The organism is Aestuariibacter sp. GS-14 (genome assembly GCF_006494365.1).
In the GTDB taxonomy this organism is placed as follows: domain Bacteria; phylum Pseudomonadota; class Gammaproteobacteria; order Enterobacterales; family Alteromonadaceae; genus Alteromonas; species Alteromonas mangrovi.
This window is the reverse complement of sequence record NZ_VHIP01000005.1, coordinates 288,357-346,027: the sequence shown is the minus strand read 5'-3', so window position 1 is coordinate 346,027 and position 57,671 is coordinate 288,357. Positions and strand designations below refer to the sequence as shown.

The following is a 57,671-nucleotide window of genomic DNA, read 5'->3' as shown; positions in this document are numbered from 1 at the left end:
TGCCTGAACGCGCGACGAAATTAGCTTGATCTGCCTCTATGCAACGGTGACTAACTGAGTCTGGCCTGGATCCAGGCGCTGATGTCGTGTATTTCTTCCATACACACGTTGTGCTGCATGGCGTAGGCTTTCCAGCTTACCTGATAGCCTGCATCCTGCAGGGTTTGAAAAGCGGCTTGCCCCATCGCGGCAGGCACCACGTCATCGTGCGTACCATGACCAAACTGGATAGGCGTATGCTTATTGGCGTCACTGGCTTCTTTGGCGAGCAATGCAGGCTCGCACATGTAAGTAGACAATGCCAGAATACCGGCCAGGGTTTTGCTGTAACGCGTGCCAAGGTGCAGTGCAATTACGCCGCCCTGTGAGAATCCGGCAAGGATAATGCGGTTGGCAGGTACGCCTTTGGCAATTTCCGCTTCAATAAGCTGCTCAACCAACGCCGCTGACTCTCTTACCCCGCCTAAATCGGCGCGTTTATCAAAATCCATTGATTTTATGTCGTACCAGGCGCGCATGCGCATTCCACCGTTAATGGTCACCGGGCGTTCAGGCGCATGCGGAAAAACAAAGCGAATAGCCATGTCTTCGGGAAGCTGAAATTCCGGCACGATGGGCGCAAACCCATGGCCGGAATCGCCAAGGCCGTGCAACCAGATCACGGTAGCTTTAGGGGCTGAAGCGGGATTGATATCAACATAAGGTAACGGCTGGCTCATGGTAACGATGTCCTTGATTTTGTTGTTCTGCGCCGGATTTAGTAATTTGGAATACTGCTGTGCAAAACTACCATCATGCCACTGCTGGAGCAATCGCGATTTTTGAGACAGCGGTGGCATGTTATTGAATTTATAACAAAGGCTGTGAATAGCTGCGTTGCGGTGTGCTACAATCGGGATTTAGCATACACCGTTGATGATGTGGTACGCGATATGAGTACATTACTGGGCAACCTGTTTATTCTGGCTGCGCCGTCCGGGGCGGGCAAATCGAGTTTAATTAAAGCCTTGCTGGCACAAACACCGCCTGCGGGTGCCAATCCGTTGCAGGTATCGGTGTCGCACACCACCCGTGCACCCCGCCCGGGAGAAGTCAACGGCGAGCATTATCATTTTGTTTCGCATGCCGAGTTTGAGGCACTGATCGCTCAAAATGCATTTTTTGAATATGCAGAGGTGTTTGGCAATTACTACGGCACGTCGCGGATCACCATAGAACAAACTCTGCATCAGGGTATTGATGTGTTTTTGGATATCGACTGGCAAGGTGCCAGACAGGTGAAAAAGCTGATGCCTGATACCTGTGGTGTGTTTATATTGCCACCGTCGGTGGAAACACTGCGCCAGCGCCTGGAAGGTCGCGGTCAGGACGATGAAAGCGTGATTGCCAAGCGCATGGCCGAAGCCGTATCGGAAATGTCGCACTACGACGAATTTGATTACGTGCTGATCAACGATGACTTTAACACCGCGTTGGCCGAATTAAATTGCATTGTGCAGTCGCAGCGGTTGCGAACCCATAAACAGCAACTGCGTCATAACGCGCTGGTCAGGAGTTTATTGGGCTAAGCTCAAATTTAGTACTACCCTTTTTCCGCCGTGTTGTTGTATACTACGCGGCCATTTTTAGTAATAGTATTGTTCAGTTCGGAGATATACATGGCTCGCGTTACAGTCGAAGATGCAGTTGATAAAGTTGGTAACCGTTTTGACCTGGTACTGGTTGCTGCACGTCGTGCCCGCCAAATCGCCACAGAAGGCAAAGAGCCTATGGTTGATGCGAGTAACGACAAGCCTACCGTTATTGCATTACGCGAAATCGAAGAAGGTCTGGTTAACGCTGAAACCATCGAACAGGATGAGCTGCGTGACCAGCAAAGCCAGGACCACGTAGAGTTTGCTTCAGTAGCAAGTCTTCTGTCTGACCAGTAAGCCCAACGGCCTCTGGCAGTACTTTTTGACAGCGCCAGTGCTTCTTATTCAAGAAACACTGGCGTTTTTCGTTGGAAAGCTGCTCATTTCACCGTATTCTTAACGCTTGATATTATTGGAAATGCGTAACAAACGTGTATCTGTTTGAAGGGTTAAAGCAAAAAATCGCCGAATACTTGTCGCCTGAACGGGTTCAACTCGTACAGGAAGCCTTTGTATTGGCGCACGAAGCGCATGATGGACAGATGCGCTCAAGTGGCGATCCTTACATTACGCACCCGGTTGCTGTTGCCAGTATTCTGGCCGATATGCACATGGACCATGAAACTCTCATGGCCGCCCTGCTCCACGATGTAATCGAAGACACTCACTACAACCAGGAAGATTTGGCCGATGCCTTTGGCGATACGGTAGCCGATTTGGTGGAAGGCGTGAGCAAACTCGACAAAATAGCCTTTAGCAGCAAGCAGGAAGCGCAGGCAGAAAATTTCCGCAAAATGATGATGGCCATGGTGCAGGACATCCGGGTTATTCTGATCAAGCTGGCCGACCGCACGCACAACATGCGCACACTGGGCTCTTTGCGCCCCGACAAGCGTCGTCGCATTGCGTTGGAAACGTTAGAAATCTATTCGCCTATTGCGCACCGTTTGGGTATTCACGACATTAAGAATGAACTGGAAGACCTGGGCTTTCAGGCTATGTACCCCATGCGCCATCGCGCGCTGAAATCGGCGGTGAAGCAAGCGCGAGGTAACCGCAAAGAAATCATCGAAAATATTCGCAAGGAATTATCCACCCGGTTAGCTGAATACAAAATTGATGCGTCGGTGATTGGTCGCGAGAAACACTTGTATTCCATTTACCGCAAAATGAAAAACAAGGAAAAGATGTTCAATGAAGTAATGGACATCTATGCATTTCGTATTGTGGTTACGTCGGTAGACGACTGCTATCGCTCACTGGGTGCGATGCACGGCTTGTATAAGCCCATTGAAACCCGTTTTAAAGACTATATTGCTATTCCGCGCACCAACGGTTACCAGTCGCTGCATACCTCTTTGGTAGGCCCACACGGCATTCCGGTGGAAGTGCAAATTCGCACCATGGCCATGGACCAAATGGCCGATAAAGGCGTTGCTGCACACTGGTTGTACAAAGAATCCGGCGATGGTACCACCGCACAATTGCGGGCCCGCAAATGGATGCAGTCGCTGCTTGAATTACAACAAAGCGCCAGTTCATCGTTTGAATTTATTGAAAGCGTAAAAACCGATCTGTTTCCCGACGAAATTTACGTGTTTACACCGGATGGCCGAATTATTGAGTTGCCGTCGGGCGCAACCGCAGTGGACTTTGCCTATGCGGTGCATTCCGATGTGGGCAATACCTGCGTGGGTGTGCGTGTAGAGCGCCGTAATTACAGCTTAAGCAAGCCGCTGGAAAACGGGCAGACTGTTGAAATTATTACCTCGCCGAAAGCCAAACCCAATGCCAACTGGCTGAACTTTGTAGTGAGCGCCAGAGCGCGCACCCGCATTCGCCAGTACTTGCGCAAACAGCAATCCCAGGAAGCCATTAACATGGGTAACCGCCTGTTGCGCCATGCATTGGGGTCAGTGAAGCTGGATGATATTGCCCAGGCAGACATCGACCGCGTAGTGGTAGAAACCAAACACGAGACATTTGATGATCTGTTAGTGGATATTGGTTTAGGCAACGAGCTTAGCGCCATTGTTGCCCGCCGGTTACTGGGTGAAAGCGAAGATCTCACCGAGAAAAAAGGCAATGTGGCAATCCGTGGTACGGAAGGACTTCTGGTTACCTACGCACGCTGCTGTCACCCCATTCCGGATGACGAAATTGTCTCGGTTCTCAGTCCGGGTAAAGGCATGACCATTCACCAGAATGGCTGTCCGAACATTCGCAAGCTGGCAAAGGAAGAACCTCAGCGCGTGCTGCGCATGCAATGGGACGAAGAGCCGCAGGGTGAATTTAAGGCATCATTGCGCATCGAACTGATTAACCATCAGGGGACGTTAGCGACCCTGACGAACAATATCGCCTCGTGTGATTCCAATATCATAGGCCTGCAAACCGAAGAGAAAGAGAGCAATGTCTACTTTGTGGATATTGAACTGACTACCTACAATCGGGTGCACCTGGCCAATGTAATGCGTAAAATACGCACCATGCAAGAAGTACAAAAAGTGTCGCGACACAGCCAGTCGCGTCAGCAATAAATCCATTATCCACAGGACTCATTATGTCTAAGTCAATTATTCAAACCGATAAGGCCCCTGCGGCCATTGGCACTTATAGCCAGGCTGTTAAAGCAGGTACCACGGTCTATTTGTCTGGCCAGATCCCACTGGTGCCGTCAACCATGCAATTGGTGTCTGATGATTTTGCAGAACAAGCCACTCAGGTATTTGAAAATATCAAAGCGGTTTGTGAAGCCGCTGGCGGTTCAACCAACGACCTGGTGAAAGTGAACATCTACTTGTTGGATCTGAGCAATTTTGCCACCGTAAACGAAATTATGGCTAAATACTTCACTCAGCCCTACCCGGCTCGCGCGGCAATTGGTATTAAAGCACTGCCGAAAGATGCGCTAATCGAAATCGATGGCGTAATGGAGTTGCCGGAGTAAGTCATGACACCTGAACGTTACCAGCGTATCAGAAACATGCTGGCCAAACGTCAGACGGATTTGACAGTATGCCTTGAGAACGTCCACAAGCCGCACAATGTGTCGGCGGTGGTACGCACCTGTGATGCCATTGGTATTCACAAAGTGCACGCTATATGGGAAAGCCGCTATGGCATTCGCCGTGGCACCGCCATGGGCAGCGAGCGTTGGGTAGGTGTAGACACCCATCAAAATGTGGGCGATGCCATTCGCGCGCTCAAAGCGAATAACATGCAGGTACTGGTTACCCACTTGTCTGACGAGGCTGTAGACTTTCGCGCAGTGGACTACACCCGGCCTACGGCAATTCTGTTTGGTCAGGAGAAATATGGCGCAACCGATGAAGCCATTGCCCTGTCTGATAAAGAAATTGTTATCCCCATGGTAGGCATGGTGCAATCGCTTAACGTGTCGGTAGCTGCGGCTCTGGTGCTGTACGAAGCGCAGCGCCAGCGTCAGAATGCAGGCATGTACCAGATTCAGCAACTCACCGAAGCCGAATGTCAGCGCATTTTATTTGAAGGCGGTTATCCGGTGCTGGCGAAAGTGTGCCGAAGCCGGGATTTGCCCTATCCGGTGATTGATGATCGGGGGCAAATTGCTGCTGACGATGCCTGGTGGGCAAAAATGGATATCAACACCAGCGCGTTTAAGTCGCTGCTCAACGCATAAAAACTTACGCTCAGCCAAAACCGGCAAACAGCCCGAAAGAAAAAGACCACATTGCTGGTCTTTTTTATACCTAACTGACTGAGAGATCCCAATGCGTTTACTACTTATTTCTGCGCTCTTTATAAGTGTGCTTGTTTCCTGTTCATCGATTGCCCAGCCGCGCGATATCGCGCCAGAGGCCGATGCGGTAAGGCCGCTGTTGAACGGCATGACCATTCCAAATGTTACCGTTAATCTGGCCGACGGTACGCCGGTCAGCCTGGCTGGGCTGACTATGCAAAAGCCTACGGTGATCCTGTTTTATCGAGGTGGCTGGTGCCCCTATTGCAACCGACAGTTTGCTGAACTGCAAACGGTTGAACGGGAGATTGTTGCACTCGGTTATCAAATCTTAGCTATCTCGCCAGAAACCCCTGCGAACTTGCAAAAGCAGGCACTCAATACCGAGATGCAAGTTATTCAACTGTCTGATACCGCACTCAATGCGATCCGCGAATTCGGCTTGGCTTTCCACGTGGATAAAGTGACGCAAATGCGCTATGCCGCCAATAACATCAATCTGGCGACAGACGCAGATGGTAATGCTGTATTACCCGCACCTGGTGTGTTTATAGTGAATCAGCAGGGCGTAGTGGAATTCAGCTACGTAAACCCTGATTTTAAGGTGCGTCCATCGGCAGCGCTTATCCTGAGTGTCGCTAAAGTGCTGGCTGACTAGGGTTAACAGCCAAGGAGCACACGGCGAATCAGCCGGGCTATGCGGCCCGGCTGATTCTCAGGGCCAAATCTAAGGAGCAAATCTCACCCGCTAACACTCGCAAGCTAATCCTGAGGGCAGGCAATGTTATTGCGCTGCATGTAATCCACTAAATCCAGCGCATCGTGACGACCCGTGTTCCGCAATCCGCTGTAGACACCGGCTTTGTCATCTGCCGATTTGTGTTGCCCCAGTTTTCTCACCCCTTGAAGCGATGTTACTTTGAGCTGAATTCCCACAATACCACGCAGCAGTTTTTGCTGATAATCTGCTTGGTCGGTACCGGCAGTCGGGCGGGCCATAGCGGGTTCAAATTTATCCATGATACGGTCTATTACATCCAGGGTTGAGGCATCATCCATTGCGTTAAGGTAGCCCTTGGCATGCACGGCAACATAATTCCAGGTAGGGACATTGGGTGCGCTGGCATACCAGGTTGGCGAAATATAGGCGTGAGGACCCGCGAACACGGCTAAAGCTTCAGTGTTATTCAGCTGTTTCCAATGTGGGTTGGCTCGCGCCACATGCCCTTCCAGTACTAAATCATCACCCTCCTGGCGCGCCAGCAATGGAATGTGGGTGGCCTGCATATCCTGGCTTACCAGCACCGCAAAAGCATACTCATCAATAAACGCCAGTTGCTCGTGTTGTTCTTTAAACGCAAACGGGGCGGGCACAAACATCGGATATTCCTTTCATCAGTCATGGAGCAATATATCACCATACCCACAGGTAAAACGCTACCTTCATACAGTACAGAAACGGCGCATTTGTTCGTATTGTGCCTGTGAATTGGCAGGTAATCCGGCACTTACTGCGAACAGCGGGGATTCAGGCTCGCATTGCGCCTGGGCTTGAATTACACTGCTGTCTATAAATACAGGAAGGAATACTTATTATTATGCGAGCGGAAGAGTCGCTTGCCACGCTACCTATTACACAACTCAAAGGCGTGGGCGCAAAAGTCGCAGAAAAACTCGCGAAAATAGGCTTAAATACCGTGCAGGATGTGCTGTTTCATTTGCCATCCCGCTACGAGGATCGCACGCGCATTTACACTATCGGCGATTGCCGGCCATTTACTCACGTTAGCATTCTGGGTGAGGTAATGTCGGCCGATATCCAGTACGGAAAAAAGCGCATGCTGGTGGTGAAGCTTAGCGATGGCACCGGCACCATTACCCTGCGTTTTTTTCACTTCGGGGCGTTGCAACGCAATATGATGACACCCGGCAATGAACTGCGTTGCTTTGGTGAAATCCGTACCGGCAAATGGGGGCTGGAAATGATGCACCCGGAATTTAAACTCATCGAAGCCGATACCGAAGAACTGGAAGAAACCTTAACCCCGGTGTACCCCACCACCGAAGGTGTGAAACAACTTACTCTGCGCAACCTAACTGAACAGGCGCTGGCTATGCTGGATCAAGGCGCACTCAATGACTTGTTACCTGACGGTATGTACAGCCAACAGGTGAGTCTGGCCGATGCGTTAAAGCTTGTTCATCGTCCGCCGCCCAGTGTCGCCGTAGAGCAATTGGAAGACGGTAAGCATCCCGCGCAAATGCGTTTGATTCTGGAAGAGTTACTGGCTCAGCATTTAAGCGTGCTGAAAATTCGCCAACAAAGCGACGCGCAACCCGGAATTGCTATCAGCGTCGACAATGCCCTGATCAATAAACTTCTCGGCAACCTACCGTTTTCACCTACCGGTGCACAGCAGCGGGTGGTAGCGGATATTCAACAGGATATGCGACAGCCACGGCCAATGATGCGTCTGGTGCAGGGCGATGTGGGGTCGGGTAAAACCCTGGTGGCCGCACTGGCCGCGCTGTCGGCAATTGGCGCGGGGTATCAGGTAGCCCTTATGGCGCCGACTGAGCTGTTGGCCGAGCAACACGCCAATAACTTCAGCCAATGGCTGGAGCCTCTGGGGATTCAGGTGGGCTGGCTGGCAGGTAAATTAAAAGGCAAAGCGCGCGAGCAAGTGCTGGAAAACCTCGCCAACGGCACGATTCAAATGCTGGTAGGCACCCATGCGATTTTTCAGGAGCAGGTAACGTATAGCCAACTGGCGCTGGTAATTGTTGACGAGCAGCATCGCTTTGGTGTGCATCAGCGACTGGCACTGCGCGAAAAAGGCGAAGCACAAGGGCGTTTTCCGCATCAGTTAATTATGACCGCTACCCCCATTCCCCGCACGCTGGCCATGACAGCTTACGCTGATTTGGATACCTCGGTGATTGATGAATTACCACCCGGGCGCACGCCGGTAAAAACCGTGGCCCTGCCTGATACCCGGCGCGGCGATGTGATTGAACGGGTACGGGAAGCCTGCGGCGAGCAGGGGCGTCAGGCGTATTGGGTGTGTACGCTGATTGATGAATCCGAAGTACTGCAGTGTCAGGCAGCAGAAGACACCGCTGTAATCCTTAAGACCGCCCTGCCCGACTTAAATGTAGGTCTGGTACACGGCCGCTTAAAGGCCGCAGAAAAGTTAGCGGTAATGGATGCGTTTAAATCGGGTGAGCTGGATTTACTAGTAGCCACCACGGTAATTGAAGTAGGTGTGGATGTACCCAATGCCAGCCTGATGATCATTGAAAACCCCGAGCGCCTTGGGTTAGCTCAGTTACACCAGCTACGAGGGCGAGTAGGGCGTGGCGCGGTAGAAAGCCATTGTGTACTGATGTATCAAAGCCCACTATCGAAAACAGCAACCAAGCGATTGGCAGTATTGCGGGAGTCTAACGACGGCTTTTATATCGCGCAGCGGGATTTGGAGATTCGCGGCCCCGGAGAACTTATGGGCACCCGTCAAACCGGTATGGCTGAGTTAAAAATTGCCGATCTGGTGCGCGACGCCCAGCTCATTCCGCAGGTACAGCACATTGCTGTGAAGCTGTGGCAGGAGTATCCAGCTCATGCGCAGGCCATCATTAATCGCTGGATTGGTCATAAGGAGCAATATGGTCATGCCTGATTTACCCTTTATTTTCGACAATCAAGCTGCGCCCAGCGCTACTGAACACGCCGTACTTGCTATAGTGCAACAAGCAGGGATCACCGTTACACAACACAGTGATGCACCATTGCAACTGCATCTGGCAGACGACTGTCTGGTGCTAAACGACGCAAGTGATGCCAAAAGTGTTGGTGTAAAAGTTGATTTCTTGTCTGGCCAAAGCCAGTACCGGCGGGCGCATGGCGGGGGCAGTAAAGAGCCCATTGCAAAAGCCATTGGCATAAAGAATGGTCAGCACCTCAATGTGCTTGATGCCACGCCGGGCCTTGGCCGTGATGCATTCGTGCTGGCTGCGTTAGGTGCAAATGTCACCCTGGTTGAACGTTCGGCGGTGGTATACGCCTTGTTGGCCGATGGCCTGCGTAGGCTGGCACTTCAGGAACCCGTACTTGCATCCCGTTTTCAATTGGTTCACGCCAATAGCGCCGAATACATGCTAACTCATCCCAAGGGGAGTGTGGATGCGGTATATCTGGACCCGATGTTTCCGCATAGGAAAAAATCGGCGTTAGTGAAAAAGGAAATGCGTGTTTTTCAGGAATTACTGGGCCCGGACGCCGATGCAGACGCACTGCTACCCGCTGCTCAGGCCATTGCGTTAAAGCGTGTGGTGGTAAAGCGCCCCAACAGCGCTCCATTTTTGGCGCAAACCAAACCTTCCATGGCCATTAGCAGCAAAAAACATCGATTTGATGTATATATCAATGTTTAACTATGCTGTTATAGTATTTAGAACAATTTATGGCCGTTGCTGCAACGGCATTGCCACTATAACTCTATTACTTGGGAGACAAGCATGATTGAAGTGGGAAGTACTTTACCTGAAGTGTCATTTGGTTACATTAAAGATGGCAAAATGACCGACGCCCGTACTAACGAAGTTTTCGGCGGAAAACGCGTTGTATTATTTGCTGTACCGGGTGCGTTTACACCAACTTGTTCCCAGGCGCATTTACCTGGCTATGTGGCATTAGCTGATAAAATTAAAGCCAAAGGTGTAGATACCATTGTGTGCCTGAGTGTAAACGATGCCTACGTAATGGACGCTTGGGGCAAAGCCTCTAACGCCGAAGAAATATTAATGCTGGCCGATGGCAATGCCTTTTTCACCAAAAGCGTTGGCATGGATATGAATACCAGTGATTTTGGTGGTACCCGTTCAGTGCGTTACTCCATGCTGGTGGAAGACGGCGAAGTGGTGAAGATTTTTGTTGAAGATCCGGGTCGCTTTGAAGTGAGCGATGCTGAAACCATGCTGAAGAACCTGTAACACATCTCTTATACTAAGAAGGCAACTGCCTTCTTAGTTTTTCCCTCCTGCGGTTATCCTTTTCTTCGCCTTGAAGCATTCCCATCGCCGGTATGTATTTGTTCCGGGCATGGGGCGCATTACAAAAAACAACATATCTTCAGTGTTTTGTGTATTCCGTTTTGTGCGTATTTGTGTCAGTTTGTTAGCTCACATAACAAATATAAACGTTGCCATAAAAAAGGAATCACTATGAAACTTCAGGTATCAGGGCGGAAACTCGTTTTGGGATGTGTCATGGCGTTGTCGTTAAGCGGCTGTGGCGAAAAAGTCGATCCGGCACAGGTAACCGTAAGCGGCGGCACAGTACAAGGCGTAAAATCCGATCAGGTTATCGCATTTAAAGGGATTCCTTTTGCAGCGCCGCCGGTGGGTGACTTGCGCTGGCGGGCCCCTCAAGCAGTACAGCCATGGCAAGGTGTACTGGATGCCAGTGATTATGGCAACGACTGTATGCAGTTACCTTTCCCTAGCGATGCTGCTCCGTTGGGCAAAACCCCAGCTGAAGATTGTTTATACGTAAACGTGTGGAAACCTGCCAATGCCACTGAAAAAACGCCAGTACTGGTTTGGATTTACGGTGGTGGTTACGTAAACGGTGGTGCATCGCCAGCGGTGTACAACGGTGAGCACTTTGCCGAAAACGGCGTCATTTTTGTGAGCTTTAACTACCGGCTGGGTCGATTTGGCTTCTTTGCGCATCCAGCGCTCACCGAGGAAGCAAAAGCCAATAACGAGCCCACGGCTAACTTTGCCGTGATGGATCAGGTTACTGCGCTTCATTGGGTAAGAAATAATATTGCTGCCTTCGGAGGCGACCCTTCAAACGTAACCATTATGGGTGAATCTGCCGGTGGCGATTCGGTGTTAACCATGATGCAAACTGCACCAGCGAAAGGATTGTTCCAGCGCGCGGTGATCATGTCGGGTGGCGGTCGCTCGTTAACGCAGCGCAGAGTGCTCAGCAAAGCAGAAGCGGGTGAGCAATCGGCTGAAGCCATTGGTGAAAACTTTGCCGAGGCCAAAGGCATCAGCACATCAGGCGCTGAAGCACTGGCGGCATTGCGTGAGTTAAGTGGCGAGAGCGTAGTAGACGGCTATAACCTGGCAAGCATGTTTGCACCACCTGCGGGCGGAAAAACCACTTACGTGGGAGGCCCGGTACAAGACGGCGAACTGATCACCGGTAGTATCCAAACGGCACTGGAAAATGCCACGGTTGCCGACATAGATGTGATGGTAGGCGCAACCAGTATGGACATTGGCTTTAACGCATTCCCCGACAAAGCCAGTTTATTTGCCTCTTACGGTGAGTTTGCCCAAGCCGCCGAAGCTGCTTACGACCCAACGGGTGACGCGCCTCTGCAATTGGTGGGTTATATGGCCGGGCAGGATCGCATGATGCAGGAGCCGGCTAGATTTGTTGCCACCAATATGACCAAGCTAGGCCACCAGGCCTATTACTACCGTTTTGGTTACGTGGCGGAATCACTGAGTAACGAACCCGGTGCCGCGCACGCGTCTGATATCCCGTTTTTCTTTCAAACCGTGGATGCAAAATACGGTTCGGCACTCACCCCTAAAGACGCTGCTACGTCGAACATGATCCACCAGTACGTAGCTAACTTTGCTAAAACGGGGAATCCAAATGGCGAAGGTCTGGCTACCTGGCAAGCCTTTGAGCCGGCTACGTCCAATATGATGGACTTTAACCGCGCAGGCGAGGGTAGCCATGGCGTTGACCCATGGAAAGCGCGCTTGGATGTGGTGGCTTCGGCGGCAAGCCGCTAGCTGAAGCATACCCTATTTACCTGAACTGACTTATACCAATTCTTATAGAAGTTTGCCCTCTCAGAGTGAGTCAAAACGACTTAGATCACGACGCGCACTCCGAGGCATAGTCATTCTATGTCCGGAGGGCGCAACACAGATGTAAGTCGTTTTGGCCACTCCCTATGGGCAACACTGGCAGGCTTTTTAGCGTTGTTACGCTTGCTTGATTTGGCACCACCAAACCTGTGCAACCAAGCCTAGCTAAAAAACCTGCCAGTGTTGCTGAGTGGGTAAACTTCTATAAGAATTGGTATTATACTACGCTCCTTGCATGAGGAGCGTGTAGTGAAACAGTTCGATGTGGTAGTGATTGGTGCCGGTGCGGCAGGGTTATTCTGTGCGGCGCAGGCAGGCAAACGGGGCCGAAAGGTACTGGTGCTGGACCACGCCAAAAAAATAGGCCGCAAAATTCTGATGTCTGGCGGCGGTCGGTGTAACTTCACCAACATGTACGCCAGTGCCGAAAACTACCTGTGCAATAACCCTCACTTTTGTAAGTCTGCATTAAGCCGCTACACTCAATGGGATTTTATTGGGCTGGTGGCGGAATACGGCATCCCCTATCACGAAAAGACCTTAGGCCAGCTATTCTGCGATAATTCGGCATCGGACATTGTGGATATACTGGTAAAGGAATGCAGCAAGGCTGGCGTAACCATTACCACGCACTGCGAAATTGGCGCTGTAGCAAAAGCCGATGAAGGCTTCACACTAACAACCACACAAGGCGATTACCAATGTGAGTCTTTGGTTATTGCAACCGGTGGCCTGAGCTTACCGAAATTGGGTGCCACACCGTTTGGTTATCAGATTGCAGAGCAGTTTGGTTTAAAGGTGTTGCCTACCCGCGCAGGCTTGGTGCCTTTTACGCTGCACGAGCACGAAAAAAACCTGTTATCCCAATTAAGTGGTATCGCCATAGACACCTACGCCAGCTGTAACAATACCACGTTCAAAGAAGCGACTTTATTTACCCACCGGGGCTTAAGCGGCCCGGCCATGCTACAGATTTCCAGCTACTGGCATCCCGGTGATACCTTGCACCTGAATGCCGCACCGGGTGTGGACATTAGCGAGGACCTGGCCGAATCTCAATTAAAGAACCCTGATTCTTTATTAACAACCTGGCTGGCAAAACACTATCCAAAACGCGTGGCTACCACCTTGTGTGAATTGAATGGCTGGGAAAACAAACCGCTGAAACAACTCAACAGCAAAGACATAGCACACATTGCAACCCAACTCACCGACTGGCAAATAAAACCAAACGGTACAGAAGGTTACCGCACAGCAGAGGTCACGCTAGGCGGCGTAGATACCGATGAACTATCGTCTAAAACCATGATGAGCAAGAAAGTAGAACAACTATTCTTTATAGGCGAAGTGGTAGACGTCACCGGCTGGTTGGGTGGCTACAACTTTCAGTGGGCCTGGAGCAGCGGCTGGGCCGCTGCGCAGTATGTGTAAGGCTGTTCAGCATAAATTTGTCTTGCGTTGAATAGGCAGTTTGTACGGGTCTAACTTGCTCAAACTATTAAAATTTACATCAGTAATTTGAGTTGCGGTATTACTATATTCTCGCCCAACAATTTTTGAACAACGCTTAAATATAAATAATGAAATAATTGGTTATTATACTGCCTGTTTAGAAAAAGCTAACGGTGTGTAGTCAAAGAGTATTGTCTTGTACTGATATAATTTACGCATTAAGTAGAGAAGAGTCACTTTGATTGCGCTTGTGTAATGAGCTACTAATTCATGAATGCACTTCTTAGAGTATTTATACAGTTCAGGGAACCGTTGAATACATTCGGTTACCTGCCCTACAGGCACAGGATTACTGCAAATCGAGCGGGCAATATAATAAAGTCCCTTGCGATGCTAAGAACGAAATACTGTTTGAATCTTTTGCTATCAGTAATCTACATGTGTTTCATTTCAGCGCTTGTTGGTACGCCATTTCCTTCCGTTGCCGCTAATGACACAGGCGAAACGTTACGACCTTTTGAAGCCATTTATGATGTATATCGCAGAGGCGATAAACTCGGCGAGGGGACCCGTACACTGAAATTGCTTTCAGACTCAGCCTGGGAATTCAGTTATCGAACTGATTTAAGTGTATTTTTCTTGAGTGACAGGCGTCATGAAATAAGTCGATTACTGATCGACGAGGATTTTAAAATACGTCCATTCTGGTATGAGTTTAAGCGAACTGGAACGGGGGCTGATAAGAAGAATTGTCTGACTTTTAACCATACCAATGGTGTGGTGACGGATGCTGTTGCAAATAAAGTAATCAACGACATTTTCTGGCAACCGGGCGTCCAGGACCAGATCAGTTACCAACTTCAGTTACAGGTAGATTTATTACTTCAACGTACACAACTGGAATACCGGGCAATCAATAAAAAGGCTGCGCCGAGGGACTACAATTTTGCTACTCTCTCAACTGAGGAGACGCGCGTTCCATACGGTACATTGGAAACAATAAAGGTGAAGCGGATCACTGAAAATTCGGATCGAGTTACTTACGCATGGCTTGCGCCGTCATTGAGTTTTACCTTGGTCCGACTACAGCAGATTGAAGATGGTAAAGAAAGTTATGACGTGAGACTGAAGTCTCTGCAATGGCTGAGCGAGGAAAATCTTCTCAGCCATAATTAATACTTAGCTTCTAACAAGCTTACTCTGATTGAACTTGGTGTGCGAAGGGGTCGTTAGCCTGTGGGTTTTCGCGAGCAGCAAAGACGTAAAATAGACCGCCCAGAAAGCAAACACTATGTCGCTGAAAAAATGACCGCCCTGCATCATTCTTACCAGCCCTACGGCTATTCCGGTTAAAACACCAAATACAAACCAACGGCGCTTACGAGTCACCCAATATAATGACATAAATACAAACCCCAATGCAGCATGCCCACTGACGAATGAACAATTGTGATGGCATTGCCCAGACCAGGTCATAACCGGGGCAAAATCCTGTAAGCCATTAAATTCAGTGATTTGTACCGGACGGGGGCGGCCGAATGAATTGTCTTTTAAGCCCAGATTAACTACCAGACCCGGTCCCAGGATAAGTGCAAGCAGAAGAAAAATGGTTTTGTGGCGCAGTCTCGCAGTTTCAGTTTTACGGCGGCGAAGCCACAAAAGTAGTCCTGCAAGTACCAGCAAAATAAGCAGGTGAATTCTGGCAAATATGACATAAATAGCGTGTACCAACCAGTTGTCGTTCAGCGGAAATCCTACACCGTCGAAGAACGCTGACGCCATCCACAGGTCAATTACGGGTAATTGATTTAAAATCAGGGCACACAACCCGGCAAGTAAAATATCCAATCGCCAGGTCAGTACAGTCAAATACTTAGTTGCAGTTTTCATAGCCGTTGAATCCAGAAAGTTTGTAGAGATACCAGGTTCTTGTTAGGGACGGATACACTTGTTGAGTAATGGGAGGAAGTGTTTTGATGCTTTGGAAACAACGCGTCAGATCCATCGGCTTTTCCGTCACGAAGAGATAACCAGAAGCCTGATTTGTTTCGCTTAACGAATGCATAAGGTCAAAGTGGTCGTCGATATGCCCATCCGGGTTAAACGCCATCAAAGCGGGTGCATCGTGGTTGTTCTTTGCGTAATAGGACAAATAAGAGAGCACTGCACGGGAGTTACTTAGGTAAGCTTCATTTACTGAAAGCGAAGGAACCTGTAATGCCAGTTCTCGCCAGCCACTAACCCGGTGATAGGGAGTATTCCGGGTGGATGGTTGAATACCCGTGATTTTCTGTAATTGCGGCCAGGTGTAAAACGCTGACGCAAGTACAAGATTGATTATTACAATACCTTTCAGCCAGCCCGGCTTTCTGTTTTGGATTACCCAGACTGCCACCAGAATACTAGCGGAAATATACGCTGGAGCGGCCCAGTTCATATTGGCTTTTGCCAGCAAAGCCTGGATGCAGATAATGATGAGCATGGGTAACGCTGTCCAGATAAGCAGTGCGGTGTGGCAATCCTTTTTGCCCCTGTCTTTGAAGTATGTTGCTGACAGATAGAGTAAGAGCGCCAAGGCTGGAGGGCCAAAAGTAAAGAACTGACTACCGAAAAACTCAGCAAATTTATCTGGGTGGAAGAGTTTTTGTTGTAGCTTTGATATTTCAGATGTGTGCTGAAAACTTATGAAATCATGTTGATAGTTCCACCAGAGATTAGGTGAAAACAGCAAAAGGGCAACAAACAAACTCATCAATACGCCTGTTACGCATTGCCGATTGCGATAACGAGCTTGGCTAAGCATGAAAAGGCCAAGTGAGCCAGGTAACACCGCCATGGTATATTTTGAAAGTAGACCGAGGCCAATACAAATGCCAAACGCAAACCACCAACGGCGAACCTTGGTGGAATCATTTCTGTAATCCGTGTCAGTTGCTTTTACAAAGCAATATATTCCGGCTGACCAGAAAAACAGCAAAGGTGCGTCAGTGGTTATAAACAGACTGTTGAACGTAACAATAGGAGAGGAAAAAAATATCAGAGAGGCTGCTTTCGCTATGGCGTCGTTTTTGTATAACGATTGGGCTATTAAGTAAATAAAACCGGCTGCGCCAGCATAAAGCAAAGGGCTTGAAATTCTGATCATCCATTCATTATTGCCGCCAATATTTGTAGTTGTAGCAATCAGCCAGGCAACCATAGGCGGTTTGGAGTAGTATCCCCAGTCAGGCGTCAGCGACCAGAAACGATAATAGGCTTCGTCATAGAACAGAGCCAGGTTCTGAATAGGTCCGACAAAAAGGTGAGCACACAGCAGCAGCGCCATCAGCGGCAAGAACCAACCTGATTGTGTTTGTGCTTCTGATAAACTGGTGGTTTGAAACAGCATTACGCAATCCCGTGTCTGGAGGCTGTGTGTTGCACAGCGACCGGCAGAAACAGGTAATCAATCAGGCAGAATGCCAGTGCACTGACAGACAAGGCAGAGCCCATCCCTGAAGCCAATGGATAGCCACCATTGTGGTAGTAAAGCAAACCCGCAGATATTATTAGCAGTGACAGCGTAAAAATATGGGTAATTCTGGAAAAGCCAAATCGCCAGCGCTTGGCAGTGTATATCGCCGCCAGTGTAACCAGAATACCTAGCCCGGCTCCGGTTAATACATCTACTGGCCAATGAGCTCCCACCATAACCCGGCTAACAGCTACAGCGCTGCCAAAAAGCATGAGTGTTATCCGAGTTGACCGTTTTCTTACAAAATAGAATTGCAAGGTTACAAAGATAAAAATGGCCATGGAATGGCCTGACGGAAAGCTATTGCGCTGAAATGCCTGACCAACCAAAGCGAAGTCAGTTTGTAATAGCACCCCTGCAGGACGCGTGGCATCAAAGTAATTTTTCATGCCGTGACTAATAAGGGTGCCGTAGATCGCGGCTAACAGAAGAATATTGAGCATAGCCGGACACCGGCGTGCACAAAACAGCACGAGGGTTAGGGCAACCGCTGTGTCACCAAAGTAAGTCAGCATTGACCAGAACGCGTCAGGTAGTAGAGGGGTATTCTGATTCAGCGTATGGAAACCACCGTGATAACCCCCTAGGATTGTGATAAACGTTGCTACGACTAATAGTGAACAGGCCAGCCAGGTTAGATATCGGAAAACCTGTTGATCCTCTCTGTTTATCAGATTGTCACGACTTCGCACTAAGTGAACGGGCAATCCCTGCATCAGATAACATTGCCTGAGGTGTTTATTTAGTTCATTCATTCAGAAGCTCTACCAATAAAATCCCGCCTTTGTTGTAGTGCACAGGCAGTTCGGTTACGTTGAGTTGTTCTTTTAAATCGTTAAGGCGATCAATGCGGGTAAAGACGAGTTCGCCTGGTTGCGGTAATCGGTGTGGAGTGATTTGTTGTCGGTAGACACTGAAACTTGGCATGCGGATCCCGTAAGCTACTACAGTTTTGTTCTGCATATTACGGGCTATATACGCCGCTTCTTTTACAGGTGTTTGTTGCAGGCTGGCCAGTGCGCCAATTAACAGAGTAAATACGAAAAGTGTCTGTATTGTGCCGGCAAGTATCAATCTGTTTTCATTATTTATGAACGGTACTGCGCTTAGAATTACGACAGCGACAAGACACATTGATACCACTGTGTACCAACGCCAGTCGAACCACAACTCTCCCTGGGCCAACAGCGTTTTTTCATAGGCCCGGCCCGACTCAGCAGCAGATAGCGATAGAATTTCCGGCAGCGCCAGCATCAGAATGAAAAATATGAAAGGAAAAGCCAGTAGCCAGGCGCTGTTGAATAAGCTGGCTCGATGTCGGGCAAAAATCAGCATCAAGCCGGTGACACCGTAGAGCACGTAGTGAGGCAGTTGAGTTTGTGACATAGAAACCAGTGCAAACACAACGGCGAACCATAGCACCATAAATCGTGTCAGGGGCTCTGCCCAAAGCGCCTTAAAATGCACCAGTGCTTTCAAAAATACACCGGTAAATGGCAATAGCACTAAAGGCAGCACCAACAGATAATAGGCCGGGTTGCCACCATGACCTTCACGAGTTTCATTAAAACGGTTCAGATTATGATCTAGCAGGAAGCCCTCAAAGAATCCAGCTCCCTGGTCGCGATAAACCATAATCAACCAAGGGCAGATAACTAACAGCATCAATACCCAGCCAGGTAGGTAGAAGACGGCATTCAGCCATAACTTCCCCTTCCCGTATGAAAGATAAAACAATAGGCTGCTAATTAGGGGAACTACAACCGCAACAGGTCCCTTGGTGAGCAGGCCGAGCGCGAGCCACAGAAAAATTCTCAGCAGCAAACTTCGAGGGAGTGTGGGTCGGTATGATCCTGCGGGACCATTCGGGTCGGCCGTCTGAATCTGAAACACACGCCAGATATCGAATACCGTGAGGCAGATGAACAGGTTAAGCCAGGCGTCTGCAGTTGCGGCGCGGCCAATCACTGTTATCCACAACGTATTGGCCATGATAAGCACGGTGATAGCGGCTGTGTGGCTATCCCACTGTTCTCTGGCGAAACGAAAGCTTACCAGTATCCATAATGAAGCAGCGATGGCGGATGGCAAACGAAGTGCAAACTCGTTAAAGCCGAGTAGCGATACGCTTAAGGCTTGAAACCAGTAGCTCAGTATTGGCTTATCGTAACGAGGTACGCCGTCGAGATAAGTGGCAGCATAGTTTCCCGACGACAGCATTTCTCTGGTTGCTTCTGCAAACGCACCTTCATCGAGGTCAAATAAGGGCACACCCCAGAGATTGAGGTAAAAAGCGAGAAAAATACTCAGGACGAGAAACGGCCAGGATGTCAGCTTACTTTCCCATTTCATTGCTATTTCCTCGCAACCCGGTTTATGCCAGATGCATTCTCAGATTCCGGTTGCTTTGCGTTGTCAAACCAACAAGATGACTGTTCTACGGGTGTGGCGCTGCGCAACGTATATCCTCTTGCATTCGTGGCCTGAAAAAATACTCTTGAGAGCATCTCCGCCAGCACTCCAGTAGTGATAAATTGCATAGAGGCAACGAGTAACAGGATGCCAATAAAGAACAGTGGGCGGGAACCGATGTCCTGTCCGAATCCGAATTTGATTATGAGTAAATAGCTCATGATCATGCTTCCAAACGATCCAAACCAAAGTCCGAGATAACCAAAAAAGTGTCCTGGGCGGGCACTGAATCGCAGAAAAAAGAAGACAGAAAGGAGATCTAAAATAACTCTGAAGGTTCGCGACAATCCGTATTTTGACTCTCCAAACTGACGTGCATGATGGCGAACCGGGCATTCACCAATTCTTGAAGGTTGCGTGACCGAAGCGACCCATACAGGAATAAACCGGTGCATTTCGCCGAAAAGGCGAATTTGTCTGAGTACGCTGGCGCGATATACTTTCAGGCTACAGCCATAGTCCCGTAAACGCACTCCTGTGATTTTTGCGATCAGTTTGTTGGCAAGCCAGGAGGGAAGTTTTCGCAGTAGCCAGCCGTCCTGCCTATTCTGTCGCCAGCCTTGTAGCATATCCAAATCACGCTCAATGAGTTGTTCTATCATTGCTGGAATGTCTGCCGGATCATTCTGTAAATCGCCATCCAGTGTCACGATTAGGTCGCCTCTTGCAGCATCAATTCCGGCTTGCATTGCAGCTGTCTGACCATAATTTCGCTGCAATGAAACTAATCGGATATGACTGCCCAGTTGTTCCCGGCATTCTTTAACACGCAGACTCGTCGCGTCCGGGCTTCCGTCATCTACACAAATCAGTTCCCAACGATTAGGACAATCGGCCAGTGTCTGATGAATCCTGGTAATCAGCGGGTTTACATTTTCTTGTTCTTTATATAAGGGAACGACTATGGAAAGGGAAAAGGCGGACATGCGGTATCACAATAGTGCGGATAATCATCACATTATCAAAATCCGTTATGACGTTCCGGTGTCAGTTTTGAAACAAAAACGTGAATATATGATGTCGCTTATATGAAGGAAAACTTAACGGAAGCTTAAGGCCGTCGTTATAGGTTTAGAGCGTTATGGTGTTTTTGTCTTCTGGCCACGAGCGCATGAATGAACATGATAGCTTTTGACAGGCAAGTCATTGCGATGGCTGATACAAGTAGAAAAATATGCAACTGTACTCCTGCTTCTAAAAGAGTGGCAGTCTCGACTTCGGAATGATAGCTTGCCAGTAAAAAGCCAGCCTCGAAAGTACCGCTCCCAGCAATCCCGTGAATAGGGAGTACAGAAGAAAGATCCGCGCCGACAATGGCAAGAATGATAATGTCCGGTGGCAGTGGGGAGAGAATCTCAACAAGATACATAAATGCAGCCAGTTTCCCCGCCCATTGTAAAAACGTTAGGAGAACGCCACACCAGAATACCCGACCTTGTAATGGTAGCTGCCTGAATGCGTGGGTAATTTTACTGATGTTGTTAAATCGTCTTTCCAAAATTGATAGCATGTAGATTGCGAACTGGCGAATTAATGGCGCAGTTATCAATAGGGTAAGCGCTATTAGTATAATCAGTGCCACCAAAGTATAGGAGTAGTTGTTGGCAAGAATGATCGCGGCGGTACACATAAGCGCCAATAAATCCAGTAAACGATATTGCAGCAAATGCACTGCACTACGGGCGATAGACTCGCGGAAGTGCCGGTGCATTAATATCGGAAATGCCAATTCTCCAGTGCGCATAGGTAATAGATTATTAAACAAATTATGGGTGTTGCAGACATGAAATAGCGCCGGGATATTACGATAAATTCTGAGACTCACCATTACTCGCGCGGTTCGAACCGACGCAGTGAAAAGCATCAAACACATCAGGTAAAGGAAATCCTGCAAGGTCATTACACCAAATTGCTTTATTACCTGGTGCCAGCCAATAGCAAATTCCACGGCAACCAGCGTGCAAATTAAAAGGATAACTGAGATCCCCAAGGAGAATACTTTTTTCAATCGCATTCCAGCAGTCACGTCATTGTCAGATATTATTCTTCGGATTTGCGACAGAACAAAGACAATCGGATTACTGTTTGAGGCCAGAACGTAAGCATCAGTTATACTTAACGATTTTAAATAAAAGCCCACGCATTAGGTAAACTAAATAGTGAAGCCGATTATCTTCCGTTCAGGCTTTGTCATCACGGTACGTTGAACACATTGGCACATCGTTATCAAAAACGAATATGCAATGGTTTGCGTAGATTTAGTGAGAATCCCTCAGGTGATACTTGCACCTTCATTTTGCTAAATCAAAGTAGCGTTTGAGTATTAAAAATAAATATGAAAAAAAACTGTTGAATAAAATGTAAACAAAACAGTATAGTAAGTGCATGGAAGCGCGTACATTCACTGGTGGTACAGTGTGTAAAACGACGCTCACAGGTTTTGCAGCTAATACAAGGACAGTGGGGGAGAGCAATCATCGCTACAATAAGGACGCTGCTACTCATTCTTTTAATGCAATGCATTGCATTATCTTCGGCCCGGGCAAATACCACTAGCCCGGTGTCATTATCTCCAGTTAAATCAGAGCTGATTGCAACCAGCAATGGCTATGTAATTCATCGCGACGGTAAGCCTTATTTTATCAAAGGGGCTGGCGGCAGAAGTAATCTGGCATTGCTTGCGCAAAGCGGCGGTAACTCCATTCGCACCTGGGGTACAGACAACGCCAAAGCAGTCTTAGATGAAGCGCATAAACACGGTTTAACTGTGATGCTGGGTTTGCGTATTGGTCATGAGCGTCACGGGTTCGACTACAACGACGAAGACGCGGTGGCAAAGCAAAAAGCCTGGGTGAAAACGCAAATTCTGGCCTTTAAGGATCACCCTGCATTATTGGCGTGGGGTATTGGCAACGAAGTCGATTTATTCTATTCCAACACCAAGGTGTGGTTTGCGGTTCAAGACATCGCAGCCATGATCAAAGCACTGGACCCAAATCATTTAATTACCACGGTTACCGCCGGCATGGATAAAACCAAGCTCGATCTTATTCTGGAGCGTGTGCCCGATATTGATTATCTGAGTATCAACATTTACGGCGGTTTGGAAACCTTGCCCAAAGCGTTACTGGATATGGGATATAGTGGCCCGTACGTGGTAACAGAATGGGGGCCAACGGGCCATTGGCAGGTACCAAAAACCGATTGGGATGTACCTATTGAACAAACCAGTACTCAAAAAGCCCAGTCTTATCGGGAGCGTTATGCGGCTGGTGTGTTAGCCGCACCGGGAAGAGCATTAGGTTCTTATGCATTCCTGTGGGGGCAGAAGCAGGAAACCACGCCAACCTGGTACGGTGTATTTACCGAAGCGGGTTACCCCAATGAAGTGGTCGATGCGCTGCATTATAACTGGCAGGGTACGTGGCCTTCGGTGAGAGCGCCTTATATCAAATCGTTTACGTTGAATGGTAAGGTGGCCCTGAACAATATTCATGTAAAACCCGGTGAGCCGCTTCACGTGAATCTGGCGGTGGGCGAGTATCAGGCCGACGGTTACACTATTCGTTGGGAAGTGTTACCGGAGAGCACCGATATTAAAGCTGGCGGCGATCCGGAATCCCGTCCACAGCCTGTTCCAGGGCTGGTAGTAAGGGATAATCACACCGGAAATATGACGCTCAATGCACCGCAAAAGCCCGGTGGCTATCGCTTGTTCGCCTACGTTCTGGGTAGCAGTGGCAAAGTGGCTAATGCGAATATTCCGTTCTACGTGGATTAGTGTTGCTGATTCGCTTTCCTCAGCTCACATAGATGTTCATCACTGACTTTATGCTTATTTGATCACAACAAGTTATAGCCTGTGGCTATGCTTTGTCGAAAATTCCCTATTTTACTTTATTGAAACGCTTTATTAACGTCTGCTTGAACATTAATCACACTCAAATCACAGGGTGAATACCTTGCCGAGAGCGCGTTAGTAGAGAAGGAATAGGGTATGGGGTTAGGTAAAAGCAGCCTGCCAAATCAAAAATCAATCGCAATTCTGTTATTTAATCTTGCCTGCTTGTGCTGGGCGTGTGTTGTGCAGGCCAATACGCAACTTGACATTCTCTCGGATACTACGGGTCCTGTTATAAATCGAGATATTTTTGGTCAGTTTTCAGAGCATATTGGTGAAGGAATATATGGCGGTATTTGGGTAGGTCGTGACTCATCAATTGCCAATGTAAATGGTATCCGTTCTGACGTAGTGAATGCACTGCGGGAATTAAATGTTCCGGTATTGCGTTGGCCTGGCGGGTGTTTTGCCGACCAGTATCATTGGCGCGATGGGATTGGCGCTGCTTCTGAACGTGTTTCAAGAATTAACGGATGGGGCAATGTAATAGAAACTAATCAGTTTGGTTCTGACGAATTTATGGAATTGGCTAAACAGATTGGTAGCGAGGCATATATCTCTGTAAATGTTGGTTCAGGCTCGGTAGCGGAAGCAGCGGACTGGCTTGAATATTTAACCGCTGATATACCAACAACATTAGTGAATGCCAGGGAGAAAAATGGTCATCCCGAACCCTATCGGGTGAAATATCTTGGGTTGGGAAACGAAGCCTGGGGGTGCGGCGGTGCAATGTCTGCAGAGGAGTATTTCGCCCGGCTGAAACCTTACAGTGTTCTGGCACTGAACCATCATCCTCAACAACGATTTTCCGGGATAGATTTGTTGTTTAATCATAGCGCTCAGAATCCCGATGCCATGATCCGTGTAGCTGCTGGTCCTAATGATAACGATGTGGCTTTTACCGAATCACTCATGCGTGCCTGGGCCGCTGCACCGGGTTACTTACACGTGTTTGATGCGATGTCACTTCATCATTACACCATGAGTCGTGGCCCGATGTCTGATTCTTCCATCGATTTTTCAGTTTCCGAGTACCTGAAATTTATGCACATGGCCTACCAAATGGACGATATTCTTCAGCGCCATATCGACATTATGGACAAATACGATCCGAAGAAGCAAGTTGCCCTGGTAGTTGATGAGTGGGGTAACTGGCTAAAACCCGAACTATCAGAAAATCCCATGTTTTTAAAACAACAGAACAGCCTGAGGGATGCGCTCACTGCGGCAATAACCTTGAATACGTTTATGCGCAAAGCAGACAGGGTGAAGATGGCAAATATTGCCCAAATGGTGAATGTGATCCAATCGATGATTCTTACCCGTGGTAAAGAGATGGTGCTAACACCCACGTATTACCTTTATAAGATGTACAAGCCTTTTCAGGGGGCAACCCTGATCCCGCTCGCTCCGCAAACAGAATCGTTTTCGATGGAGGGCGTTACATTGCCTCGAATTGATACTGTGTTGGCAAGAGATACAGAAGACAATTTGTGGTTGTCTGTGGTGAATCTGCACCCACATGCATCTACCGCTATTACCTTGCCTGAAATCTTGTTGGTTACTCAGGCTAAGGGGTATGTACTAACGGCAGACAACGTTAATGCCTTCAATACATTCAATGATTCCAATCAGGTTGTAATGGCGCCAGTCCAGTTTTCAGCGGCCAATAAAGAAGCTTTGCTGCTGACCTTGCCAGCGAAATCGGTTTCGGTGTTCAAATTAGTGACGGGCAGGTAGTTAAATATTGAATAAAAGCATGCGTGATTAATAAATTTCATTCATAAACTCATGGTGTTTTATTCACTACTGCTTGATGCGTTCGCCCCGTAATATTGAGTAACAACACTATTTGTTAGCTGCTCAGCAGTAACTACTCATGCGGGGAGAACGTAAATGGAAAACAAACCCAACACGGTACCTGAGAGAAGACAGTTTATCCGCAATATTGCTATTGCGGGTACGGGTATCGCAGCGTCGCTTGCCAGTGCATCTGCCGTTGCAGGCTATCAGTCGGCACCGGGTTGTTCCACTGCCGTGGTAGGCAACAACACCCGTAAGCTTGGCGAGTTAACGGTATCGCCAATTGGTCTGGGTTGCATGAGTATGTCCAGCGGCAGTTATAACCCGCCGCGTAGTGCAAAAGACATGGTGCCGGTGATTCGCGGAGCAGTAGAGCGTGGCGTAACATTTTTTGATACCGCCGAAGTGTATGGCCCATTTACTAATGAAGAGATCGTTGGTGAAGCACTGCAACCGGTGAGAAATGACGTAGTGCTCGCCAGTAAATTCGGCTTTAAGTTTGAAAACGGCCAGCGGGCAGGGCGTGACTCGCGTCCTGACGCTATTCGCACCGCAGTAGAAGGTATGTTGAAGCGCCTTCGCACAGACCGCATTGATTTATTGTACCTCCACCGAGTCGACCCGAATGTGCCGGTGGAAGAGGTTGCTGGTGCGGTAGGGGAATTAATTAAAGAAGGTAAAGCCCGCTATTTTGGACTGTCGGAAGTGTCGCCAACCACATTGCGCAAGGCCCATGCAGAGTATCCGGTTACCGCGGTTCAAAGTGAATATTCCATTATGGAACGCTCAGTGGAGAATCAGGTGCTGGCAACTTGTGAAGAACTGGGGATTGGGTTTGTGCCATGGGGTTCGGTGTGCCGGGGCTTCTTGGCCGACAAATTCGACGAGTACAGCCGTTTCAGTGAGCCATCGCGCTTCGTATCAGTGCCGTATTTCACGCCGGAGGCCATTGAAAAGAACATGGCAATACTCAATCTGGTGCGAGAGTGGGGGGCAGAACGAGGTATGTCGCCTGTGCAGTTTGCCATTGCCTGGTTGTTGTCGGTAAAGCCCTTTATTGTACCCATCCCAGGCACCACCAAATTGCATCATCTGGAGGAAGATATTGGGGCAATTCACACGCGGTTTTCAGACAGTGAAATGACCATGTTCCGCAAGCAATTTGAACAATTGGACTTAATGGGATTCCGCGCAAAAGATGCGGCGTTAACCGACAAGTAGAGCAGGTTAAACAAACAGCCAACCAGCTTTGGCTGTTTGCGTTTATCAAATGAGTAAAGCTATTTACACCGTGCGTGTGGCAATAGCGGGTGGTGTGGCTGCGGCTTTTAGCGCAGGCCCCAGTACCGCTAACTGACCCACTACAAATAGCACCGCCATGCCCGCCGGAATGTAATACCAATCCAGTGCCGTCATCGCAAACCATTCAATCAGCAGCATATTTAAACCAATTGTCATTGCTACACCCAACAGAATGCCGGTGGTACTGATGATCACATTTTCCAGCATAAAGTAGCGCACGATGGCCTGTTTGCTCGCTCCCAGTGCACGACGGGTACCAATTTGCTTGCGGCGGCGGTTAACATTAAAGCTGGTTAAACCCACAATCCCCATAGCGGTAATAAGCGTTAGCAGCACCATTACGGTAGACAGGATTTTAATCATGGCACTGTGCTGACGATAGCTTTGCTCACGGGTTTGGGTAACCGTAGTTACATTGCGAATAAGGCGATTCCCGTAGGCATTAGCCAGGGTGTTTTCCAGCTCTGCCATTAAACGGTCGCGTTGGCCCGGTTCGGTGCGAATAAAGTAACGGGTAGACTCAGTTACCATTTTTTCTGGCGACAGCATGGCGTTTTCCAATTCGCTCCAGCCTATCCAGGGCGCTTGCAGCTTATCTACAATGCCGGTAACAATAACAGGCTCATCCTCACCAATGTAAACGGTTTTGCCTACTACGCTTTGCCATGGAATGTCGGGAAACAACTTTTCTGCCAGCGCCTTGGTGATCATGGCTTTATCCGGCCAGTCTGGTTGATTGCGTTCCCGCCAGCGTATATCGGTAGACGCAAAGTTGTCGCCAGCAACCACTTCTAAATCAAGGGCGTCGATACCGTGGGTGTCTACAAAATAGACGGCGGTGCTCACATCGTCCTGATCATCCCCTGGCTCGGTAGTGAGGCTCATCGACCAGCCCCCGCCGCTGATGGGAATAGCATTAATCTGAATGGCATCCACTACCCCAGGTGTATTGCGGATCACATCCAGATCCTGATCAATAATGCGTTTGGGTTCAAAGTCTTTGCCAAAGCCGGTGCTGGTTAAGTAAAAGCTGTTGGCTTCATCAATACCGCTTTCGCGCTGCATTAATCCCTGACGCTCCACAATAATAAATATCGCGTTCACCACTATGGTCATGGTTAATGCGATTTGCAGCGCGATTAACACGGCCCCCACTTTGTTACGCAGTAGCGCGCGGCAAATAGGGCCAAACTCTAAATTGGTTTTCATCACGGGCTCCTTATTGGGTCTTCAACTGGCTGGCAGGCGGTATGCTGCACACGCGCCAGGCGGGGTAACATCCGGCAAGCACACTGGCCGCAATGGATATACCAAACGACAGCACCACCATCGTGGTATCCAGGTGCACTAATTCGCTGATGAAGTCGCCGTACAAGGATTCAATGGCTTCCAGCCCCAAGGACGCCAGTGCTAAGCCGAATACGCCACCGATTAAACCGATCAACGCAGTTTCGGTAATGTACTGTGCGAAAATCGCGCTTTTGGTAGCGCCAATCGCACGGCGTAAGGCCACGTCAGCATTGCGGGTGGCGAACTTGGAGAGCAACAAACCAACGGTATTGAGAATGCAAACAAACAAAAACAGGAAGGCCATGTACATCATGATTTGCGCGTCGTCGGCCACCACTTCTTCGGTTTCCATCCATGTCATCACGTCAGATAAACGGTTGTTGTGAGGGCGGGGGAAACGGCCTAACGCTTTTTGCTCGTCTACATACGCGTTGAGGAAGGTCATGTAAGCGTCGCGGTCAGCATCGGTGGGTAACTCAACCCACATCTGATAGTTAACACATTCCGACATCAGGAAGGCTTCAAACCCTTCGCCTTCAGGGGACTTCCAGCAGTTGGTATTACCGCCATTCGACAGCTGCATTACCTGCTTCATGTAAAACGGAATAAACACTTCTTCGGTTTCGCTGAACGCGCCGGTGGTAACATCATAGAAGCGCGGTACCAGCACCCATTCGTCAAGCACGCCTACCACGGTAAAAATTTCACCCGCGATAGTAAGGGGTTTACCCACGGAGTTCTCACCACCGAATACGCGGTCGTTGGTTTCTTTGCTGATCACGGCTACTTGTTTGCGTGCAACATCATCGCTGTACTGCCAGCCGCTACCGTATAGAAACGGTGCATTGAACATGGGGAAAAAGTCAGCAAAGTTCAGGCGTAAGCTGGCCATAAAGGGTTTTACATTCGGATCATCCGGCTGCACTACGCCGCCTGTACTGGCCATCGCCGACTGACGATATGCCTGTTGTGCCTGCATCAGGTTGGTGGCGTCGGTCCAGGTTAACTGGTCGGGCGGCTCGTTGGGCTCCCGGGCAGCAAAGTGCGGGCTCCAGCTATCCAGCTGAACGTAGTAAAGCTGGTCACTTTTTTCCGGGATAGGGTTTGCCGACATCAGGTAATTTACCGTGATGGTGGTCATGCAGGCTCCGATACCCAGCGCAATGGCCAGCATCATTAACCCGCTGAGCCAGGGCGTGCGCTTAATGCTCTTACTGGCCAGTTTTAAATAGTAATAAAACATAATGGTGTCCTGAGCTGGCTATTGGTTGCTGGCCAGTGCCATGGGCACCAGGGTTTCGTGTTTGCTTATTTGTCCGTCGCGAACAAATACATTTTTGCCGGTTTGCATAGCCAGTTCCGGATCGTGGGTAACCATGACGATGGTGGTGCCTTGCTGGTTAATTTCCTGCAGCAATGCCATTACACTTTTTGCCATCTGGCTGTCCAGGTTCCCGGTTGGCTCGTCAGCCAATAAAAAACGTGGCTCACCGGCTAACGCGCGGGCTATGGCAACGCGCTGTTGTTGTCCGCCCGAAAGTTGTGCGGGTAAATGCTTCATACGGTTGGCCAAGCCTACACGTTCCAGGCTTTGAGTAATGCGCTTGTGGCGCTCTTGTTTGCTAAAACCGCGATAGCGCAAAGGCACATCTACGTTGTCGTAAAGGTTCAAGTCCGGGATCAGGTTGAAACTTTGAAAGATAAAGCCGATTTTTTCGTTGCGAAGCTGGCTGCGCTGACGATCAGACAGGTTACTTACGTCAGTTCCGTCCAGCAGGTATTGGCCACTTGTGTAGGTTTCCAGTAGACCCGCAATGTTCAAAAAGGTGGTTTTGCCTGAGCCAGACGGGCCGGTTACTGACACAAAGTCACCTTCGTCAATGGTGAGATTAAAGTCGCGCAGTGCAGTGGTTTCCACTAAATCGGTGCGAAAAACCTTGTTGATATTGTTCATTGATAGCATGTTGGTTCCCTGTCGTTTTATTGTGTAATCAGAACGGTTTCGGCGTTGTTGAACTGCGCAATGCCCGAAACAATAATGGTGTCGTGCTCACTAAGGCCCGAGGTAATTTCAACCGCAGCCAGGCTCCTGGCACCGGTGGCGATAGGGGTGCGATAGGCGATGTTGTCGCGCACCACATAGGCAACCCGGCCACCGCCGTTATCCAGAAACTGACCGCGTTGTACCATCAGCACATTGGGTTTGTTTTCCATCAGAATACGGGTGGTGAGTCGTTGGTTTTGGCGCAGGCCAACCGGCGAGGCATCGCTGCCGTCGGCGGTAAAGCGCACGCGACCGGTTACCTGATTGTTTTCAATTTCAGGGGAAATGGTAACCAGCTTGGCCGGATACATCTGGCCGTTAACGTTCACCTGAGCCTGCATGCCAAGGGCTAAATCATCGGCGTAGCTTTCCGGAATGCCCACTTCCAGTTCAAATTCACTCAGGTCTACCACGCTTAAAATGGCCTGGTTTTTGGCAACCTGATTTTTCTGTTCAACGGCAAGATTCCCAACAATCCCATTCACTGGCGAGCGCAATTCAAGCGAGTCTACCTGACGCTGCAATTCGGCAACTTTGAGTTCCTGGCGGGTAAGCTGATGCTCTTTACTTTTAATTTCAAACAGCAGGCTTTCTTTGTTGAGTTCGGCATCGCTCATAGCGTGCTGGTGGACTAGCTCGGCATTGCGCAGGTCGTCCTGGGCCTTTTCAAAGTCGATATTGCTGATGGTTTTGGTTTCATAAGCTTTGTCGGCCCGACGCTTTTCCCGCGATGCAGCAGTAAGGGTAATGTTGGCAAGATCCACGGCTTTCTGGTCGTCGAGCATGGCTTTCTTGGCCTGGATACGTTGGCGCGACAAGGCGGTGTGTAACTCTTCAAGCGCAGCGTTTTCTTGTTCCAACTGATTGGTTAAATCGGGGCTGTCGATGGTAGCCAGTACCTGACCTTTGGCTACTTCATCACCGGCTTCAACGGTAAAGGTAATGGTGCCCTGAGCGGGGCTATACAGGCGAGGGCTTACTGCCGCCACCACGCGTCCTTCAATAGACAGGTCACGCACCAGATCGCCATAAGCCACACTGGCGAGTCGCAGACGGGCAGCGGAAACTGACGCGTCTGATGCCTGCCAGCTTGACACTGCCGGTACCACGTAAAACAGCAACAAGCCTACGGCAGCTGCCCCAGCCAATGCGTACCACTTAAGTGGCCGGGATTTTTTTTGAATGATGGTGTCCTGACCGCTGGTATCGGCGATGTTCATGAACAGGTTTCCTTTTCAAGGTTGAATACCTGCTAAGTCGAGGACAAATCCGGAAAAGTTTAAATGAAGTTAAAAATTTCATTCACTGCGTCTAGATGCACATATCGGCATATTATCTTTAATTGGTCAGGCCGGTGTCTGGGGTAGCTAGAGGTGCTTATTTTGGCTTTTAAGCATGCGAGTACCGATAGCATTGGTCAAAATAAAAACGACATCCTGTACCACTTTTTCAAAATAATTTTATATTATCTTATTGAAAAACATTTGCTTTTTGTTGGTGAGTTAATGTTGTGATTTGCTATTTATACTGAGACGAATTAAAAATTGTTGGGACACGTAACGTCATTCATCACTAATACTTGTTTCACTATTGAACTTTTCGGTGGGATTTAGCGGTTTCCCGAATGGTTTTTACATCGATTATTTGACTCAAAAAAATAAATTGGTAATTTGGCCTTACCGTATTACCGGTTTGTGTGACCGTGTTTTCGCTTATCGCGGAGGTAAATAATGAGCAATTACGTTATTCCCAGTTTGAACAGTGCTTGTGAAATATTGCGATTGATTGTTGAATCACCTAAAACACTATCGCGAGACCAAATCGCGGAAATACTGACGATTCCCCGCTCAAGTACATACCGGATTTTACAAACGCTAAAGTGTGCTGAGATGGTGGTTTACCGGAACCGGAAATACTATCCGGGCCCCGGGTTGTATACACTGAGTTTAAAGCTCAACTCTACTGATCGGCTTAGACCAATTTGTTTACCTGTACTAAACAATCTGGTGAAGAGTACCGGGTTTACGGCACATATTGCTGTACCAAGCGGTTTCCGATCCCTGTTGATCGAAGTCGTTGACGGTCAGCATGCCTCAAATAAGGCCTCTCGGGCAGGGACTACCGCCCCGGCACACGTGTCTGCAACGGGTAAGGTTTTTCTGGCTTATCTTTGGAATGATGAGCTCGATATCGTAAATGCAGAAACGGGCTTTTCCCGATTCACCGCTCGCACACATACCACTATGGACGAAGTTAGACATGAAGTTCAATGTACATTAAAGCGAGGCTACGGCGTTGATGACCGTGAATTTGATGACGGGACGCGGTGTCTTGCTGTCCCCGTATTTAACGCAAGCGCAACGGTAGCTGCCGCAATAGGTGTAACAGCCCCAGCCGGACTGTTTTCAAAAGATGACATACCTGAAGTTGCCGCTATTATTAAAAAGCACGCTCAGCATTGCTACATGCTGCTTAAAGGCGAGATGTCATGAGCACAGCGCTCGCTTTACACGTTTACCTGTATGAGAACGGCATGCTCAGATGGAATTAAATAAATCGCTAACGGCATTATCAAAGCTGACTTGTTCTTTGATCGCTTTTGGGTTTTTCGCGATTTTTAATGCACATGCTGAAGTAAGTGTAGCCAATATATTCACCGACAATATGGTGCTTCAACGCGATCAAAGGGTACCTGTGTGGGGCAATGCTTCGCCTGGCAAAGTGATTAAAGTTCGATTTGCTGGCCAGACAGTAACCGGGACAGCAGATGAAGATGGGCATTGGGTTGTCGAACTTAGTCCTATTAGTGCTTCATTTGAAGCCAGAGACTTAATCATCGAGGGCGATAGCCAATTGCGCCTGCAAAACGTGCTTGTAGGCGAGGTTTGGTTGGGCGCTGGTCAGTCAAATATGGCGATGGCCGTTGGAGTAAAAACTGCGGGAGCCCATGCTGTTGCAGGACAGGACCGTCAATTGGCGATTGATCTCGAAAAAGGCGGAAACGGTGCTATTCGTCTGTTCAAGGTGAAGAAAAATAGCAACACGTCTGATGTGATTAGCGACGGGTGGCAGCCAGCTAATAATGGCGTTGTAATATCGCCATTTTCTGCATTGGGTTTTATATTTGCCCAAGCATTGCAAAGAGAACTGACAGTGCCGGTTGGAATTATTCAATCCGCCAGAGGCGGAACAAGAATTGAGCTGTGGACACCTCCTGAGGCGTACCAGCAATCTTCACTTTTTAATCGGCCTCCGGCTTCTGATGAGTCCTTCACTGTAGACGGTATTGTGCCCGGTACTTTGTACAATGGCATGGTAAAACCACTTGCACCTTTCGCAATTAAAGGTGTTTTGTGGTATCAGGGCGAGTCGAACATTATTGCCAACAATGATGGTCTTCGTTATGCGGATAAGTTTGAGATTTTGATAAACAGCTGGCGGCAAACCTGGCACCAGCCGAATTTGCCTTTTTACTTCGTACAGCTTGCACCATTCCTGTATTCAGAACGAAAAAAAGAGGGGGAGGTGTATCATGCTCCCACAGAGTTACCCAGGTTATGGCGTGCTCAGGAAATGGTGCTTGAACGGGTAGAAAACACCGCAATGGTGCCTACAATCGATCTTGTCACTGACTTGAAGAACATTCATCCGATGCAAAAGCGCCCCATTGCCGAGCGACTTGCTTTCACTGCCCTGAGTCATTTATACCGAACAGACCCAGGTGTACCTGCATCACCAAGAGTTAGTCACATCAATATTGAACGCTGGGTAGTAAGAGTGACCTTTGATAAGGTTACTGGTAGGTTGCATACTGCAGATGGACAATCACCGGATAGCTTTGAAATTGCCGGAGAAGATGGTCACTTTGTGCCAGCTAAAGCTGAAATCATCGGCCCAGCGTCGGTGTTAGTATGGAGTGGTGTCGTTGATCATCCAAAAAAAATTCGGTTTGCGTGGTCGGAAACCGCCAGGCCAAATCTTATCGATGGTAATGGCTGGCCTGCCTATCCATTTTGTAGCGCCGAAATGGCGGCATGCGACAATGTAATGGCCCGGCAGTAAAAATACATCGTTGGCTAGCTGAAACCCGTATTCCCTCAAAGTAAACACCGACACGTTTGTGTGAACGGTCGGTATTTTATGTGCATTCTGAAGCAGGTTAATTTCCTTCCGGTGTCGCCGTTGATAAAACGAAGCTGGCCGGAATAGTGGTCGTTGCTGGGTCATCCGGGTGAGACGGTGAATAATTGCCATATTCCGGGCGTAAGTGCTGCGCAAGTCCTGGGATCTGGACTCGTATACCTTCTGCTATGCATTTTGCAAGCTGAAGTGCACCGTAGGCGTTGTGATGTGTATTGTCTTTTAACTGCTTAGGCTGGTCAGGGTATGTATTAGAAGGATAGTGAACAAACGCTTTGGTAGATGCAACTTCCCCCATAGCGTTATAAAATGCCAGACTCATTGCGTGTAAATCAATCACAGAGACATTTAGTGCTTTTCCAACACGCCGCACTGCATCGGCATACTCAGAAAGTGTTTCACCTGGTTCACCATTTTTCCACCTGCGACGCTCCATTGGCGTTATCAATACAGGTATGGCTGATTTGTCTCTTGTCGCATTCACGTATTCAATCAGTTCGCTGGTATACGTGGTATAGGGGCCGGCCTCGTTTCTTTTGTCTTTTTGATCGTTGTGACCAAATTGAATGAACAGATAATCACCAGGTTGAATTGTGCTAAGGATTTTGTCAAAACGATGCTCGTCGAGGAAGCTAAATAACGCTCTGCCAGATTCCGCATGATTCGCTATCGATATATTCTGGTTGAATAAACTGGGTAGCATCTGACCCCAGCCTGCATAAGGTTCCGAGCGCTGATCGGCAACCGTAGAATCACCGGCAATGTAAAGGGTTGTTACCTTACTTGCGGGTTCTATTTCAATGGCGGTAAGGCCGGATGTGTCAGGTAAAAACTCTAATGTTAGCAATTCATCCCAATGCGCGATGAGTGTAGGTGTGGTCTCCCAGTTATTGAGTGTTACTTTACCACCGGATGCAATGTGCGGTTGTCGAACATTCACCGTAAAGGAACGTATTTTACTGCTGTTGTATCCTGTGGTGGTAAGCATAACCCGACGGGATTCTGCTTTTACCGTCATGGCGTTTGCTGCGTCGGGCGAGTCGTAAATGAGCTTAACACTGTAGTTGCCCTCTGGTACCGCAACGCCGAAGTGATTTTCCGAGTTGTTCATCCACCCGTATCCGCTAGCGGCTGAAAAGGATTGAAGCGGATCCAATGCCTGGTAGTTGGCAGGAATATCCGGCGTTGATAATGTAAACCGATGTGCATTTTGCGTCTTACCTGCGAAAGTGCTGGTAAGCAATAACGAGCCAAAATACATAAGCGTGATCGAGATCGTTTTATTCACAATCTACTCCTACTGAGTTGTTTAAACGCCATTGACACTCCTCCCAGACAAATAAGGCCTGCTAGCGCAGGCCTTGACTTAGAGTAGAGAACAAGGTTTAGGAATGTGTAATCAGGATTACATTTTGTATGTAACACCAATAGAAAAGTCTCTGCCGTAGTAACGGCGTTCATAAATACCTGCGTTGGTTCCGCCAATATAGTCGCGGCCCTCTTTGGTCAGGTTGCGTGCGTCAAAGTAGTATTTAAAATCCGAGCCTTCGGGTTGATACGTAATTTTACCGTCTAGGAAGCCTGCAGAGTCAACGTAATATGGATTGCCTCTGCTATCGCTGATTGCATCCAGATAGCTGCTTCTGTAGTTATAAGCCAGTTTAATATTCCACTCTTTGGTTGAATAATACACACTGAAGTTATACGTGTTTTTCGACATGTCGATGAGATCTAATTCTTCTTCTGAAATCTCACTGTAAATACCAGTGTTGTCGGCAGTTGTATGTGTGTAGTTCGCATTCATACCAATATTATTGAATGGTTCTGGCAGCATGCTGAAGAAGGTTGCAACAGATAACTCATAACCCTGTGTGTTCACACCGGTTGAATTGGCCGGTGCTCTGACCTCGAATAAATTACCATCACCAAAGTAATCAACGTCTGGTACCGGAGCCTGGCTACCTGAGAGAATGTAAGTATCCAGGTTCTTCTTAAACAACGCGGCTGACAACATGGTGTCTTCGTTGGGATACCAGTTGATCGCAAGGTCGAGTTGCTTGGCTGTATACGGATTCAGGTATGGGTTGCCTCCTGTACAGCTACTTGGATTACCATTTTCGATGGACTCAGAATCTAACCGCAGCCTGCATTCTGCCGCAATATTTAAATCCTTGGCCTTAGGGTGAGCCATTACCTTGGATGCGCCAGCATACAGAATTAATTCGTCAGGCATCAATTCCAGATTTACGTTAATACTTGGAAGTACTTCACTGTAATCGTTAGATACCGTTCTGGTGCCTTCGAAAGCCTGTGGATGATCTTCGTCGATAAACGCATTGCCGTCTTCGTCATCCACCGAGACTGAAACAGTTGCTGTGCCTGTGGTATCCACATCTGTTTGAACATACCGAACACCAGCATTACCCCATAACAGGAAACCACCCACTTCGGTTTCAAAGTCACCCTGAACATACACTGCCTGGGTTGCCATCTTTACATCAAAAATAGAGCGAAGGTCATCAATAGCCAGATCGTCTTCCGTAAAGCCACCAAGCGCGATGAAGTCACGTTTAAAGGTTGAAACATTGATTGTATTCCAACTGGAAAGCGTTTCGACACCAGGGTTAAAGTCGCGGAAAAATTCAGGCGTACGCATATAATTGTCGGCAAGCAATTGTGCATTTTGCTCAGCAGTTACGTCAGAACCGTTAAATAAGCGCAGATCATTGTCGTAACGAGCGTAATCCTGATTTTCAACGCTATAGCGTAATCCTGTTTTGATATTAGTTAGGAATTTTCCGGTCATAGGCATAACAAAATCAACCTGTGCTAACGATTCGTCACCAGAACTGTCTATGTCAGTCATGTTTAAGCGCGTGTAGCGGTTAGTTTCCGTGACGGGATTGTTGAACGCAATATCGGGTCTTCCTGACGAAGTATAATCAACACCAGTGCTTAGGTTTTCCTCGGTAATGATTGGCAAGCCATTTTCAGCAAACTCCATTAACATGCCGCGAATACGGTAGCCGAATGCCTGTGTATCGGTTTGGTCAATACTCTGCTTTTCTTTGCTGTAGCCAAATGTGCCGGTAAGTGTGAAGCGATCGTGTTGATATTCGAAGCCAGCGTCAATAACAGAATTCTTTTGTGACCAGTCCACATCTACTGCGCGGTTAACAATCGCGAAGCTACCAGCAGTCTCTACAGACTGGATACGGTGATTTTCATAGAATGTCCATGTATTGGCGTCAACCATTGCATCTCTGACTTCCTGCAACTGATAGTTTTGGTCATTCTGGACGAAATCACGTTCGTTATAGGTAAAACCAGCATGAGCCGATAATGCGTCATTGATGCGATACTGAATCATGCTGTTTGCACTGATACGGTTTTCATCGCGTTGCCAGATACTCGCCCGGGGAATACGGTTTTTTGGGTCGTACCATTGCATCTCACAAGTAGCATTACCGTCACAGCCTTCTACGGCAGTGATATCGGCATAGTTGGGGTTAATAAAGGTCTTTTCCAGCGACCCATCTATGTCGGATTCGAAATTAAACGCGGTATTTCGAAGCGCATGGAAAGCAGTATTCTTATCGCCAGCGGTAACATTGACGAGAATACCAAGGTCATCTGAAAACTTGTGTACGCCTATCAGGTTAAATTTCTGGTTGTGTTTATCTGTTAAGGTATTGAACTGATTTTCTGCGTTAAGGCTTAAATAATCCTTTTTAAAGTCGTTTGGCTTGCGAGTAGTGATTTTGATTGTGCCGCCAATACCGCCTTCGGTAAGCCTTGCTTCGGAGCCCTTAATAACATCCAATGCACTCACTAATTCCGACGCCATACTGCGGAAGTCGTTACTACGGCCGCTGGTTGCGAATGGGTCCGATGCGCCTACCGAGCTGATGCCGTTAATTTCAACCCGCGTCAATTCGGGCTCCACACCACGGATACTCACGCCACCACCTTCACCAAACTCACGATCGAGCTGTATACCAGTGACTCGGGAGAGTGCTTCTGCAATGTTTTTGTCGGGGAAGTCACCAATGTCTTCTGCAACAATCGAGTCTGCCATAGTTGAAGCCAATTTCTTTCTGTCGATTGCACTTCGTTGACTGGCTCTAACGCCGGTAACAACGATTTTTTCAACGATTTCGCTGCTATCCTTTGTTGCTTCATCCTGCGTGGGCTGGGCTTCTTGTGCAAAGGCGGCCGAGGTGACGATTATGCCGAGGGATAACCCGGAGTGAATAACCGTTTTAATGGTTTTTGATAACAGTGATGGCTTAAATTGATTCTTCGACATTGTATCCATACATTCTTGCAATTTATTAATAGTTTTCATTGTGACAGTTTCCAAGGACTAGTTTTTTAATGTGTTAGCACCTAGCTAATACTGCTCAAGTAGCAAGGCCAATTCGCTTACTGAAACAGACAAGATATGTATTTAAATGTGACTGGTTTTGACTGTTTTTGTAAATCGATGGTTAAAAAATATTTTAGCTTTTAACGTTCGTCAAACATGTTTTCAAAGTTGGCTCATATATGAGCCGGATTGTCACTGGAAGTGAAAAGTGTTTCAAATAAGCACTAATTAGGGCATTCGTAGGCAAATAAGAATGTAAATTGAAATGCCGCGGATGCTTTAGGAGCTGATGCTTACTTTGATATCTGAGTTGCTTAAGTGAATTTCAATATTGATGTTATTCGCAATTTCGCTCAATTTCAGTCATTTTGATTATTGCATTAGTAATTGGTCAGGCTATTGGGTATGTGCTAATTGGAAAGTTTACTGAGAATAGGGAATTCGTTCGAAAAGTTCGTATGCTGACCAAATGAGAAGGAGTAATAGTCTAATATCGGCATCATTGTTTTCGTTGCTACAAAGCAACAACCTTCGCCAGACTCTATGGATGTCACTATGAAATATTTAAAATTGAGTACTGTTATTGCCCTATTCTCGTTGTTGAATGCTTGTTCTGTTCAGTATGGGCAGGACCGACAACAAATGGATATTTATATATTAATGGGCCAATCCAATATGGTTGGCAGGGATACTGCTACGTTGAGCTTACAAGTTGATGACAACCGTATACTTGCACTTAACGAGCAGGATTTTTGGCAGGTTGCCAGAGATCCTATCCATAAAAAGACAGGCAGAACTGAACCAGGTATTGGCCCGGGAATTCCATTTGCCAGAACAATGTTGGATTTGGGTAATTCTGCGCCTATTGGACTGGTGCCCACAGCGGTAGGCGGATCGTCGCTTCGACGATGGGTAAAAGGAGGCGGTTTATATGTTGCTGCGTTAGAGAGGATTAGGCAGGCTGGTAAACATGGACGAATAAAAGGTGTGTTGTGGCATCAAGGGGAATCGGACAGCGACAAGCAAATAAACGCTGAAACGCACGGTACAAGACTCACAGGCATGTTTAAGGATTTACGAGCCGATTTGGGGATGCCCGAATTGCCGATTGTTGTGGGTGAAATGGGGTATTTTCTTGAGCCTGAGAAATTTCCGTTTGCCAGCGAGGTGAGAAACGCCCTTCGCACTGCTGCGGAAGCCCTTCAGTGTGTTAAATTTGTTGATGCCAAGGGACTGGATCATAAGGGTGATCAATTACATTTTTCGGCATCGTCAACGGTTGAGTTGGGTGAGCGATTTGCAAGAGCGATGTTCACTATGCAATGCGGTGAGTAAAAGCCAAAGCCCAGTAATGCATAACTGCGTATAGGTGGGCTCTGACAGATATAACTAAGATATTGGTAAAATCACTTGCTATAAATGTTTAGAAAACATCACACTTGGTATTACTTGCGCTACTGCCATCTGTTAAATCAGAGCTAATCGACACCACTTTAAATCCAAAAGTGACATCACTTGTAGAGAACTTCTTTGAAATAAATGTGGCGATGCCATATTCGTCGGTGGTGACACTTTGCTTTTCATTAAAGGTGCCGGAAAATCTACCGGAAACCACCGCGTTTGCTATAGGGGTTCCAAAGTTGTCTGTTATTGTTACCACCGCTTTGCCGAAGCGTTTCATGGCCATTAATGAAAAGTGTTTCCCATTCTGGTTAATAGCGTTATCGCTCTCGGCACCTCTGCTTGCATGTTGATCAATAATACTAATTTCTATGGATGCAACCTTGGCTGTATCCGGAACCGGTGATTCAGGCGTTGCTTCAACATAATCTGTGAGTGCTGAGGTCTGTCCGTTTTCAACAGACGTGGAGACCTTGTAGAAATAAGTTACCCCATTTATCACGTTCGTATCGGAATAAGATGTTGTAGTGATGTGTTGAGCTAAAACAGTATAAACTCCTTGTGGATCTGTACTACGATAAACACTGTACCCTGAAAAATAAGGTTCGTTGCTATGGAGCCAGCTTAAGTGTATTTCTGCATTTGCTGGGATAGCCGATAAGCCCTGTGGTGCCGATGGCGCAGTTTCGAATGCGCCTAAATCGGGAGCAGCACCGTTGTAAGACAAACCCGTGTCGGCGCCTGCGTTGATAAGATCACTGCCGGGTGCGAGTTTGGCAAACGTGATGTCCGGTAAGTCGCCATTAGGCTGTCGTTGCTGGGTCAATTGACTTTCATCCAACGAGATGAAATCGTCTTCGGACACGGTAACATCCAGATCAAAGTAATTGTTCGCCAGATCATTTTCAGAAGATGGACCAAGATTTACTACTTCATTACTGGCACCAAATCCCAGATTATTGCGCATATAATGCGCATAGCCAGGCACGTCGGTGGCGTTATCGGCCAGTGTTGAAAGTAAATTATAGTTGTTGTAATTGCGTATTGCAGTGTTGCTAACCCAATCCTGACCATCGATATGGTGATTAGCATAAAATCCGCTGGCTTTATTGCCTACCGCTAAACTCTTGTATATTGCATGTCTTGGAACAGGAACCGGGTAATCTACTTTACCATCTCTGCCATACCCGCCAAGCTTAAAACCATTGCCGTCGCCCAGCTTGGTGAAGTCAGTGTCAAAACCATTGTAAAATGCCCAGCTGTTTTCAATAGTAACAGCAGTGCCTGCACTGATAAGGTCAAACCCATCATCACTGTTAAACCAGGCACGGCACCCCTTGAGGATGTTGCCGGAACTAGCCGAATCCGGATGGACACCAAAACCGTCGATATTGCCGTGAGAGTAGTTATTCAGCCCTTTATTTCTGTACGCATCGACATTGATTACCTGATTGTCACTGCCGCTAGCGAGGTACCAGCCAATCGCCATGTTGTCGTATATTTCCAGTCTTTCAAATAGGTTTCTGTCCCCGTTTACTACACGGATCGCTGTAGACTGAGTGCGTTTGTAATCGATGGTGATTTGTACCCCGGTGATATGGAATCCTTCAAACGTATTGTCATCGCCAGATACCAGAAATGCGACAACACGGCGGTCGACTGGTTTAACACCAGTAAAATCAAATATGGGAGTTTCGCCGTTATAGGCAATGTAACGAATGCCGTTTTCTTTTATCTCATTGACATAAGCGCGGCTTGAGTCAGTGCGGGATATATCGTCATTGTCGAGGTAGTACGTTCCCCCCCGAATATACACAGTATCACCGGCGTCGGCTAAATCCTGTGCTCGCATTAATGTTTCCAGCGGCGAGTCAATGGAACCGGAATTGCTGTCATTACCTGTCGGGGACACGTAATAATCTGCTGCTTCAGCGAGCAAACTGACGCTGCTGAGCACACATAAAGTGGTGAAGCTTAAAAGAGTTTTTTTCATTTTGACCTCAATTTATAGTTTTTTAATTGGCCTTACCACTTGGCCATGTTTAAAATTTGTAAATCAAGAATGGATTGATGAAAAGTGAAATGAGTGAATAACAGCAAAAACTTTAATGAAATGTTAATATTTGGAACTGTGGCGCATAGTAAACACAAAAAAGCACTGCCAGGGCGAACCCTGAACAGTGCAATCACAATGAACCGTTTTTATTCGGATAATAGTAGAACGTTATTTACATTACCGGGTGCGATTAAAACGCGCCACGTAAGCCTAACGTAAAGGTACGGCCGCTGTAGTAAGCTGCGTTTTTACGCGACTTCCCGTCTCCGTATAGTCCGGCTGGGTTGGGGTAATACTGGTATTCCAGCGCATCGCTTAAGTTGGTTGCTTCAAAACGCAATTCCACGTCCTCGCTCACTTTGTAGCCTATGCTGGCGTCCAGGTAGCCAATACTGGCCTGTACGCGGTTTAGGTCGTTTCCACGGTTGAGCGGATCAACGTATTTTTCACTCTTGAAGGCATAGGATACTCTTAACGCAATGGGACCATCTTCATAGTAGGTTGCCAGTGTGTAGCCGTATTTAGGAACCGTCGGGATATTGTAAACATCACCGTTGTTGGCTACCCAGTTGGCAGATTTGGTGTCTACATTGGTATAACTTGCAATGGTGCCTAAATTGTTGAAAGGAGCAGGTAAAAACGTGAAGTTTTGCTGATAGGCAATTTCAAACCCACTCAGTTTTTGTTCTGCGCCGTTTTCGTAGCTGTTTAATACAATGTCCAGATTGGGTGGGATCTTGCCGGTGTTAGGATCAATAAAAATAGGCCCTAATGCCGTTTCTGGTAATTTTAAAGACTCAAACGTTACCAGAGTACTACTTTCAACGGGCTGATCCTGAATTGTCTTCCAGAATAAGCCAGCAGAAAGTAATCCGCCTTCAGAAAAATACCAGCTTAATGACACATCTTTAGACAGTGATTCTTCAGGGGTAAGATCCGGGTTACCTGCTGTGGCCACGGCTTTAAATGGATCGGCAATAAGCACGTTAGCTGCAATTCTGTTTAACCCTACGCGGGTGATGGTTTTGCCAATCGCGGCGCGTAATTCCAGCTCATCGGTGAGGTCATAGGCCATATTCACAGAAGGCAACACAGTTGAGTATCCACCCGATGTGACATTTGGAATGTAAGTATTACCATCAAGCGTATAGTTGTTTGCTGTTACATCTGTATCAGACAGGCGAACTCCCAGATTGGCCTTAAAAGCACGGTCAAATATGTCGGTACGAAGATCGGTTTGAATGAATACAGACGATACTTTTTCTTCTGCCTCAAACGAGCTGTTAAAGTCGATATCGGTTTGTGATAACGCCTGGTAAGGCATGAAGAATGACTCTATGGTGTTGCGTGAATAGCTTGACCAGGTCGTTGGGAAACCTTCGCCCGCTTTCTGCGCAAATGGACTGATTGGCATGCTGTTGTCCATTAACCCCACCAGTTCAGATAAACTCATGTCGTTGAAAGATTTACCATTCGACAAAATCTGTGATTTTGCAGCTGATGTGCCGTTTTTGCTGGTACTTGTTTTCGTTGAGGTGGCCTGGCTGACACCAAACTTAACATTGCCATACCAATCACCCGCATCAAAATTCCATTGCACCTGAAGCGACGCCAGTACGTCTTCGTCTTTCTCATTATTTTGCAGGAAACCGATATCTACCATGTTGTTCCACGCGGTTGGATCGGTGAAATCACGGTCATAGGTGAGAACCGGATAAACAGTATTCTGTGAAGAATCGATAACGGAAGTTACGCCATCGGCAATATTGAACACTTTATTGCGGTATAGCTCTGCTTTGCTTTGAGACCGTGTTAGCTGACCTTTTATCGTAATATCCTCATTCAGGAAATACTGACCGCGTAAGTTAACGCTGTAAAAATCGGTCTGGCTATCGTAGGGAAAGCTCTCTGCAAAATAGGTAGTGTTGCCAAATGTGCCGAACAGGTTGTTATTTTCGTCTATAAACACATCCATTGGCACAATACCAGGCACACCATTCTGGCCCGAATTGCGAATAGCAACTCCGAACGTATACTCGTCGCGTTGGTCGGTGAGGTTAGCTAGCAAGGTGTCCAGGCTAACTTCAAAATCGTCTCCCATGTATTGTAGTGAAATAACAGAGGATAATCTTTCGCGCGTGTTTTCAGATGCGTATGCGCGGTGAAAACGGGGTAAAAAGGCATTGTCGACCTGCTCCTGGGTAAGGTCTCCCAGGTTAACTCTTGGATCATCGTAATCGATGTTAAACCTGAAGGTGCCTTTTCTTTCCTTGCCTAACGCGTTGGTGTTGTATTGCCCGGTGGTTTCGTATCCTGAGCGGGTATTCACGCTGCTGGCATAAGCAATGCCAAATAGGGCACCAAAATTATCCCAGGTGTTGCTGTACAGCGCAGACAATTTCGGGTTAAACGACTCCGAAGCATCGTTGTAGCCTGCACTAACCGAATATCGGCCAGTTTCTTCACCTTTGCCATCGAAAGGGCGAGGTGTTTGCAGATCAACTGTGCCACCAATTCCGCCTTCTGTTAGTTCCGCCATGCTGCTCTTATAGACGTTTACCTGGCCAAATAACTCGGAAGGGAATACATCGTAGTTAAAATCGCGGGTGGATGTGCCCACATTCATGCTGGACGTGGTATGAACCGGAGCGCCATTGATGGTGGTAACCGCATAAGATGAATCCAGACCGCGAATCGTAATTCGGTTGCCTTCATTGCTGGCACCATCGCGCTCAAGGTAAACACCCGGGATGCGCTGTAGTGATTCGGCAATATTTGCATCGGGAAATTTACCAATATCTTCAGCCACAACGGCATCTACCATGGCTGTATTTTCTTTCTTAATGGAGATGGATTTGGCTAGACTTTGTCGGATCCCTCTTACTTCAATGGTTTCAACAACAGTGGCTGCCTGTTCCTGGGTGTCTGCTGATTCAACGTCTTGTGCTGTTACGCCAATACTGATGGCGCTCAATGCGGTTGCAATGAGTCCTTTTTTAAATTGTGATTCTTTCATGTCTTCTGCTTCATTTCCGGGAGCGTTATTGAGGAGAATCAGCTGTTTTTTATTGTTGATATGCGCAACAAGCGGCGTATTAGCTAACAACAATTCGAGTGCTTTGCTCGGCGAGTAAAACCCGGAAACCGGATTTGTTTTTACCCCCGACACCGAAGAGAGTGCCAAACCAAAAGTAACATCTGCTTGTACTGCATATAACAACAATGTTTGTGCTGCGTCTCCGCCCGCAATGTCAAATTTACGGTGCTCATCGTAAAGTGCTGCTGATGATTGCCCGTAGCTGTATGGGATCTGTCCACACAGCACGACACTGCACACAACAATGGCTAACTGCCGTTGTGTAGGAAGTAAACGAGTCAAATTCAAAAAAATACGTACAAACATTTTACAAATTTTTAATTTTTTATTACTTTTATTTTGATTTAAATATCTTAATTTTATTATTTATCAGTGTTTTGCTTTAATTTCATATTGTTCATAAATAATCAAAATTAATCACAAGGGTAAGTCCTTCTGGGGTATGTTTGCCGTAAATGGCACGTAAATCAAGAACTGTTAACGTTCTGGTAACAAAATGCGTGTGGGTGTAGATTTTTTTAATTTTTTACATCAACGAGTAAGTATTTTTCTAAACTTAAAACGTTAACGTAAAAAAACTCTGTACCGAACCTATGAATGATAACAATAAGGTTTTACTGCAACTGCAACGATTGCGAGTAAAGCTAAAGGTATTTTTATCGCAATTTGTGTCTGCGGATGACGTGGAAGATATTGTGCAGGACGCTTACGTTAAAGTGTGGCAAAGCCATCAGGAGCAAGCTTCATCGCCCGTTACTGACGGCTTTGTGTTTACCGTAGCTAAAAACCTTGCACTTGATTATCTGCGTAAACCACATGTTAGCCGTATGCAATCGGTGGAAGAAACTGATGATGCGCATTTTGCGTCGGGCGATACGACTTACCACGGCGTTAAAGCACAGCAACAGTTTCTGCATTTCTGCGAATCAGTTAAGCAATTGCCTCCTCAGTGCCGGAAGATTTTTGTGTTAAAGAAAGTCTATGGTTTGAAAGCGCGAGAAATCGCTACTGAACTGGGTATCAGTACTCGCACGGTTGAAGTGCAGTTGCAAAGAGCATACGTAAAATTTTATCAATCGGTAGAACAGCAGCGCACAGAGGTGGGTAAATGCCAGGACGTCAGCAGAGAAAAAGGTAAATCCAGTGGAAAGTAACGATAGTAACGTGGTTAACCTGTACGCTAATGAGACCATTATGCAGGAAGCTGCTGCCTGGTTAGTTAAAATGGATGACGGTCTCACGCAGGCTCAGTTGGCAGAATTTGAGCAGTGGAAAAGTCGTTCAGGCAGACACGCAGACGTATTTGAGCAAATGCGCCATACACTGGATGAAGCCGAGGTTTTATCGTCGTTGGCAGAAGTCTTTCCACTACAGCGGCGCAAGGGCGGAGTTCGATTTCATAGCTGGTCAGCACTGGCTTCAGCGGTACTGTTTTGTTTAGTAATGTTGCCCCTGGGATATATTGGGGTCTCCTATCTTTCTGACACCGAAGTCACTGACGCATCACCTTACCTTTATTCTCTGCAGGTTGACGCGCCAATAGCCACGTCTGTAAAAAAGCAGCTCCAGGACGGTTCAGTGCTTACATTAAACTCAAATTCGTCTGTGTTAGTGCGGTATACCGCACAAAGCCGGGAGATTGTGCTTACAAGAGGCGAATTACACATCGAAGTTAAGCACAACCCGAGTCGGCCACTGTTTGTGAATGCAGGGAATCAACGGTTTGAAGCGGTGGGTACGGCGTTTAATGTGGCAATGCATGAGTCAGATGTCGAACTGATTGTAACCGATGGAAAAGTAAAAGCTGCTGTTGCGACGTCGTTTCCTGGATCAGACACTGACATCACCCACTCATCGGTAAATAGCGAGCAAACCGTTCAGGTTGTAAAAGGAGAAAGACTGCAAATTAGGGTTGATACGCACTTGCCAACAGCGGTGATGAAGTCGCAAATGGATGAGGTGCAGATGGCTATGTCACTGTCGTGGCGGGAAGGCATTATTACATTTAATGGTGAACCGCTGACCGACGTAATATCGCAACTGGAACGTTACACCGGCAAGCAATTTGTGATAAAGGATGAATCGCTGAAAAATTTGAAAATCGTCGCCCGATTTAAAATGCAGGAGTTGGATGACATATTGTCTGTTATGGAAAAGAACATGGGGATAAATGCATCGAAAGATACAAACAGAAGCGAGCTAATTGTACTGAACTCTGCCAAGTGATGAGACAGTACAATGAATACGCTCGCTTCTGTTTGGTAGGGTCAACTTGCTCGCAGGCGCTCTAGCACGTGAATGACACCACGCAATTCAGCCAGCGATTTCATTCTGCCAGCATAGGAATAGCCTGGGCGTACGCCGGGCTTATTCATTTCTTCATCCATTAAATGGCCGTGGTCCGGGCGCATGGGAATACTATTGCGCTTACCCCGGTTCGTTTCCTCGTCCAACAGGGCGTTGATCAGGCCAATCATGTCGTTGTCGCCATCGAGGTGGTCTGATTCATAAAACGAACCATCGGGCTCGCGCTTCACATTACGCAAATGCACAAAGAAAATACTGGGGCCAAATGCGCGTACCATATCAACCAGGTCGTTGTCAGCCCGTGCACCAAACGATCCCGCACATAAGGTTAAGCCATTGGCAGGGCTTTTTACGGCTTCAAGAATGGCTCTTGCGTCGCTGGCAGTCGACACCACACGAGGCAAGCCAAATAGCGAAAACGGTGGATCATCAGGATGAATACACATTTTCACACCGGCTTCTTCTGCTACAGGAATAATCGCTTTCAGAAAGGCGAACAGATGCTGACGGTAGCCTTCGGTACCCAGTGCAATAAACTGAGCAATGGCTTTGCGAATGCCCTCGCGGTCATAAGAGCCTTCACCGCCTGGTAAGCCTGCAATGATATTCTTCTCTAGCAATTCGCGTTCGGTGGGCGACAGCGCTTCAAAGCGCGCTTTGGCAGTATCCAGCTGGGTTTGATTGTAGTCTTGCGCTGCGTTGTCGCGTTGCAGCATAAACACGTCGTAGGCAATAAAGTCGGTCATTTCAAAACGCAGCGCCTGAGAGGCATTGGGTAACTGATAACTCAGGTTTGTGCGTGTCCAGTCCACCACCGGCATAAAGTTGTAGCAAACGGTATCAATGCCGGCTTTGCCTAAGTTGCGCAGGGTTTGTTGATAATTGTCGATGTGTCGAAGGTAGTCGCCCGTGCGGGTTTTAATATCGTTATGCAAAGGTACGCTTTCTACTACAGACCAATTCATGCCGGCTGCTTCAATTTCAGCTCTACGCGACTGAATCAATGCCAGCGGCCAGACTTCGCCGGTAGGGATTTCATGTAACGACGTAACGATCCCGGTTGCGCCGGCTTGCCGGATTTGCCGTAAAGTAATGGTGTCGGTTGGTCCGAACCAGCGCCATGTTTCCTGCATAATAATCACCTGGTGAGTTTTTGGTATAGTGGTCAGTCCAAAATGCTTGCATATAACAATGCTACGATCAACATATTTACGTTTTTATCTTAAAAAATGGTTCAAAACTTAACTATTTCATATTTAGATAGGTGCTATCTAAATATTGGAGATATCATTATTCAATTGTTTTTGTTGGTTTTTTATTTATTTTTTCACATGTCGTAGCTGTTCACTTTAAAAAGTTGTTAACAGAACGTTGAACCAATTTTTTATTTACGTATATTGGCCTTACCAAATTGCTGCTGGTAAAGCCAGTTGCTCAATATTCCAGTTTAAGCGTACTGAGTGAGACAACACCTATGATGACCCTACACAAAAATAAATTAACGCTTTTAGCCATATCGATTGCAGCCGGGATTGCTTCTGCAGGCCAGGTATCGGCTCAGGAGCTTGAAGTAATTGAAGTAAAGGCCCAAAAGCGTGCTCAGGCACAGCAGGATATCCCCGTTGCGGTTTCCGTGCTGGGCGAAAACGCGTTGGAGCGATTAGACGTTAAGAACTTCGATGACGTTACCCGTGTTTCCCCGTCACTTACCGTAGAGCACGGTGGGGAACCTCAGGTAAACACCATTCGCATGCGGGGGGTGGGGACGGCCGCTTACAGTATTGCCGTTGAATCCAGTGTTGCGGTAGTGGTGGATGAAGTGCCCTTAATGATGGCTGCTCAAGCGTTTAACAATCTGTCTGATATTCAGCAGGTTGAAGTATTGCGTGGCCCACAGGGAACGCTGTTCGGTAAGAATGCCTCAGCAGGTGTTGTTAACGTGCTTACAAAAGCGGCGTCGTCAGATTTTGAAGGGCGAATTGAACTTGGTGCTACAAGCGACAATGAACGCAAGGGTCAAATTATGCTATCTGGCCCTATGTCTGACGATGTGAACTACCGTATTAATGGGTACTACAAGGATCGCGAAGGCTATATTACTAATCTAACCACGGGTAGCAAACTCAATGGCGAAGAAAGTTATGGCGTGCGCGGAAAACTCCAGTGGTATGCCAGTGACAACCTGGACGCAACGCTTATTTATGATGTGTCCCACCAAACGGGCAGCAATGTGCCAGTGTGGGTGGAAACCGGAAATGGTGTCGCTGGAGAAGGCGAAATTGCGTCGGAAGACAACCTGACGGTACGCAGAGATACCGACAACGAATATGAAACCGACCAAACACTGGCGGTGGCAAAGTTTAATTACTTACTCAGCGATAGTCTTGTTCTCACTTCAGTGTCGAGTTTCCAACAGTTTGAGCAGGTATCGGTATCAGATGAAGACCTGACCGATGTACCACTGGAAGAGGCATTCCCACCATTTTTACTGGGCAGATTTGACCCGTTGGGACTCGGCGGGCCACAGGTAGTGCAGGATGCGTATATTGACGCTGAAGCCTTTACTCAGGAAATTCGTCTTACCGGCACGCCGTCTGAAAGCCTGGAATTCATTTTAGGATTGTTTTACAGCGATCAGTCTGTGTTCCGTGATTTCGACAGAAAGCCATTGCTGTTTGTGCTAAACAAATGGGAAGCTGAAGCAGAATCTACGAGTACCGCGCTGTTTGGACAAGGCTCTGTAGAAATTGCCTCCGACACCTTCATTGATGTAGGGCTGCGCTTAAATCACGAAAAAATCAGCGTTGATTTTACCGACTACTACGGTAACGGATTTGCGCTAAATCCCACTGAACCGGTGCGGTATCAGGGGGATGATTCGCAAAATGCCGTTACTGGTAAGGTGTCGCTGCGTCATTTTCTTCAGAACGGCACTATGGTTTATGGCGCGGTAAGTACCGGGTATAAAGGTCAGGCCTATGATGTTGCATCTGGTTTTACGCAATATGATGCTGACTCGCCTGTGGGCGAGGAAACTTCGGTGTCTTATGAAATCGGCATCAAAGGCTTCACCGACTCAAGAAATTTCAGCTACGACATTGTGGCATTTTTAACGAATTTCGATGATTACCAGGCGCAAGGTGCACGCACAGACGAAAATGGCACGCCAATCTTTGCGCTGAACAACGTAGGCGAGCTGCAAACAAAGGGTATCGAGGCTGAGTTTTCGTATCAGGCTACCGATGCGTTGCGTATTGATGCGTCGGTTGCTTATACGCGTGCCACCATTGAATCATTCGTAAATGCGCCGTGTTACGGTGGGCAAACTGAAGACACGGGTTGTATGGTTGGTGCTGGCCCGGGCGGCCTGAATGTTCAGGACCTTTCCGGCAACGATCTGAATAACTCGCCTGACTTAAAATACAATCTGGCGATGTATTGGGAACAGCCAGCCGATAGCTTTGACTTTAGTTGGTTTGCACAAGCTAACTACCAATGGCAGGACGATGTAAGCTTCGACTTATATGGCGATCCGTTGAATAAGCAAGACGCCTATGGCATAGGCAATCTGGGGTTCGGTATTGTTGATAATCAGGATAAATACAAAATAACGGTATTTGCCAATAACTTGTTCGATGAACATTACTCTATGGGATACAGCAACTTTGAAGAACGCTTTCAGGGTGAAACGGCATTATCAAAACGCTGGTCGCGTGGCGCACTTCGTTATGTTGGCGTGAATGTGTCTTACCAGTTTTAATCGAATCAATTCGTGTTCATGCAGCAGTTTACTATAACTGCTGCATTGTTTTTTGTGCTCGGGGGATAAATGAGAGAACGTATAAAGGCAACCTTGTGCTTGGCCATTATTGCGCTGTTTGGATGCAGTACCGAAAATCATGTGGTGTCAGGGAGTGTAAGTAACCACTCCGTGAGAAATGAAGTCGCACTGGACCAACCGTGGCGCTTTCAATTTTCTGCTGACCTTCCTGCCGATATCTATGCACCGGGCTTTGACGCCTCACAGTGGCAGCAGGTGTCTGTTCCACACAGCTGGAATCGGGTGGGGTATTACCTGGATAGCGCCAGCCCGCATATTCATACCCAACAAAATATCAATGTTGAACAAGGCGTCGGTATATACAGAACGGCGTTTTCACTGGACGCTGCCAATCAGGGTAAACACCACTGGCTGGAATTTGACGCCGTTAGCCGGGTAGCAGAAGTCTGGTTAAACGGCCAGTATCTTGGCGAACACCGCGGTAGTTTTAACCGGTTTCGGTTGAATGCAACCGATGCGGTAACCTATAACGCACCGAATATATTAGTGGTGCGGGTAGACAACAGTAAACCTACAGCAGAGTCCAATACCGCAGATACACTGCCGATTGCTGGCGATTTCTTTGTGCACGGTGGTATTTACCGGCCGGTCAGACTCATTTCTACCAATGATGTTCACATTGATATGCAGGACTTTGGCGGCTCTGGCGTATATGCAACAACCGTCTTGGCAAACGATAAAGCGGCGCGCATTGACGTAAATAGCCGCGTAACGAGTCACTCGCTTTCGGAGTCTGCGGTAGAGGTTGAAGTTAACTTACTGAACGCCAGTGGTGAACTTACTGCGACAACCTCCCAAGTCATCACTGTATCGAATAGCAATACCGCTGAGCTGAATCAAGTGCTGGACGTGCAACAACCCAGACTGTGGCAAGGCACAGATGATCCTTACCTTTACCAGTTAGAAGTAGTAATAAAGGAACCAAACGGCACTGTACTCGACAAGGTTAGACAGGACTACGGCATCCGCACGATTGCCATCACAGCAGAGGATGGCGTGTTATTAAATGGTAAGCCGCTGCATTTGCAAGGGGTAGCGTATCATCAGGACAGAGAAGGTCGTGGTTGGGCGGTAAGCGAACAGGATATAGAGGATGATGTGGCGATCATGGCCCAGATGGGGGCGAACACTATTCGTCTGGCGCACTATCCTCACGGGCAGCCGGTTCATAACATTGCTAATCGTTTGGGCTTATTGTTATGGGATGAAATTCCGCTGGTGTCGGCGTGGCGCTATGGCGAACAACACGAAGAAGTGAATAAGGCGATAGCCGACAATGCAAGCCTGCAACTTATTGAAATGGTGAAGCAAAACTTTAATCACCCGTCAGTAGCCGTGTGGGGAATTGCGAACGAAGTCGATTTTGGTGCCGTAGTACCTATGTTTGTGCAAAGTGCTCCAGGCTCAAACCCTGATCCCGTACCGCTGTTAAAGCGACTGGCCTCAGAAGTTGAATTACTTGATGCCAGCCGCCCGTCGACGCTGGCTAACTGTTGTGCCAATGTGGCTACCTGGCAGCGCGCCAATGTGCCAGACACGTCAGCCATCACACAAACAACGGGTGCGAACCGCTATTTTGGATGGTACTACGGTAATGCGAATGATTTGGGGCCACATCTTGATGACCTACATAAACAGTATCCTGGGCAACCCTATGCTGTAACTGAGTACGGCGCGGGTGGTGCACCCACGTTTCATACTGATAACGTACTGGGTGGCCCAGTGGCAGCAACGGGACGTAATCAACCAGAAGAGTACATGACCTATGTACATGAAGTGAATTGGCAGGCCATCAGCCAACGCCCTTACGTGTGGGCCAGCTGGATTTGGAATGCGTTTGACTTTGCCACTACGACCCGGCGCGAAGGTGACTCACAAGACATAAACACCAAAGGGTTAGTCACTTACGACCGCGCAATTAAAAAAGACGCGTATTTTTTCTATCAGGCCAACTGGACGGATACACCCATGGTGCACATTACGTCTCGCCGCTATAAAGACCGCGCTTATCAGGTTGCTGATATCAAAGTTTTCTCCAATGCGCCGTTGGTAGAATTAAATCTCAATGGTAAGAGTGTGGGACAGCGGTCTGAATGCACTCATCGAACATGTATTTGGGAGAGTATTCGCTTAGCTGAGGGCGAAAACAGCGTAACAGCAGTAGGACTCGACATCGACGGCAAGGAACTGGTTTCTGATTCGATAATATGGCAGCTCAATACTTCGCAGCACAACGCGTACTTTATTGACGCGGGAGCGCAAATGGCTGCTACAACGCAGAATAACTACTTTGGGTCAGACAATTTCTTTACAGGCGGTCAGGCCGCTTCCTATGACAAGCCTGGCGGATGGGGGCGTCCGCCAGTGCTGGCTGACATTCATGGCACTGAAGATAGAGATTTGTTTGCTACTTACCGAAAAGGCGAGTTTGGTTATCGTTTGCCACTGGATAACGGCAGCTACCGTGTTGCTATTTATTATGTTGTAAACAATAACGAAGCCCCTGTCGATTTCAATGTAGTGGCGAATGATGAACTTGTACTGGCAAATTTGGGTGCAGACGATGCGGCAAACGATGGCTTGAACGCCCATGTCAGGGAAGCAACAGTGATAGTAAAAGAAGGCGTGATGGCTATCGATTTTATTGCACTGACAGGTGAACCAAACGTATCTGCAATTGCAATCACACCTCACTAATTTTGGCAAAGCCTCAGCGTCACAAATGCGCGTGTTCGCTGAGGCTCTTTTTATTCAGAATCCAATTCCAGTACTGTCATATCCTGTTCAATAGCGTGAGAAATATGATTCTGCATAGCTGCTTTGGCCCGATTGGGGTCGCGCAGCTTTAATGCATTCAGAATTTTGCGATGTTCATCAACATAGGGATGCACGCCCAAATCGCGTACCCGCTGGTGGAACGTCAGGCTTAATGCCGACTTATTGCGCAATTCCCATAGCCACTTGATGGTTGAGCTAAGTGCGCTGTTGTTGGTGGCTTCTGCAATGGTGCAGTGAAACAGCTGGTCGGCCTTTTCCCGCTCCAGCTCAGTTGCATCAGCACTTTCCATGGTTTTCAAAGCTTGCTCAAGGGTTTTGATTTGTTCCTTGGTGATCCGCGCGGCTGCCAGACTAACCGCTTCGGTTTCAATCAGGAGTCGTGCTTCGAGCACTTCGAAGGGGCCGGGTACGTCGTCGATGGTAATGGATTGAGGGCTTGGTTTTAGTGGCAGAGCATAAATACCTGAACCCGTTCGTATTTCTACTAAACCAGCAATTTCCAGTGCAATCATGGCTTCGCGAATGGTAGGACGGCTCACTTCAAAGCTGGCCGCTAAATCACGTTCTGAAGGTAAGCGTTCACCTGGCTTAATTTCGCCGCTGCGGATGAGCGTTTCAATTTGCCCCGCTACTTCCAGATATAAACGACGCACCTTCACAGCTTCTACTTTCATTTCACAATTCCAATCCCAGTAATCTATTGAGCTTACCGGGATTGGAGAGGGTGTCAAGCCACCCTACCTTTGATCATTGTTTTGCCTTTTCGGCATACCAGTCTTGCATGATAAACCATACCTGCTTTTTGATGCCCTGGTCGCTAAGAAGCCCCTTTCTGTTCCAGTAGTCCTGTATGCCGGCCAGCGGGCGACGCGCAGCCCGAAAATCTTTCAGCAACCAGGGTGACACACCAGCCAGATGGGGCATGTTATCCAGCATGATCAGGTTTTGTTTGAATACCCGCATCTGATACGCTTCAGAAAAGAACGTGTTTTCATCACCTTGCCAGCCTTGCAACGCACCTGCACCAAACTCACTGATGATAATGGGCTTGTTGAAAGCCGACTGCCATTTGTACTGCGCACAGGTTTCCGGCGCGTCGTAGTACCAGCCGCAATAACTGTTAATGCCTATTACATCCACTACACCGGCGAAGGCTTCGTCGATAATGCGGCCGCTGTCAGTGGCAGTTTGTGTATTAATGGCCGCGGTCACCAGTCGGGTTGGATCAGTGCTACGAACAGTGTCTGCCAGCTCGGTCAGGAATGCGGTGCGGACTTCGGTATTCGGGGTTTCGTTGGCGATGGACCATAAAATCACCGCTGCCCGGTTTTTATCGCGGAATAACATCTCGCCAAATTGCTGTTTCGCTTTGGCCAGTACGTTAGGGTTGTCGAACTGAATGTCCCAGTAAACCGGGATTTCTGCCCACACCATTAACCCTAACTCATCGGCAATTCTGAGCATGTTTTCATTGTGAGGATAGTGGGCAAAGCGCACATAGTTGCAGCCTAGCTCTTTGGCCCAGCTCAATAAAATTCGCGCTTCTTCTTCACTCCAGGCCCTGCCGTCACTGAATGGCTTTTCTTCATGAATAGCAATGCCGCGCAAAAATACTGGCTTACCGTTTAACACTATCTTGTCACCCGACACTTCAATGGTTCTAAAGCCAATTTTATCGGTGAGTGTTTGCTCGCCAAGGGTTAGCGATGCGGTATACAAGGCAGGGCTTTCAGGCGTCCACAACCGAGGTTTGGCTTTGAACGTAACACTGGCCTGGCCGGTTGCATCGGTTTTCAGGCGCTTGGTGATCCCAAGCGTTGGCAATGCAACATCAATGGTTTGATTGGCGGGTGAGCTGCCACTAACGGTAACAGATAGCGCAATGTTGCCGTCTTTCAGATACGTGAATTGGTAATCCTGAATGTAGGTTTGGGGCAGCGCAATCAGACGAACCGGGCGTGTTATACCGCCGTAGTTCCACCAATCGGTGCTCATGGTGGGGATAAAATCAGGTTCGCGACGGTTGTTCACTTTTACAACCAGTACGTTTTTGCCGTCCTTCAGTGCGTCAGTAGCGTTGAACTGAAAGGGAGTGAAGCCGCCTTCGTGTTTGCCAAGCAGCGTGCCGTTTAGGTAAACACTGGCCAGATAATTCACTGCATCGAAGTACAGTATATAGTGTTTGCCAGCCTCAGCCTGATGATAGAATGCTTTTTCGTACCACACGCTACCTTCATACCAAAATAGTTTGTCGTCTTGTGTATTCCAGTCACCCGGAACCTGTAGCTTCATGGCCGAGTCGAAATTAAATTCCTGCAGCCTATCTGCGGCAGGCGTGCCATTGAAGTTCTGGAATTGGCGCTTATCACCCACATCAAACGGATCCACAATGGCATTCCACTGGCCATTTAACTGAATTTGCTCGCGGCCTGGTGCATTCTGCAACAGGTCCATGGCAAGTGTTTGGCTAACGAACAATAACATGCCTACGGCAATAATGACGGACTTCATAATGTATCTGCTTTGTTAATTGGTAAGGCCAAAATACAGTGTGCAACTGGAAAATAAAACTGCCTTACCAATTATTAGTTTGATTGATTTCATATTTGAAACGAATGCGGGCAAGGATTCAAATAACCAGCGTAAGACAGCGTTCATGCGAATTGGTATTATGGCGGTATGCCACTACAGGGAGACAGCAAATGCACATTGGTATTTATATCTACGACAATGCTGAGGTACTCGATTTTTCCGGCCCGTTTGAAGTATTTTCAACCGCGAACCGCTTTTTAGCCGGGGACAGGCAGCATAAGGTTTCGCTGATGGCACAAAAGGCGTTTTTGGTTCATGCCCGGGGCGGATTTCGGGTACAGCCTGATTTTTCCATAAGCGAGCATCCGCCTGTAGATGTGCTAGTGGTAGTGGGGGGAGTGCATACCCACGAAGTGAAAAAAGCCGCTGTTATTGACTGGATTGCCGACGCAGCAAAATCGGCAAAGGTGGTTGCATCGGTGTGTACCGGCGCATTTTTGCTTGCACAAGCCGGGTTGCTGGACGGCCGGGATGTTACAACACACTGGGAAGATTGCGACGATTTGCAAAAGGATTACCCCTCCCTTACGGTAAAGCGCAACGTAAGGTGGCTGCGAAGTGATCAGTACTTCACGTCTGCCGGTATCTCTGCTGGCATTGATATGAGTCTGGCTCTGGTTGCCTTTCTCTACGACAAGACCATTGCTGAAAAGACAGCACGGCAAATGGAATATGACTGGGTACATCACCCGGATTAATGCTGCTTGTAATCCGAAAATGTCATCACTGTATTGATCTACTTCTTATTTTGTAAATAAAAATAATTATCATTTAGATATTTATTGCTGTATTATGCCCACCGTTCGGTGAGTCCAACAGAGCTTCACCGTCTAACGCAGTTTCGTTCTGATTAACAATGTTCCAGTGCCTGTTGGTGTGATTTCGCAACGGGTTACTTTACCAGGCTACACATTCTCAGAACGGCCAGACAATCCATTGCATACACCTGGTGGTACTGATTGCCCTAAAAGACCAGGTTCAATGAATCCGGAGTACACAATGAACAAACCCAACTTGCAACGCGCGCCCATCGCAACCGCGCTGTTACTGGCATTAG

The 57,671-nt window shown here is 47.8% G+C and carries 43 protein-coding genes (1 of these 43 only partly in view); 24 read left to right on the top strand and 19 right to left on the bottom strand.

Annotated features, from left to right (window positions below; all coding sequences use genetic code 11):
- Positions 1-50: 50 nt before the first annotated feature.
- A complete protein-coding gene (locus FJ444_RS11110) occupies positions 51-719 on the bottom strand; it encodes an alpha/beta hydrolase (RefSeq protein WP_140958383.1) in 669 nt (222 codons plus the stop codon).
- Between the two features lie 213 nt (positions 720-932).
- Between FJ444_RS11110 and gmk the strand changes: the two genes are divergently transcribed.
- The 6 genes from gmk to FJ444_RS11080 all read left to right on the top strand — a co-directional run bounded on the left by gmk (position 933) and on the right by FJ444_RS11080 (position 6,013).
- Positions 933-1,568: a guanylate kinase gene (gene gmk, locus FJ444_RS11105; RefSeq protein ID WP_140958350.1), complete on the top strand. Its 636-nt coding sequence runs from the start codon at positions 933-935 to the stop codon at positions 1,566-1,568.
- 90 nt (positions 1,569-1,658) lie between these two features.
- Positions 1,659-1,931, top strand: coding sequence for a DNA-directed RNA polymerase subunit omega (gene rpoZ, locus FJ444_RS11100; RefSeq protein WP_140958349.1), 273 nt, complete (start codon positions 1,659-1,661; stop codon positions 1,929-1,931).
- 134 nt (positions 1,932-2,065) lie between these two features.
- Complete coding sequence (gene spoT / locus FJ444_RS11095; protein ID WP_140958348.1) at positions 2,066-4,174, top strand: bifunctional GTP diphosphokinase/guanosine-3',5'-bis pyrophosphate 3'-pyrophosphohydrolase; 2,109 nt, start codon at positions 2,066-2,068, stop codon at positions 4,172-4,174.
- A 23-nt stretch (positions 4,175-4,197) separates the two neighbouring features.
- The gene (locus FJ444_RS11090; protein ID WP_140958347.1) at positions 4,198-4,584 is read left to right on the top strand and encodes a RidA family protein; all 387 of its coding nucleotides are present in this window, start codon (positions 4,198-4,200) and stop codon (positions 4,582-4,584) included.
- Positions 4,585-4,587: 3 nt separating this feature from the next.
- Positions 4,588-5,295: a tRNA (guanosine(18)-2'-O)-methyltransferase TrmH gene (gene trmH, locus FJ444_RS11085; RefSeq protein ID WP_140958346.1), complete on the top strand. Its 708-nt coding sequence runs from the start codon at positions 4,588-4,590 to the stop codon at positions 5,293-5,295.
- Positions 5,296-5,386: 91 nt separating this feature from the next.
- Positions 5,387-6,013: a peroxiredoxin-like family protein gene (locus FJ444_RS11080; protein WP_140958345.1), complete on the top strand. Its 627-nt coding sequence runs from the start codon at positions 5,387-5,389 to the stop codon at positions 6,011-6,013.
- Between the two features lie 104 nt (positions 6,014-6,117).
- On the opposite strand, the gene FJ444_RS11075 is transcribed toward FJ444_RS11080, so the two are convergent.
- Positions 6,118-6,735 carry an FMN-binding negative transcriptional regulator gene (locus tag FJ444_RS11075; protein ID WP_140958344.1) on the bottom strand — a complete coding sequence of 206 codons (618 nt, stop codon included), beginning with the start codon at positions 6,733-6,735 and terminating at the stop codon, positions 6,118-6,120.
- Positions 6,736-6,953: 218 nt separating this feature from the next.
- On the opposite strand from FJ444_RS11075, the gene recG reads away from it, so the two are divergent.
- From recG to FJ444_RS11045, 6 genes are all read left to right on the top strand, one after another.
- On the top strand, positions 6,954-9,035 hold the full coding sequence (recG, locus tag FJ444_RS11070) for an ATP-dependent DNA helicase RecG (RefSeq protein WP_140958343.1): 2,082 nt from the start codon (positions 6,954-6,956) through the stop codon (positions 9,033-9,035).
- Positions 9,028-9,789: a class I SAM-dependent methyltransferase gene (locus FJ444_RS11065; protein ID WP_181405137.1), complete on the top strand. Its 762-nt coding sequence runs from the start codon at positions 9,028-9,030 to the stop codon at positions 9,787-9,789. Before recG ends, FJ444_RS11065 begins: the two co-directional genes overlap by 8 nt.
- An 84-nt stretch (positions 9,790-9,873) precedes the next feature.
- A complete protein-coding gene (locus FJ444_RS11060) occupies positions 9,874-10,347 on the top strand; it encodes a peroxiredoxin (protein WP_140958341.1) in 474 nt (157 codons plus the stop codon).
- Positions 10,348-10,578: 231 nt separating this feature from the next.
- Positions 10,579-12,177 (top strand): carboxylesterase/lipase family protein, encoded by a 1,599-nt coding sequence (locus tag FJ444_RS11055; protein WP_140958340.1) that lies wholly within the window; start codon positions 10,579-10,581, stop codon positions 12,175-12,177.
- A 327-nt stretch (positions 12,178-12,504) separates the two neighbouring features.
- Positions 12,505-13,686, top strand: coding sequence for an NAD(P)/FAD-dependent oxidoreductase (locus tag FJ444_RS11050; protein WP_140958339.1), 1,182 nt, complete (start codon positions 12,505-12,507; stop codon positions 13,684-13,686).
- Positions 13,687-13,977: 291 nt separating this feature from the next.
- On the top strand, positions 13,978-14,883 hold the full coding sequence (locus FJ444_RS11045; RefSeq protein WP_140958338.1) for a DUF3108 domain-containing protein: 906 nt from the start codon (positions 13,978-13,980) through the stop codon (positions 14,881-14,883).
- A gap of 3 nt (positions 14,884-14,886) precedes the next feature.
- Here FJ444_RS11045 and FJ444_RS11040 read toward each other — a convergent pair whose 3' ends face one another.
- The 6 genes from FJ444_RS11040 to FJ444_RS11015 form a co-directional block, all read right to left on the bottom strand.
- Complete coding sequence (locus FJ444_RS11040) at positions 14,887-15,597, bottom strand: phosphatase PAP2 family protein (protein WP_140958337.1); 711 nt, start codon at positions 15,595-15,597, stop codon at positions 14,887-14,889.
- Positions 15,581-17,095 carry a glycosyltransferase family 39 protein gene (locus FJ444_RS11035; protein ID WP_140958336.1) on the bottom strand — a complete coding sequence of 505 codons (1,515 nt, stop codon included), beginning with the start codon at positions 17,093-17,095 and terminating at the stop codon, positions 15,581-15,583. Before FJ444_RS11035 ends, FJ444_RS11040 begins: the two co-directional genes overlap by 17 nt.
- On the bottom strand, positions 17,095-17,976 hold the full coding sequence (locus FJ444_RS11030; protein ID WP_140958335.1) for a phosphatase PAP2 family protein: 882 nt from the start codon (positions 17,974-17,976) through the stop codon (positions 17,095-17,097). The genes FJ444_RS11035 and FJ444_RS11030 overlap by 1 nt, the downstream gene beginning before the upstream one ends.
- A complete protein-coding gene (locus FJ444_RS11025) occupies positions 17,969-19,573 on the bottom strand; it encodes a glycosyltransferase family 39 protein (RefSeq protein WP_140958334.1) in 1,605 nt (534 codons plus the stop codon). The genes FJ444_RS11030 and FJ444_RS11025 overlap by 8 nt, the downstream gene beginning before the upstream one ends.
- A 2-nt stretch (positions 19,574-19,575) precedes the next feature.
- Positions 19,576-20,619: a glycosyltransferase family 2 protein gene (locus FJ444_RS11020; RefSeq protein WP_140958333.1), complete on the bottom strand. Its 1,044-nt coding sequence runs from the start codon at positions 20,617-20,619 to the stop codon at positions 19,576-19,578.
- A 137-nt stretch (positions 20,620-20,756) separates the two neighbouring features.
- Positions 20,757-21,701, bottom strand: coding sequence for a lysylphosphatidylglycerol synthase domain-containing protein (locus FJ444_RS11015; RefSeq protein ID WP_181405136.1), 945 nt, complete (start codon positions 21,699-21,701; stop codon positions 20,757-20,759).
- 552 nt (positions 21,702-22,253) lie between these two features.
- Here FJ444_RS11015 and FJ444_RS11010 point away from each other — a divergent pair.
- From FJ444_RS11010 to FJ444_RS11000, 3 genes are all read left to right on the top strand, one after another.
- Positions 22,254-23,474, top strand: a complete 1,221-nt coding sequence (locus FJ444_RS11010) for a glycoside hydrolase family 2 TIM barrel-domain containing protein (RefSeq protein ID WP_255439132.1) — start codon at positions 22,254-22,256, stop codon at positions 23,472-23,474.
- Between the two features lie 216 nt (positions 23,475-23,690).
- Positions 23,691-25,334: an alpha-N-arabinofuranosidase gene (locus FJ444_RS11005; RefSeq protein WP_140958330.1), complete on the top strand. Its 1,644-nt coding sequence runs from the start codon at positions 23,691-23,693 to the stop codon at positions 25,332-25,334.
- Positions 25,335-25,490: 156 nt separating this feature from the next.
- On the top strand, positions 25,491-26,618 hold the full coding sequence (locus tag FJ444_RS11000; RefSeq protein WP_140958329.1) for an aldo/keto reductase: 1,128 nt from the start codon (positions 25,491-25,493) through the stop codon (positions 26,616-26,618).
- Between the two features lie 63 nt (positions 26,619-26,681).
- Here FJ444_RS11000 and FJ444_RS10995 read toward each other — a convergent pair whose 3' ends face one another.
- Genes FJ444_RS10995 through FJ444_RS10980 form a run of 4 tightly spaced genes read right to left on the bottom strand, consistent with a single transcriptional unit; the run spans position 26,682 to position 31,253 of the window.
- Positions 26,682-27,908 (bottom strand): ABC transporter permease, encoded by a 1,227-nt coding sequence (locus FJ444_RS10995; RefSeq protein WP_140958328.1) that lies wholly within the window; start codon positions 27,906-27,908, stop codon positions 26,682-26,684.
- A 10-nt stretch (positions 27,909-27,918) separates the two neighbouring features.
- A complete protein-coding gene (locus FJ444_RS10990) occupies positions 27,919-29,232 on the bottom strand; it encodes an ABC transporter permease (protein WP_140958327.1) in 1,314 nt (437 codons plus the stop codon).
- An 18-nt stretch (positions 29,233-29,250) separates the two neighbouring features.
- Entirely contained in the window at positions 29,251-29,952 is a 702-nt protein-coding gene (locus tag FJ444_RS10985; protein ID WP_140958326.1) for an ABC transporter ATP-binding protein, read from the bottom strand.
- A 17-nt stretch (positions 29,953-29,969) separates the two neighbouring features.
- Entirely contained in the window at positions 29,970-31,253 is a 1,284-nt protein-coding gene (locus FJ444_RS10980; protein WP_140958325.1) for an efflux RND transporter periplasmic adaptor subunit, read from the bottom strand.
- A gap of 510 nt (positions 31,254-31,763) precedes the next feature.
- Here FJ444_RS10980 and FJ444_RS10975 point away from each other — a divergent pair.
- Together FJ444_RS10975 and FJ444_RS10970 are read left to right on the top strand one after the other, a co-directional pair.
- Complete coding sequence (locus FJ444_RS10975; RefSeq protein WP_140958324.1) at positions 31,764-32,525, top strand: IclR family transcriptional regulator; 762 nt, start codon at positions 31,764-31,766, stop codon at positions 32,523-32,525.
- 49 nt (positions 32,526-32,574) lie between these two features.
- Entirely contained in the window at positions 32,575-34,095 is a 1,521-nt protein-coding gene (locus tag FJ444_RS10970; protein WP_140958323.1) for a sialate O-acetylesterase, read from the top strand.
- A 97-nt stretch (positions 34,096-34,192) separates the two neighbouring features.
- On the opposite strand, the gene FJ444_RS10965 is transcribed toward FJ444_RS10970, so the two are convergent.
- Positions 34,193-35,461, bottom strand: coding sequence for a rhamnogalacturonan acetylesterase (locus FJ444_RS10965; protein WP_140958322.1), 1,269 nt, complete (start codon positions 35,459-35,461; stop codon positions 34,193-34,195).
- Positions 35,462-35,578: 117 nt separating this feature from the next.
- Positions 35,579-38,521 (bottom strand): TonB-dependent receptor, encoded by a 2,943-nt coding sequence (locus tag FJ444_RS10960; protein ID WP_140958321.1) that lies wholly within the window; start codon positions 38,519-38,521, stop codon positions 35,579-35,581.
- 576 nt (positions 38,522-39,097) lie between these two features.
- On the opposite strand from FJ444_RS10960, the gene FJ444_RS10955 reads away from it, so the two are divergent.
- Complete coding sequence (locus tag FJ444_RS10955; RefSeq protein WP_181405134.1) at positions 39,098-39,877, top strand: sialate O-acetylesterase; 780 nt, start codon at positions 39,098-39,100, stop codon at positions 39,875-39,877.
- 88 nt (positions 39,878-39,965) lie between these two features.
- Here FJ444_RS10955 and FJ444_RS10950 read toward each other — a convergent pair whose 3' ends face one another.
- Both FJ444_RS10950 and FJ444_RS10945 read right to left on the bottom strand, forming a co-directional pair.
- Positions 39,966-41,936, bottom strand: coding sequence for a rhamnogalacturonan lyase domain-containing protein (locus tag FJ444_RS10950; protein WP_140958319.1), 1,971 nt, complete (start codon positions 41,934-41,936; stop codon positions 39,966-39,968).
- 253 nt (positions 41,937-42,189) lie between these two features.
- Positions 42,190-45,384, bottom strand: a complete 3,195-nt coding sequence (locus FJ444_RS10945; protein WP_181405133.1) for a TonB-dependent receptor — start codon at positions 45,382-45,384, stop codon at positions 42,190-42,192.
- Between the two features lie 305 nt (positions 45,385-45,689).
- On the opposite strand from FJ444_RS10945, the gene FJ444_RS10940 reads away from it, so the two are divergent.
- Positions 45,690-46,250, top strand: a complete 561-nt coding sequence (locus FJ444_RS10940; RefSeq protein WP_140958317.1) for an RNA polymerase sigma factor — start codon at positions 45,690-45,692, stop codon at positions 46,248-46,250.
- Positions 46,240-47,322 (top strand): FecR domain-containing protein, encoded by a 1,083-nt coding sequence (locus FJ444_RS10935; RefSeq protein ID WP_140958316.1) that lies wholly within the window; start codon positions 46,240-46,242, stop codon positions 47,320-47,322. Before FJ444_RS10940 ends, FJ444_RS10935 begins: the two co-directional genes overlap by 11 nt.
- Positions 47,323-47,363: 41 nt before the next feature.
- Here FJ444_RS10935 and uxuA read toward each other — a convergent pair whose 3' ends face one another.
- Positions 47,364-48,536 carry a mannonate dehydratase gene (gene uxuA, locus FJ444_RS10930; RefSeq protein ID WP_140958315.1) on the bottom strand — a complete coding sequence of 391 codons (1,173 nt, stop codon included), beginning with the start codon at positions 48,534-48,536 and terminating at the stop codon, positions 47,364-47,366.
- 341 nt (positions 48,537-48,877) lie between these two features.
- Here uxuA and FJ444_RS10925 point away from each other — a divergent pair, with 341 nt between their 5' ends.
- Entirely contained in the window at positions 48,878-51,163 is a 2,286-nt protein-coding gene (locus FJ444_RS10925) for a TonB-dependent receptor (protein ID WP_140958314.1), read from the top strand.
- Positions 51,164-51,232: 69 nt separating this feature from the next.
- Positions 51,233-53,941 (top strand): glycoside hydrolase family 2 TIM barrel-domain containing protein, encoded by a 2,709-nt coding sequence (locus FJ444_RS10920; RefSeq protein ID WP_140958313.1) that lies wholly within the window; start codon positions 51,233-51,235, stop codon positions 53,939-53,941.
- A 50-nt stretch (positions 53,942-53,991) separates the two neighbouring features.
- Here FJ444_RS10920 and FJ444_RS10915 read toward each other — a convergent pair whose 3' ends face one another.
- Entirely contained in the window at positions 53,992-54,696 is a 705-nt protein-coding gene (locus FJ444_RS10915) for a FadR/GntR family transcriptional regulator (protein WP_140958312.1), read from the bottom strand.
- 73 nt (positions 54,697-54,769) lie between these two features.
- Positions 54,770-56,533 carry a glycoside hydrolase family 2 protein gene (locus FJ444_RS10910; protein WP_140958311.1) on the bottom strand — a complete coding sequence of 588 codons (1,764 nt, stop codon included), beginning with the start codon at positions 56,531-56,533 and terminating at the stop codon, positions 54,770-54,772.
- A 191-nt stretch (positions 56,534-56,724) separates the two neighbouring features.
- On the opposite strand from FJ444_RS10910, the gene FJ444_RS10905 reads away from it, so the two are divergent.
- Both FJ444_RS10905 and FJ444_RS10900 read left to right on the top strand, forming a co-directional pair.
- A complete protein-coding gene (locus FJ444_RS10905) occupies positions 56,725-57,312 on the top strand; it encodes a DJ-1/PfpI family protein (RefSeq protein ID WP_140958310.1) in 588 nt (195 codons plus the stop codon).
- A 301-nt stretch (positions 57,313-57,613) separates the two neighbouring features.
- Positions 57,614-57,671 carry the start of a TonB-dependent siderophore receptor gene (locus FJ444_RS10900; protein WP_181405132.1) on the top strand. Its footprint extends 2,093 nt past the window's final position, so the window shows 58 of its 2,151 coding nt (coding positions 1-58); its start codon is at positions 57,614-57,616; its stop codon lies beyond the right edge, outside the window.

Bases quoted from the DNA above. Each gene is read 5' to 3' on its own strand.
- FJ444_RS11110 (WP_140958383.1), bottom strand. From the start codon at position 719: ATGAGCCAGCCGTTACCTTATGTTGATATCAATCCCGCTTCAGCCCCT.
- gmk (WP_140958350.1), top strand. From the start codon at position 933: ATGAGTACATTACTGGGCAACCTGTTTATTCTGGCTGCGCCGTCCGGG.
- rpoZ (WP_140958349.1), top strand. From the start codon at position 1,659: ATGGCTCGCGTTACAGTCGAAGATGCAGTTGATAAAGTTGGTAACCGT.
- FJ444_RS11090 (WP_140958347.1), top strand. From the start codon at position 4,198: ATGTCTAAGTCAATTATTCAAACCGATAAGGCCCCTGCGGCCATTGGC.
- trmH (WP_140958346.1), top strand. From the start codon at position 4,588: ATGACACCTGAACGTTACCAGCGTATCAGAAACATGCTGGCCAAACGT.
- FJ444_RS11080 (WP_140958345.1), top strand. From the start codon at position 5,387: ATGCGTTTACTACTTATTTCTGCGCTCTTTATAAGTGTGCTTGTTTCC.
- FJ444_RS11075 (WP_140958344.1), bottom strand. From the start codon at position 6,735: ATGTTTGTGCCCGCCCCGTTTGCGTTTAAAGAACAACACGAGCAACTG.
- recG (WP_140958343.1), top strand. From the start codon at position 6,954: ATGCGAGCGGAAGAGTCGCTTGCCACGCTACCTATTACACAACTCAAA.
- FJ444_RS11065 (WP_181405137.1), top strand. From the start codon at position 9,028: ATGCCTGATTTACCCTTTATTTTCGACAATCAAGCTGCGCCCAGCGCT.
- FJ444_RS11060 (WP_140958341.1), top strand. From the start codon at position 9,874: ATGATTGAAGTGGGAAGTACTTTACCTGAAGTGTCATTTGGTTACATT.
- FJ444_RS11055 (WP_140958340.1), top strand. From the start codon at position 10,579: ATGAAACTTCAGGTATCAGGGCGGAAACTCGTTTTGGGATGTGTCATG.
- FJ444_RS11045 (WP_140958338.1), top strand. From the start codon at position 13,978: ATGAATGCACTTCTTAGAGTATTTATACAGTTCAGGGAACCGTTGAAT.
- FJ444_RS11040 (WP_140958337.1), bottom strand. From the start codon at position 15,597: ATGAAAACTGCAACTAAGTATTTGACTGTACTGACCTGGCGATTGGAT.
- FJ444_RS11035 (WP_140958336.1), bottom strand. From the start codon at position 17,095: ATGCTGTTTCAAACCACCAGTTTATCAGAAGCACAAACACAATCAGGT.
- FJ444_RS11030 (WP_140958335.1), bottom strand. From the start codon at position 17,976: ATGAATGAACTAAATAAACACCTCAGGCAATGTTATCTGATGCAGGGA.
- FJ444_RS11025 (WP_140958334.1), bottom strand. From the start codon at position 19,573: ATGAAATGGGAAAGTAAGCTGACATCCTGGCCGTTTCTCGTCCTGAGT.
- FJ444_RS11020 (WP_140958333.1), bottom strand. From the start codon at position 20,619: ATGTCCGCCTTTTCCCTTTCCATAGTCGTTCCCTTATATAAAGAACAA.
- FJ444_RS11005 (WP_140958330.1), top strand. From the start codon at position 23,691: ATGGGGTTAGGTAAAAGCAGCCTGCCAAATCAAAAATCAATCGCAATT.
- FJ444_RS11000 (WP_140958329.1), top strand. From the start codon at position 25,491: ATGGAAAACAAACCCAACACGGTACCTGAGAGAAGACAGTTTATCCGC.
- FJ444_RS10995 (WP_140958328.1), bottom strand. From the start codon at position 27,908: ATGAAAACCAATTTAGAGTTTGGCCCTATTTGCCGCGCGCTACTGCGT.
- FJ444_RS10990 (WP_140958327.1), bottom strand. From the start codon at position 29,232: ATGTTTTATTACTATTTAAAACTGGCCAGTAAGAGCATTAAGCGCACG.
- FJ444_RS10985 (WP_140958326.1), bottom strand. From the start codon at position 29,952: ATGCTATCAATGAACAATATCAACAAGGTTTTTCGCACCGATTTAGTG.
- FJ444_RS10980 (WP_140958325.1), bottom strand. From the start codon at position 31,253: ATGAACATCGCCGATACCAGCGGTCAGGACACCATCATTCAAAAAAAA.
- FJ444_RS10975 (WP_140958324.1), top strand. From the start codon at position 31,764: ATGAGCAATTACGTTATTCCCAGTTTGAACAGTGCTTGTGAAATATTG.
- FJ444_RS10970 (WP_140958323.1), top strand. From the start codon at position 32,575: ATGGAATTAAATAAATCGCTAACGGCATTATCAAAGCTGACTTGTTCT.
- FJ444_RS10960 (WP_140958321.1), bottom strand. From the start codon at position 38,521: ATGAAAACTATTAATAAATTGCAAGAATGTATGGATACAATGTCGAAG.
- FJ444_RS10955 (WP_181405134.1), top strand. From the start codon at position 39,098: ATGAAATATTTAAAATTGAGTACTGTTATTGCCCTATTCTCGTTGTTG.
- FJ444_RS10950 (WP_140958319.1), bottom strand. From the start codon at position 41,936: ATGAAAAAAACTCTTTTAAGCTTCACCACTTTATGTGTGCTCAGCAGC.
- FJ444_RS10940 (WP_140958317.1), top strand. From the start codon at position 45,690: ATGAATGATAACAATAAGGTTTTACTGCAACTGCAACGATTGCGAGTA.
- uxuA (WP_140958315.1), bottom strand. From the start codon at position 48,536: ATGCAGGAAACATGGCGCTGGTTCGGACCAACCGACACCATTACTTTA.
- FJ444_RS10925 (WP_140958314.1), top strand. From the start codon at position 48,878: ATGATGACCCTACACAAAAATAAATTAACGCTTTTAGCCATATCGATT.
- FJ444_RS10920 (WP_140958313.1), top strand. From the start codon at position 51,233: ATGAGAGAACGTATAAAGGCAACCTTGTGCTTGGCCATTATTGCGCTG.
- FJ444_RS10915 (WP_140958312.1), bottom strand. From the start codon at position 54,696: ATGAAAGTAGAAGCTGTGAAGGTGCGTCGTTTATATCTGGAAGTAGCG.
- FJ444_RS10910 (WP_140958311.1), bottom strand. From the start codon at position 56,533: ATGAAGTCCGTCATTATTGCCGTAGGCATGTTATTGTTCGTTAGCCAA.
- FJ444_RS10905 (WP_140958310.1), top strand. From the start codon at position 56,725: ATGCACATTGGTATTTATATCTACGACAATGCTGAGGTACTCGATTTT.